The sequence below is a fragment of the Allobosea sp. RIT-PG3_2 genome, assembly GCF_057321085.1.
On record NZ_JBXWCA010000010.1, the window covers coordinates 164,254 to 218,993 of the forward strand.

General features: G+C 65.4%; 56 protein-coding genes and 2 pseudogenes (2 of these 58 only partly in view). 32 read left to right on the top strand and 26 right to left on the bottom strand.

Translation table 11 applies throughout. The features are described from left to right. The 4 genes from AC2FAN_RS23550 to AC2FAN_RS23565 form a co-directional block, all read right to left on the bottom strand. Window positions 1-392 carry the 5' portion of a class I SAM-dependent methyltransferase gene (locus AC2FAN_RS23550; RefSeq protein WP_485176556.1) on the bottom strand. It extends 700 nt beyond the left edge of the window, so the window shows 392 of its 1,092 coding nt (coding positions 1-392); its start codon is at window positions 390-392; its stop codon lies beyond the left edge, outside the window. Then, window positions 389-1,243 carry a prolipoprotein diacylglyceryl transferase gene (lgt, locus tag AC2FAN_RS23555; RefSeq protein ID WP_485176557.1) on the bottom strand — a complete coding sequence of 285 codons (855 nt, stop codon included), beginning with the start codon at window positions 1,241-1,243 and terminating at the stop codon, window positions 389-391. Before lgt ends, AC2FAN_RS23550 begins: the two co-directional genes overlap by 4 nt. Window positions 1,244-1,328: 85 nt before the next feature. Further along, the gene (locus AC2FAN_RS23560; RefSeq protein ID WP_485176558.1) at window positions 1,329-2,348 is read right to left on the bottom strand and encodes an NADP-dependent oxidoreductase; all 1,020 of its coding nucleotides are present in this window, start codon (window positions 2,346-2,348) and stop codon (window positions 1,329-1,331) included. Window positions 2,349-2,494: 146 nt separating this feature from the next. After that, window positions 2,495-3,076, bottom strand: coding sequence for a chloramphenicol phosphotransferase CPT family protein (locus AC2FAN_RS23565; protein WP_485176559.1), 582 nt, complete (start codon window positions 3,074-3,076; stop codon window positions 2,495-2,497). 100 nt (window positions 3,077-3,176) lie between these two features. Between AC2FAN_RS23565 and uvrC the strand changes: the two genes are divergently transcribed. From uvrC to AC2FAN_RS23590, 5 genes are all read left to right on the top strand, one after another. Further along, window positions 3,177-5,285, top strand: coding sequence for an excinuclease ABC subunit UvrC (gene uvrC, locus AC2FAN_RS23570; RefSeq protein WP_485176560.1), 2,109 nt, complete (start codon window positions 3,177-3,179; stop codon window positions 5,283-5,285). 66 nt (window positions 5,286-5,351) lie between these two features. Then, window positions 5,352-5,963 (top strand): CDP-diacylglycerol--glycerol-3-phosphate 3-phosphatidyltransferase, encoded by a 612-nt coding sequence (gene pgsA, locus AC2FAN_RS23575; RefSeq protein WP_485176561.1) that lies wholly within the window; start codon window positions 5,352-5,354, stop codon window positions 5,961-5,963. Continuing rightward, complete coding sequence (gene moaD, locus AC2FAN_RS23580) at window positions 5,960-6,253, top strand: molybdopterin converting factor subunit 1 (protein ID WP_485176562.1); 294 nt, start codon at window positions 5,960-5,962, stop codon at window positions 6,251-6,253. Before pgsA ends, moaD begins: the two co-directional genes overlap by 4 nt. A gap of 8 nt (window positions 6,254-6,261) precedes the next feature. Then, window positions 6,262-6,726, top strand: a complete 465-nt coding sequence (locus AC2FAN_RS23585; protein WP_485176563.1) for a molybdenum cofactor biosynthesis protein MoaE — start codon at window positions 6,262-6,264, stop codon at window positions 6,724-6,726. 4 nt (window positions 6,727-6,730) lie between these two features. Further along, entirely contained in the window at window positions 6,731-7,777 is a 1,047-nt protein-coding gene (locus AC2FAN_RS23590; RefSeq protein ID WP_485176564.1) for a DUF1176 domain-containing protein, read from the top strand. Between the two features lie 273 nt (window positions 7,778-8,050). On the opposite strand, the gene AC2FAN_RS23595 is transcribed toward AC2FAN_RS23590, so the two are convergent. Further along, a complete protein-coding gene (locus AC2FAN_RS23595) occupies window positions 8,051-8,938 on the bottom strand; it encodes a branched-chain amino acid aminotransferase (RefSeq protein ID WP_265054345.1) in 888 nt (295 codons plus the stop codon). Window positions 8,939-9,129: 191 nt separating this feature from the next. Between AC2FAN_RS23595 and AC2FAN_RS23600 the strand changes: the two genes are divergently transcribed. The 3 genes from AC2FAN_RS23600 (at window position 9,130) to AC2FAN_RS23610 (ending at window position 11,888) form a co-directional block, all read left to right on the top strand. Continuing rightward, a complete protein-coding gene (locus AC2FAN_RS23600; protein ID WP_265054880.1) occupies window positions 9,130-9,627 on the top strand; it encodes a MarR family winged helix-turn-helix transcriptional regulator in 498 nt (165 codons plus the stop codon). Between the two features lie 63 nt (window positions 9,628-9,690). Continuing rightward, entirely contained in the window at window positions 9,691-10,434 is a 744-nt protein-coding gene (locus tag AC2FAN_RS23605) for a response regulator (RefSeq protein ID WP_485176565.1), read from the top strand. A gap of 32 nt (window positions 10,435-10,466) precedes the next feature. Beyond that, a complete protein-coding gene (locus AC2FAN_RS23610) occupies window positions 10,467-11,888 on the top strand; it encodes an ATP-binding protein (RefSeq protein ID WP_485176597.1) in 1,422 nt (473 codons plus the stop codon). A gap of 21 nt (window positions 11,889-11,909) precedes the next feature. On the opposite strand, the gene AC2FAN_RS23615 is transcribed toward AC2FAN_RS23610, so the two are convergent. Continuing rightward, on the bottom strand, window positions 11,910-12,809 hold the full coding sequence (locus AC2FAN_RS23615) for a LysR family transcriptional regulator (protein ID WP_485176566.1): 900 nt from the start codon (window positions 12,807-12,809) through the stop codon (window positions 11,910-11,912). Between the two features lie 69 nt (window positions 12,810-12,878). On the opposite strand from AC2FAN_RS23615, the gene AC2FAN_RS23620 reads away from it, so the two are divergent. Beyond that, window positions 12,879-13,547 carry a glutathione S-transferase gene (locus AC2FAN_RS23620; protein WP_485176567.1) on the top strand — a complete coding sequence of 223 codons (669 nt, stop codon included), beginning with the start codon at window positions 12,879-12,881 and terminating at the stop codon, window positions 13,545-13,547. Continuing rightward, window positions 13,537-14,481 carry a pyridoxamine 5'-phosphate oxidase family protein gene (locus tag AC2FAN_RS23625; protein ID WP_485176569.1) on the top strand — a complete coding sequence of 315 codons (945 nt, stop codon included), beginning with the start codon at window positions 13,537-13,539 and terminating at the stop codon, window positions 14,479-14,481. Before AC2FAN_RS23620 ends, AC2FAN_RS23625 begins: the two co-directional genes overlap by 11 nt. Here AC2FAN_RS23625 and AC2FAN_RS23630 read toward each other — a convergent pair. The 6 genes from AC2FAN_RS23630 to AC2FAN_RS23655 form a co-directional block, all read right to left on the bottom strand. Next, a complete protein-coding gene (locus tag AC2FAN_RS23630; protein WP_485176570.1) occupies window positions 14,478-14,837 on the bottom strand; it encodes a tRNA-binding protein in 360 nt (119 codons plus the stop codon). The genes AC2FAN_RS23625 and AC2FAN_RS23630 overlap by 4 nt on opposite strands. Then, on the bottom strand, window positions 14,834-16,825 hold the full coding sequence (locus tag AC2FAN_RS23635) for a methyl-accepting chemotaxis protein (RefSeq protein ID WP_485176572.1): 1,992 nt from the start codon (window positions 16,823-16,825) through the stop codon (window positions 14,834-14,836). Before AC2FAN_RS23635 ends, AC2FAN_RS23630 begins: the two co-directional genes overlap by 4 nt. A 107-nt stretch (window positions 16,826-16,932) precedes the next feature. Continuing rightward, on the bottom strand, window positions 16,933-17,685 hold the full coding sequence (locus AC2FAN_RS23640; RefSeq protein WP_485176574.1) for a TetR/AcrR family transcriptional regulator: 753 nt from the start codon (window positions 17,683-17,685) through the stop codon (window positions 16,933-16,935). Between the two features lie 66 nt (window positions 17,686-17,751). Then, window positions 17,752-18,573 (bottom strand): pyrroline-5-carboxylate reductase, encoded by an 822-nt coding sequence (gene proC / locus AC2FAN_RS23645; RefSeq protein WP_485176575.1) that lies wholly within the window; start codon window positions 18,571-18,573, stop codon window positions 17,752-17,754. Window positions 18,574-18,683: 110 nt separating this feature from the next. After that, a complete protein-coding gene (locus AC2FAN_RS23650) occupies window positions 18,684-19,190 on the bottom strand; it encodes a type III secretion system chaperone family protein (protein WP_265054353.1) in 507 nt (168 codons plus the stop codon). Window positions 19,191-19,503: 313 nt separating this feature from the next. Further along, a complete protein-coding gene (locus AC2FAN_RS23655; RefSeq protein ID WP_265054354.1) occupies window positions 19,504-19,758 on the bottom strand; it encodes an accessory factor UbiK family protein in 255 nt (84 codons plus the stop codon). Window positions 19,759-19,900: 142 nt separating this feature from the next. On the opposite strand from AC2FAN_RS23655, the gene AC2FAN_RS23660 reads away from it, so the two are divergent. The 8 genes from AC2FAN_RS23660 to pth all read left to right on the top strand — a co-directional run bounded on the left by AC2FAN_RS23660 (window position 19,901) and on the right by pth (window position 27,519). Next, window positions 19,901-21,052 (top strand): M24 family metallopeptidase, encoded by a 1,152-nt coding sequence (locus AC2FAN_RS23660; RefSeq protein WP_485176576.1) that lies wholly within the window; start codon window positions 19,901-19,903, stop codon window positions 21,050-21,052. Window positions 21,053-21,113: 61 nt separating this feature from the next. Further along, on the top strand, window positions 21,114-21,671 hold the full coding sequence (locus AC2FAN_RS23665) for a hypothetical protein (RefSeq protein WP_485176577.1): 558 nt from the start codon (window positions 21,114-21,116) through the stop codon (window positions 21,669-21,671). A 189-nt stretch (window positions 21,672-21,860) separates the two neighbouring features. Further along, entirely contained in the window at window positions 21,861-22,805 is a 945-nt protein-coding gene (locus tag AC2FAN_RS23670) for a ribose-phosphate pyrophosphokinase (RefSeq protein ID WP_265054357.1), read from the top strand. 10 nt (window positions 22,806-22,815) lie between these two features. Next, window positions 22,816-23,541 (top strand): 7-cyano-7-deazaguanine synthase QueC, encoded by a 726-nt coding sequence (gene queC, locus AC2FAN_RS23675; protein ID WP_485176579.1) that lies wholly within the window; start codon window positions 22,816-22,818, stop codon window positions 23,539-23,541. Continuing rightward, entirely contained in the window at window positions 23,531-24,094 is a 564-nt protein-coding gene (locus AC2FAN_RS23680) for a VUT family protein (RefSeq protein WP_265054359.1), read from the top strand. Before queC ends, AC2FAN_RS23680 begins: the two co-directional genes overlap by 11 nt. A 93-nt stretch (window positions 24,095-24,187) precedes the next feature. Further along, window positions 24,188-26,041 carry a putative bifunctional diguanylate cyclase/phosphodiesterase gene (locus tag AC2FAN_RS23685; protein WP_485176580.1) on the top strand — a complete coding sequence of 618 codons (1,854 nt, stop codon included), beginning with the start codon at window positions 24,188-24,190 and terminating at the stop codon, window positions 26,039-26,041. A 137-nt stretch (window positions 26,042-26,178) separates the two neighbouring features. After that, a complete protein-coding gene (locus AC2FAN_RS23690; protein WP_485176581.1) occupies window positions 26,179-26,805 on the top strand; it encodes a 50S ribosomal protein L25/general stress protein Ctc in 627 nt (208 codons plus the stop codon). Window positions 26,806-26,904: 99 nt separating this feature from the next. Beyond that, the gene (gene pth, locus AC2FAN_RS23695) at window positions 26,905-27,519 is read left to right on the top strand and encodes an aminoacyl-tRNA hydrolase (RefSeq protein ID WP_485176582.1); all 615 of its coding nucleotides are present in this window, start codon (window positions 26,905-26,907) and stop codon (window positions 27,517-27,519) included. A gap of 4 nt (window positions 27,520-27,523) precedes the next feature. Here pth and AC2FAN_RS23700 read toward each other — a convergent pair whose 3' ends face one another. Next, window positions 27,524-28,129, bottom strand: a complete 606-nt coding sequence (locus tag AC2FAN_RS23700; protein WP_265054363.1) for a hypothetical protein — start codon at window positions 28,127-28,129, stop codon at window positions 27,524-27,526. A gap of 201 nt (window positions 28,130-28,330) precedes the next feature. Between AC2FAN_RS23700 and ychF the strand changes: the two genes are divergently transcribed. Continuing rightward, complete coding sequence (gene ychF / locus AC2FAN_RS23705; RefSeq protein WP_265054364.1) at window positions 28,331-29,428, top strand: redox-regulated ATPase YchF; 1,098 nt, start codon at window positions 28,331-28,333, stop codon at window positions 29,426-29,428. A gap of 24 nt (window positions 29,429-29,452) precedes the next feature. After that, on the top strand, window positions 29,453-30,505 hold the full coding sequence (locus tag AC2FAN_RS23710) for a MaoC family dehydratase (RefSeq protein ID WP_485176583.1): 1,053 nt from the start codon (window positions 29,453-29,455) through the stop codon (window positions 30,503-30,505). Here AC2FAN_RS23710 and AC2FAN_RS23715 read toward each other — a convergent pair. From AC2FAN_RS23715 to AC2FAN_RS23735, 5 genes are all read right to left on the bottom strand, one after another. Continuing rightward, window positions 30,473-31,780 (bottom strand): sensor domain-containing diguanylate cyclase, encoded by a 1,308-nt coding sequence (locus AC2FAN_RS23715; RefSeq protein WP_485176584.1) that lies wholly within the window; start codon window positions 31,778-31,780, stop codon window positions 30,473-30,475. The two genes, AC2FAN_RS23710 and AC2FAN_RS23715, sit on opposite strands and share 33 nt — an antisense overlap. Window positions 31,781-31,833: 53 nt before the next feature. Continuing rightward, window positions 31,834-32,478: a class II aldolase/adducin family protein gene (locus AC2FAN_RS23720; protein ID WP_265054367.1), complete on the bottom strand. Its 645-nt coding sequence runs from the start codon at window positions 32,476-32,478 to the stop codon at window positions 31,834-31,836. Further along, window positions 32,475-33,584, bottom strand: coding sequence for an S-methyl-5-thioribose-1-phosphate isomerase (gene mtnA / locus AC2FAN_RS23725; RefSeq protein WP_265054368.1), 1,110 nt, complete (start codon window positions 33,582-33,584; stop codon window positions 32,475-32,477). The genes AC2FAN_RS23720 and mtnA overlap by 4 nt, the downstream gene beginning before the upstream one ends. Before the next feature lie 6 nt (window positions 33,585-33,590). Next, on the bottom strand, window positions 33,591-34,118 hold the full coding sequence (locus AC2FAN_RS23730) for an adenine phosphoribosyltransferase (RefSeq protein WP_265054883.1): 528 nt from the start codon (window positions 34,116-34,118) through the stop codon (window positions 33,591-33,593). 75 nt (window positions 34,119-34,193) lie between these two features. Then, a complete protein-coding gene (locus AC2FAN_RS23735; RefSeq protein ID WP_265054369.1) occupies window positions 34,194-35,069 on the bottom strand; it encodes an S-methyl-5'-thioadenosine phosphorylase in 876 nt (291 codons plus the stop codon). A 200-nt stretch (window positions 35,070-35,269) separates the two neighbouring features. Here AC2FAN_RS23735 and AC2FAN_RS23740 point away from each other — a divergent pair. The 8 genes and pseudogenes from AC2FAN_RS23740 to AC2FAN_RS23775 form a co-directional block, all read left to right on the top strand. Beyond that, a pseudogene (locus AC2FAN_RS23740) lies at window positions 35,270-35,425 on the top strand (integrase); the annotation flags it as partial. A 327-nt stretch (window positions 35,426-35,752) separates the two neighbouring features. Next, window positions 35,753-36,784 carry an alpha/beta hydrolase gene (locus AC2FAN_RS23745; RefSeq protein ID WP_265054370.1) on the top strand — a complete coding sequence of 344 codons (1,032 nt, stop codon included), beginning with the start codon at window positions 35,753-35,755 and terminating at the stop codon, window positions 36,782-36,784. Between the two features lie 75 nt (window positions 36,785-36,859). Then, the gene (locus tag AC2FAN_RS23750; RefSeq protein WP_485176598.1) at window positions 36,860-37,915 is read left to right on the top strand and encodes an alpha/beta hydrolase; all 1,056 of its coding nucleotides are present in this window, start codon (window positions 36,860-36,862) and stop codon (window positions 37,913-37,915) included. Between the two features lie 29 nt (window positions 37,916-37,944). Further along, window positions 37,945-38,361, top strand: a complete 417-nt coding sequence (locus tag AC2FAN_RS23755) for a carboxymuconolactone decarboxylase family protein (RefSeq protein ID WP_476805553.1) — start codon at window positions 37,945-37,947, stop codon at window positions 38,359-38,361. An 8-nt stretch (window positions 38,362-38,369) separates the two neighbouring features. Beyond that, complete coding sequence (locus AC2FAN_RS23760) at window positions 38,370-38,840, top strand: (R)-mandelonitrile lyase (RefSeq protein WP_265054372.1); 471 nt, start codon at window positions 38,370-38,372, stop codon at window positions 38,838-38,840. Between the two features lie 9 nt (window positions 38,841-38,849). After that, complete coding sequence (locus AC2FAN_RS23765) at window positions 38,850-39,329, top strand: cytochrome P460 family protein (RefSeq protein ID WP_265054373.1); 480 nt, start codon at window positions 38,850-38,852, stop codon at window positions 39,327-39,329. Window positions 39,330-39,337: 8 nt separating this feature from the next. Next, window positions 39,338-40,051, top strand: a complete 714-nt coding sequence (locus tag AC2FAN_RS23770) for a DUF4405 domain-containing protein (RefSeq protein ID WP_265054374.1) — start codon at window positions 39,338-39,340, stop codon at window positions 40,049-40,051. After that, window positions 40,048-41,025 carry an alpha/beta hydrolase gene (locus tag AC2FAN_RS23775; RefSeq protein ID WP_485176587.1) on the top strand — a complete coding sequence of 326 codons (978 nt, stop codon included), beginning with the start codon at window positions 40,048-40,050 and terminating at the stop codon, window positions 41,023-41,025. Before AC2FAN_RS23770 ends, AC2FAN_RS23775 begins: the two co-directional genes overlap by 4 nt. Here the strand turns inward: AC2FAN_RS23775 and AC2FAN_RS23780 are convergent. Next, window positions 41,013-41,906 (bottom strand): LysR family transcriptional regulator, encoded by an 894-nt coding sequence (locus AC2FAN_RS23780; RefSeq protein WP_485176588.1) that lies wholly within the window; start codon window positions 41,904-41,906, stop codon window positions 41,013-41,015. The two genes, AC2FAN_RS23775 and AC2FAN_RS23780, sit on opposite strands and share 13 nt — an antisense overlap. Before the next feature lie 821 nt (window positions 41,907-42,727). Continuing rightward, the gene (locus tag AC2FAN_RS23785; protein WP_265054377.1) at window positions 42,728-43,780 is read right to left on the bottom strand and encodes an AraC family transcriptional regulator; all 1,053 of its coding nucleotides are present in this window, start codon (window positions 43,778-43,780) and stop codon (window positions 42,728-42,730) included. A 1,042-nt stretch (window positions 43,781-44,822) separates the two neighbouring features. Here AC2FAN_RS23785 and AC2FAN_RS23790 point away from each other — a divergent pair. Next, window positions 44,823-45,038 (top strand): annotated as a pseudogene (locus AC2FAN_RS23790) (hypothetical protein); the annotation flags it as partial. On the opposite strand, the gene AC2FAN_RS23795 reads toward AC2FAN_RS23790, so the two are convergent. Continuing rightward, a complete protein-coding gene (locus AC2FAN_RS23795; RefSeq protein ID WP_485176590.1) occupies window positions 45,035-46,084 on the bottom strand; it encodes an extracellular catalytic domain type 1 short-chain-length polyhydroxyalkanoate depolymerase in 1,050 nt (349 codons plus the stop codon). The pseudogene AC2FAN_RS23790 and the gene AC2FAN_RS23795 overlap by 4 nt on opposite strands. A 419-nt stretch (window positions 46,085-46,503) precedes the next feature. On the opposite strand from AC2FAN_RS23795, the gene AC2FAN_RS23800 reads away from it, so the two are divergent. The 3 genes from AC2FAN_RS23800 to AC2FAN_RS23810 all read left to right on the top strand — a co-directional run bounded on the left by AC2FAN_RS23800 (window position 46,504) and on the right by AC2FAN_RS23810 (window position 49,913). Next, window positions 46,504-46,920, top strand: coding sequence for a DUF1236 domain-containing protein (locus tag AC2FAN_RS23800; RefSeq protein ID WP_265054379.1), 417 nt, complete (start codon window positions 46,504-46,506; stop codon window positions 46,918-46,920). Between the two features lie 305 nt (window positions 46,921-47,225). Beyond that, on the top strand, window positions 47,226-48,824 hold the full coding sequence (locus AC2FAN_RS23805) for an alpha-amylase family glycosyl hydrolase (RefSeq protein WP_485176591.1): 1,599 nt from the start codon (window positions 47,226-47,228) through the stop codon (window positions 48,822-48,824). A 150-nt stretch (window positions 48,825-48,974) separates the two neighbouring features. Beyond that, window positions 48,975-49,913, top strand: coding sequence for a glycosyltransferase family 4 protein (locus AC2FAN_RS23810; RefSeq protein WP_485176592.1), 939 nt, complete (start codon window positions 48,975-48,977; stop codon window positions 49,911-49,913). Window positions 49,914-50,399: 486 nt separating this feature from the next. Here the strand turns inward: AC2FAN_RS23810 and AC2FAN_RS23815 are convergent, their stop codons facing one another. The 5 genes from AC2FAN_RS23815 to AC2FAN_RS23835 form a co-directional block, all read right to left on the bottom strand. Further along, complete coding sequence (locus tag AC2FAN_RS23815; RefSeq protein ID WP_485176593.1) at window positions 50,400-51,569, bottom strand: GAF domain-containing sensor histidine kinase; 1,170 nt, start codon at window positions 51,567-51,569, stop codon at window positions 50,400-50,402. Window positions 51,570-51,600: 31 nt separating this feature from the next. After that, window positions 51,601-51,993, bottom strand: coding sequence for a response regulator (locus AC2FAN_RS23820; protein WP_485176594.1), 393 nt, complete (start codon window positions 51,991-51,993; stop codon window positions 51,601-51,603). Window positions 51,994-52,404: 411 nt separating this feature from the next. Continuing rightward, window positions 52,405-53,373: a Bug family tripartite tricarboxylate transporter substrate binding protein gene (locus tag AC2FAN_RS23825; protein ID WP_265054384.1), complete on the bottom strand. Its 969-nt coding sequence runs from the start codon at window positions 53,371-53,373 to the stop codon at window positions 52,405-52,407. 48 nt (window positions 53,374-53,421) lie between these two features. Then, on the bottom strand, window positions 53,422-54,288 hold the full coding sequence (locus AC2FAN_RS23830; protein ID WP_265054385.1) for an amidohydrolase family protein: 867 nt from the start codon (window positions 54,286-54,288) through the stop codon (window positions 53,422-53,424). 19 nt (window positions 54,289-54,307) lie between these two features. Further along, a protein-coding gene (locus tag AC2FAN_RS23835; RefSeq protein ID WP_265054386.1) for a flavin reductase family protein crosses the window boundary here: on the bottom strand, window positions 54,308-54,740 show its 3' portion. 191 nt of this gene lie beyond the right edge of the window; only the last 433 of its 624 coding nucleotides appear in the window; the start codon falls outside the window, past its right edge — the gene reads right to left on this strand; its stop codon occupies window positions 54,308-54,310.

The following is a 54,740-nucleotide window of genomic DNA, read 5'->3' on the forward strand; positions in this document are numbered from 1 at the left end:
GCGCCCTTCAACGCGGCCGCCTGCCGCTCGCGCAGAACCGGGCTCGTCTCGACGAGATGCACCGAGACCGCCTCGCGAAAGCCCGGAACGATCCGGGTCGCCCGCAGCATGTCGGCCGTCAGCGTGCCCCGCCCCGGCCCGAGCTCGATCAGGCGCAGTCGCGCGGGTGTCCCCATCGCCTGCCAGAGATGGGCTGCCCAGAGCCCGATCAGCTCGCCGAACATCTGGCTAATCTCGGGCGCCGTGGTGAAATCGCCCTCCTGCCCGAAGGGATCGCGCGTCATGTAGTAGCCATGGCGCGGATGGCCGAGCGCAAGGCCCATGTAGCGGCCGATGCCGATCGGCCCCTCCTGCCGGATCAGCTCGACGATCTCGGCCTTGAGGGTATTCACGCACGCACCTCGCCCTGCGGCCCGCGCCGGCTCCGCAGCACGAGCCAAAGACCTGCGAAGAAGACCGGCAGCGAGAGCAGCATGCCCATGGTGATGCCGCCAGAAAGCGCATCGACCGAAGTGCCGAACAGGAAGCCGAGCTGCGGGTCGGGCTCGCGGAAGAACTCGCAGACGATCCGGGCCAGCGCATAGCCCATTCCGAACACGCCGGCGACGAGGCCCGGCCGCTTGAAACCGCCGAAGCGGACAACGAGGTTCACCAGGACGAAGAGCAGGATGCCTTCGCCGAGCGCCTCGTAGAGTTGGCTCGGATGGCGCGGCACTGGTCCGCCATGGGGAAAGACCATCGCATAGGCGAAATCCGGCGCCGGCCGGCCCCAGAGCTCTCCGTTGATGAAATTGGCGATGCGCCCGAGAAAGAGTCCGATCGGCACGACCGCCGCCGCCAGATCGAACACCGACAGGGCCGGGTATCCGCGCCGCTTGGCGAAGAGCCAGAGGCCCAAGGTCGCGCCGAGCAGCCCGCCATGGAAGGACATGCCGCCCTGCCAGATCGCGAAGATATCCTGCGGGCGCTCGAGGTAACGCGCCAGATCGTAGAACAGCACGAAGCCGATCCGCCCGCCCAGCACCACGCCGAAGGCGACGAACAGCAGCATGTCGTCGAGCTCTTCCGGCTTCGGCCGCGCCCGCCCGGCCCAGAGACTATCGGCTGCGACCAGCCGGCGCGCATACCACCAGCCGCCGAGCAGCCCGACGACATAGGCGAGCCCGTACCATTTGATCGCGAGCGGCCCGAGCTGGACCGCGACGGGATCGATCATCGGGAAGGGAATGGCGAAGACGGGCATGAGCGGGGTCCGGTAGCAGGCGAACGGTGATGGCCGCCCGCCCGCTGACTGGTCAAGGAAAAAGGCTTGCGCGTGGCACGCTGCCTCAAAGCTTGACGATCAGCTTCCCGAAATTCCGGCCTTCCAGCAGCCCGATGAAGGCTTCCGGCGCATTCTCCAGGCCCTGGACGATATCTTCTTTATATTTGACGGCGCCATCCGCGATCCAGCGGGCCATCTCCTGCCGGAAGGTCGGCCCCTGGGCTGCGGCGAATTCACGCTGGATGAAGCCGCGGATCGTCAGGCTCTTCGAAAGCACCTGTCGCATCAGCACCGGCAGCCGATCCGGGCCCGGAAAATCGCCGCTCGCATTGTATTGCGCGACGAGCCCGCAGACCGGAATGCGCGCGAAGGTGTTGAGCAGCGGGAAGACGGCGTCCCAGACATGCCCGCCGACATTCTCGAAATAGACGTCGATGCCGTCCGGGCAGGCGGCCGCGAGCTTGCTCGCCATGTCGGGATCGCGATGGTCGATGACCGCGTCGAAGCCGAAGGTATCGCGCACGAAGGCGCATTTTTCCGCCCCGCCGGCGATGCCGACAGCCCGCGCCCCCTTGATCCGGGCGATCTGCCCGACGGCCGAGCCGACCGGCCCGCTCGCCGCCGCCACGACCACCGTCTCGCCCGGCTTGGGCTGGCCGATCGTCAGCAGCCCGGCATAGGCGGTGAAGCCCGGCATGCCCAATACGCCGAGCGCCGTCGTCACCGGTGCGGCCGCCGGATCGAGCTTGCGCAGCTGCGAGCCGCTGGCCACCGCATGCGACTGCCAGCCGGAATGGGACAGCACGATGTCGCCCGGCTTGAAACCGGGATCGCGGCTTTCGAGCACCTCGGCCACGGTGCCGCCTTCCATTACCTGCCCGATCTCGACGGGAGCGGAATAGGATTTCGCTGCGCTCATCCGCCCGCGCATATAGGGATCGAGCGACAGGTAGAGGACCTTCAGGAGCACCTGCCCGTCGGAGGTCGTTGGGATAGGGGCATGCTCCAGCCTGAAATTCGCCGGGCTGGGACGCCCTTCCGGACGGGAGGCAAGGACGATTTGAACGCTGTCAGGCTGGGGCATGAGCTTCGATCCTCGGTGATATCTGCGGTTGGACTTGTTCTCCTATATTGGCGCGGCGGCGGGCTACAGGCAGCGCCTGCGATCTGCGTTCCACGACGGCATCAGCAGCCTTCCCCGCATGACGAAACCACCGCCGACGGAACGAGTCAGGTCCGCTCCTGGCGAGCCCGCAAGCGCCCGAAGGCGGAAGGATGCCGGCGATCGCGCCATGCCAAGATGACCGTATCGGCATTGGTCTGGGGATCGTTCATTCCATCCACCTCGCAGTCGTAGAGGCAATAGGAGTGGATGTTGAAATGGTCGCGCCTTGCGTCGCCGATTGGCCTGTCGCCGCGCCCGCGCTCACGCTTCTCCAGCTCGGCGAGTTCGCAATGCACGCCGACGAAGAATACGTCCTGTCCAGCGAGCGTATCGGCGAGCCTGAGCAGCCAGGCCTCGCTTTCCATGATGTGCTCGACGATCAGGTCGTTGCCGGCTTCGACATAAGCCAGCAGCGAGCGCTCGAAGCCGAGGAAGAAGGCCTCGCGCATCCTCCGCCATTCGAACTCGCCACTCTTGATGCGGGCCGTCGGCAGCACGCCCGAATCGCGCAGATGGTCGATCGAGATGTGCCAGAAGGGCGTATCGATCCGGCTTTGCAGAGCCCGCGCCAGCGAGGACTTACCGCTGCTCGATGCTCCGTTGAGCAGGATGATGCGGCCCCGGCACGGCTGCGCAATCGTCGTCATGGAGGCGTCGTTTCTCTTGTCGATTGAAGGGGCCGTCGCTCTGGCACAGGAATCTCTCTCCTGACATGACGAAGGCGCTCCGGCATCCTACATGGAGGCCATGAATCGCGAACGTCAGGACGATCTGCCGCAGGACGAGTTCGAGGACGAGGAGGACGGTCTCCTCGCGCCCGAGCCTGCGCTCGATGTGGCGGAGGCCGCCCCCGGCGCGCTCAAGGCCGGCATCGAGGTCATCCAGCAATTCGCGAAGCATCTGCCGAACAAGCCCGGTGTCTACCGGATGTTCGATCGCGCCGGCGACGTGCTCTATGTCGGCAAGGCCAAGAGCCTGAAGAACCGCGTCACGGCCTATGCCCGCGGCATGGCCCACACCAATGCCGTGGCGCGCATGATCGCCGAGACGGCGAACATGGAGTTCGTCACCACCGGCACCGAGACCGAGGCGCTGCTGCTCGAGTCGAACCTGATCAAGCAGCTCCGCCCGCGCTACAACGTGCTGCTGCGCGACGACAAATCGTTTCCCTACATTCTGCTGACGGGGGACCACGAGGCGCCGGCCCTCTTCAAGCATCGCGGCTCGCGCCATCGCAAGGGCGACTATTTCGGCCCCTTCGCCTCGGTCTGGGCGGTGAAGCGCACCATCGATGCGTTGCAGAAGGCCTTCCTGATCCGCACCTGCTCGGATTCCTTCTACGAGAACCGCACGCGCCCCTGCCTGCTCTTCCAGATCAAGCGCTGCGCCGGCCCGTGCACCGGCGAAATCTCGATCCCCGACTATCAGGCCCTCGCCGGTCAGGCACGCGACTTCCTCTCGGGGCGCTCCTCCGCGGTGAAACAATTGCTCTCGACCCGGATGCAGGCGGCGGCGGAAGAGCTCGAATTCGAGAAGGCCGCGCGCTATCGCGACCGCCTCGCCGCACTCTCGGCCGTGCAGGCCGGGCAGGACATCAACACGCAGGGCGTCGAGGAGGCCGATGTCTTCGCCATCGACGAGCAGGCCGGGCAGTTCTGCGTCGAGATCTTCTTCTTCCGCAATCACCAGAACTGGGGCAACCGCGCCCTCTTCCCGCGCGCCGACCGCTCGCTGACGCCAGCCGAGGTGCTCGCCTCGGTCGTTACCCAGTTCTACGACGACAAGCCGCCGCCACGCGTCGTCCTGCTCTCGCATCCGGTCGAGGAGATCGAGCTGATCGGCCAGGCCTTGTCGGCCCGCGCCGGCCGCAAGGTCGAGGTCGCCCATCCCAAGCGCGGCGAGCGCGCCGACCTGATGGCGCATGCCGTCAAGAACGCGCGCGAGGCGCTGTCGCGCAAGCTCGCCGATAATGCCGGCCAGAGCGCCCTGCTCTCCGCGCTCGGCGCGGCCTTCGGCATCGAGAAGGCGCCGCGCCGCGTCGAGGTCTACGACAACTCCCACATTATGGGCACGAACGCGGTCGGCGGCATGATCGTCGCCGGGCCGGACGGCTTCATGAAGAGCCATTACCGCACCTTCAACATCTCGACCGACACCATCGCCGGGGACGATTTCGGCATGATGCGCGAGGTGCTGACGCGTAGATTTGCGAAGTTGGCGAAGGAGGGCGGCATCTCTCTCGGCCCTCATCCTGAGGAGGCCGCGCCGGCTGTCGTCTCGAAGGATGCTCCAGAGGGCGACGGAGCCGCGGCCATCATCCTGCCAGAAGCTGCCGTTCAGGATGAGGCCTTGGCCGGCAAGAGTCGCAAGACACCGAAGGCACGAAAGGACGAGGACGGCTTCCCCTCCCGCCCCGATCTCGTCATCGTCGACGGCGGCAAGGGGCAGTTCGAGGCCGCCCGCAAGATCATGGCGGAGCTGGGCGCGACCGACATCCCGCTCGTCGCCATCGCTAAGGGCGCCGACCGCAACGCCATGCGCGAGACCTTCCACATGGTGGGCCGCGAACCCTTCAAGCTGCAGCCGCGCGACCCCGCGCTTTATTTCATCCAGCGTTTGCGCGACGAGGCGCACCGCTTCGCCATCGGCACGCACCGGGCCAAGCGCAAGCGCGAGACGATGAAGAACCCGCTCGACGAGATCCCCGGCATCGGCCCATCGCGCAAACGTGCGCTGCTGCTGCATTTCGGCACGGTGAAGGCGATCCAGCGCGCCAAGCTGGACGACCTCATGCGCACGCCCGGCGTCAACGCCGCGACGGCCAAGGCCGTCCATGATTTCTTTCATGATGCTTGAGCTTTCTGCCGCCCTCGCGGTTTTGCGTGTTGACGCTGCGGTGGCGCGCTTGCTTTGGTGCTTCCCGTGACGATTCTTCCAGACGCCATCAGGCGGCGCGGCCCCTGGTCGCTGCCAAACCTCCTCACCTACGGCCGGATCCTCGCGATTCCGGCGCTGGTGGCGATACTGTTCTGGCCGCGTGACGACTGGATGCGCTGGCTCGCTTTGGCGATCTACACGCTGGCCGCCGTCACCGACTATCTCGACGGCTACATCGCTCGCGCCTGGAGCCAGCAATCGGCGATCGGCCGCATGCTCGACCCCATCGCCGACAAGCTGCTCGTCGCTGCCTTGCTGCTCATGCTGGTAGCTGATGGCACGATCCATGGCTGGCCACTCTGGGCCGCCATCGTCATTCTCTGCCGCGAGATCCTGGTCTCGGGCCTGCGCGAGTTCCTCGCCGAGCTCAAGGTCAGCGTCCCCGTCAGCAAGGTCGCGAAATGGAAGACGACGGCGCAACTCTTCGCGCTCGGCTTCCTCATCGCCGGCCCGGCGGGTGACAAGGTCCTGCCCGGCAACACCACGATCGGCATCGTCCTGCTCTGGGCCGCCGCCGGCCTGACGATCTATACGGGCTGGGACTATTTCAACGCCGGCATCCGCTATCTCGTCCAAGAAGACGAGCGCATGCCATGAGCGCCGCCGTCGCAACGGCTGCGACAGGCACGCGGTCGGTCAGGGTCGTCTATTTCGCCTGGGTGCGCGAGCGCATCGGCCTGCCGGAAGAGACGCTCGACATCCCCGCCGATCTCGCCACCGTCGCCGAGCTCGTGCGCTGGCTAAAGGCGCGCGGCGAAGGCTATGAAGCCGCCTTTGCCGACGAGGCCGTCGTGCGGGCCGCGCTCGACCATGTCCACGCCAAGCCGCAGGCTGCGCTCGGCAACGCCCGCGAGATCGCCTTCTTCCCGCCGATGACCGGCGGCTGAGGCCGCTCGTGACGCCCCTCATCCGCATCCAGAGCGAGGATTTCGAGCTCTCGGACGAGATCGCGGCGCTCAGCCACGGCCGTGCCGATATCGGCGCCGTCGTCTCCTTCACCGGCTTGTGCCGCGACGAGAACGGAATGCTGAGCGCGCTGGAGATTGAGCATTATCCCGGCATGGCCGAGGCGGAGATCGCCCGCGTCGCGGCGGAAGCCGCCGCGCGCTGGCCGTTGATGGGCCTCGTCGCGATCCACCGCTACGGGCTGATCCGGCCGGGCGAGCAGATCGTGCTGGTGCTCGCGGCCTCGACCCATCGCCGCGACGCCTTCGAGGCCGCCGATTTCATGATGGACTACCTCAAGACCCGCGCTCCGTTCTGGAAGCGCGAGCATCGCGCCGACGGCACGCTCGGCAGCTGGGTCGAGGCCAAGGCGGGTGACGACGATGCGGCAAAGCGCTGGGAACAGGCTCCCTGACACGATGAAGCCGCTTGGGCTCGGCGCCGGACTGGCCCTGTTGCCGGCGCTCGCCCTCGCGGCCGCGCCCGAACCGAAGAGCTTCCGCGACTGGATGGCCGGCTGCGACAACGTCAAGGGCTGCACCGCCCTGTCGCTGCCACCCGAAATCGCCGATACGGTCGCCTATCTGCGCCTAGAGCGCCCGGCCGGTCCGGATGCGGCGGTCAAGCTCGTCCTGCAGCTGCGTGGCGACTGGAAGAAGCCGCCGGCGGCGGTCCAGCTCAAGCTCGACGGCGCCCCCTTCCCCACCGGCGGCAAGCCGCTTCCGGTCACCGCCGACGGCGACACCGTCTCGCTGGCCTTTCAGCCGGCCGATATCGCCGCTCTCATCGAAGCCGCGCGCAAGGCGACCAAGCTCGCCGTCGCAGCGCCGGGCGTGACGGCCAGCGTCTCGCTTTCCGGTTCGGTTGCGACATTGCTCTGGATCGACGAGCAGCAAGGGCGGCTCAACACGACATCCGCCCTCATTCGCAAGGGCAGCGCGACGAACATGCCTGCCGCCCCTGCCTTGCCGGTCATCGAGGCGAAGCCCGCTGCCGGCGCCCTGTCGGATAAGGACGCAAAGGCGCTCGCCGCGGCGCTGCGCAAGCAGATCAAGCAGCGCGACGCCGATCTGTGCGAAGACGACGAGATGCTGGTGGCCGCCGACGAAGCCTGGCCGCTCGCGGGCGAGCGCCGCCTTATCGGCCTCGCCTGCTCGCGCGGCGCCTACAATGTCACGACGGCGTTCTGGACGGTCGAGCGCAGCGATGTCGCAGCCGCGAAGCCGATGGCCTTCCCGCAGGGCGAGGGCGATGCCGGGAACATGCTGACCAACGCCGATTTCGATCCGAAGACCGGGCGCATGAGCTTCTTCGCCAAGGGACGGGGGCTGGGCGATTGCGGCGTCATCGGCAGCTATGCCTGGACCGGCGCCGCCTTCGTCCAGACCGAACTCAGCATGATGGGCGAATGCCGCGGCATCGGCGTCGACGACTGGATCACGCTGTATCGCAGCACGGTGAAGTGACATGCGTCATTCTCGGATGGAGCGAGGCTCCAATGCGAGATGGATCCTCGCCGTCATTCCGGGGCAGGCCGCAGGCCTGAGCCCGGAATCCAGAACCGATGCCGTCATGACTTTGCGCGACGGCCCGACTGCGCTTCTCCTGAAACCCGCATCAGTTCTGGGTTCCGGGCTCTTCGCTGACGCGAAGCCCCGGAATGACCCCGTGGTCCACAAAAACACAGGGTAGCCGTTTGTCGTCTTGCCCGGGTCAAGCCCGGGCATGACCGGGCTGGCTCACGCCGCCTTCGACTTCGGGCGGACGGCGTCGGAGTAGTCCTCCATGATCACCTTGCCCATATTGCCGGTGACGAAGGAATAAGGGCCGATCTCGGAGACCAGCGTCACCTCGGCGGCCGAGCCGGTGATGAAGCACTCGTTGAAGCCTTCCAGCTCCTCCGGGCGGATACGCCGCTCCACCACCTCGAAGCCGCGCTGGCGGCACAGGTCGATCACGGACTGGCGGGTGATGCCGTTCAGGAAGCGGTCGGCCAGCGGCGTATGGACCACGCCGTCCTTGATGAAGAAGATGTTGGCGCCGGTGCACTCGGCGACATTACCTTCCCAGTCCAGCATCATCGCATCGGCATAGCCGCCGCGCTCCGCCTTATGCTTCGACAGCGAGCAGATCATGTAGAGACCCGCCGCCTTGGCATGGACCGGCGCGCAGGCCGGGTCGGGCCGGCGGTAATCGGCAACGTCGAGGCGCACGCCCTTCAGCTTCTGCGCCATGTCGAACATGCTCGGCCATTCCCAAACCGCGATCGCGGTATGGATCTTGTTGTTCATGCCTGACACCGCCATCATCTCCGAGCCGCGCCAGGCGACCGGGCGAAGATAGGCGTCCTTCAGCCCGTTCTCCTTCAGGCAGAGATACTTGGCCTCGTCGAGCTCGGCGACCGAATAGGGGATCGTGAAGTCCATGATCTCGGCAGACTTGTGGAAGCGCTGCGAGTGCTCGGTGCTCTTGTAGATGACGCCGTCATAGGCGCGCTCGCCCTCGAACACGCAGGAGCCGTAGTGCAGTCCGTGGGTCAGTACGTGAATCTTGGCGTCCTTCCACGGCACGAGCTTGCCGTCGAACCAGATGACGCCATCGCGCTGATCGAAAGGAATGACTGACATGGGACCTTCTCCTGGGTGCTTCCTCGCTCCGAACTCCGGCACAGCCGTTTTGGGAACGCAAGCATGGGTCTAAAGCTGCGCTGCGACGACGGGCTTTGAAATAATCGTTCGCCGAGCGCCCTTGACCGGTAATCTTCCGTCTGAGATATGTCAATAAGGCTGACCCAAATTTTTGGAAGCGCATTTTGTCCCTGTCCGAACCACGCCCCGACGACACACCGCTCAGATCATCGGCCGATGCCGTGCCGCACGATCTGATCGAGCTGCTGTTCTTCGCCTATCGTGACTTCGTCGGCGACCCCGATCGCATCCTCGCGGATTACGGCTTCGGCCGGGCGCATCACCGCGTGCTTCACTTCGTCCAGCGGTGTCCGGGCCTGACCATCGCCGAGTTGCTCGACATCCTCCAGATCACCAAGCAGAGCCTGAACCGCGTGCTGAAGGAACTGGTCGAGAAAGGCTATATCGAGCAGCGCACCGGGCGGCAGGACAAGCGCCAGCGCCATCTCCACACCACCGCCGCCGGGCAGGACCTCGCGCTTCGCCTCGTCCGCCTCCAGGCCAAGCGGATCAACCGGGCGCTCGACGGCGTCGGCCCCGAAGCTGCCGCGATCGCCGCGCGATATCTGTCCGCCCTGATCGAGCCCACCGAACGGCCGAAGGTCGACCGCCTGCTCGCCAAGCCCTGACGGCGACCGGCTTCGCGCAGTGTGCTATGGGGACCTGGCACCATGCAGGAGGAAGCTACACGCATGATCGCCAGCGAGACCGTATCCAAACCGGCCCGCAAACCTCTGCCCGACGAGGCACCGCATGTGCTCGTCGTCGACGACGACCGGCGCCTGCGCGAGTTGCTCGCCCGCTTCCTCGGCGACAACGGCTATCGCGTCACCACGGCCGCCAATGCGGCGGAAGCCGATACGCGGCTGGGTAACCTCGTCTTCGATGCGATCGTGCTCGACGTGATGATGCCGGGCGAGAACGGCTTCGACTTCGCCCGGCGTTTCCGCGGTGGCTCCGCCGTGCCGATCCTGATGCTGACCGCCCGCGCCGACGGCAAGGACCGCATCAACGGCCTCGAGATCGGTGTCGACGACTATCTCGCCAAGCCCTTCGAGCCGCGCGAATTGCTGCTTCGCCTCGGCAACATCTTGAAGCGCACATTGATCGTCGAGGCCGGCCAATCCGGCACGCGCCCGGATTTCGTCCGCTTCGGCCCCTTCATCTACGGCCTCGCACGCGGCGAGCTGCACAAAGGTGACGAGACCGTCCGCCTGACCGAGCGTGAGCGCGAGATCCTGACGTCGCTGGCCGAGCGTTCCGGCGAGGTCGTGCCCCGCGAGGAGCTCGCCGCGCAAGGTTCGGCCGCCAATGACCGCACGGTCGACGTGCAGATGAACCGGCTGCGCCGCAAGATCGAGCGTGACCCGGCCGACCCGCTCTACCTCCAGACCGTGCGCGGCGTCGGCTACAGGCTGGTGACGGACAGGACGTGACCCCGCTTCAACCCGGCAGGAAGAAGCAGTCGATGCTGCGCCCGGTGGCGGCCGCGCTGACGCGTGGCCTCGCCGCGCTCGACAAGCTGGGCAATCGCCTCGGCAGATCGCTGCGCCCGGTGGTGAAGCGCGTCGGCCGTCCACTCCAGATCATCGCGCGCTACATGCCCAAGGGGCTCTATCCGCGCGCGCTCGTCATCGTCATCGCGCCGGTCGTGCTGCTGCAATCGGTCATCGCCTATGTCTTCATGGAGCGGCACTGGCAGACGGTGACGCAGCGGCTCTCCTCGGCGGTTTCGGCCGACATCGCCATGCTGATCGACGTCTATGAGAGCTATCCGCAGGATGCCGACACCACGACGCTCTCGCGCATCGCCGCCGAGCGCCTCGGCATGGATCTCGACATCATCCCGGATTCCGACCTGCCCGCGCCGGGGCCGCGCCCTTTCTTCTCGCTGCTCGACAACGCGCTCTCGACGGAGCTCAGCCAGCAGGTCGCACGGCCCTTCTGGCTCGACACGGTCGGCCGCTCCAGCCTGATCGAGATCCGCATCAAGCTCGGCAAGGATGTGATGCGCATCCTGACGCGGCGCAACGCCGCCTATGCCTCCAACAGCCACATCTTCCTGCTCTGGATGATCGGGACGTCGCTGATCCTGCTGACCATCGCGGTGCTGTTCCTGCGCAACCAGATCCGGCCAATCCTGAAGCTTGCCGATGCGGCGGAGGCCTTCGGCAAGGGCCGCGACGCCGATTTTCGCCCGCGCGGCGCCCGCGAGGTTCGCCGCGCCGGCAACGCCTTCATCGAGATGAAGCGGCGCGTCGAGCGCTCGATCGGCGAGCGCACGACGATGCTGAACGGCGTCAGCCACGACCTGCGCACCATCCTCACCCGCTTCCGCCTCTCGCTCGCCCTGATGGAGCGTTCCTCCGAGATCGAGGCGCTCGAGAAGGACGTCGACGAGATGAGCCGCATGCTGGAGGACTATCTCGCCTTCGCGCGCGGCGATGCCGGCGAGGTCGCGGTCGAGACCGATATCCGCGCGCTTCTGGAAGAGCTCAAATCGGATGCCGAGCGCCAGGGCCATCAGACCGGGCTCAAAGTGGTGGGCGACCCGCTCGTGGTCATTCGGCCCGATGCCTTCCGGCGCCTGCTGACCAATCTCGTCTCCAACGCCGCCCGTTACGGCGACCGCATCGCGATCACCGCCACGCATGACGCGCGCTACCTCATCGTCATGGTCGACGATGACGGGCCGGGCATCCCGTCGGACCAGCGCGAGGAGGTCTTCCGCCCCTTCTTCCGCCTCGACGAAGCCCGCAACGTCGATGGCGGCGGCACCGGCCTCGGCCTCGCCATCGCCCGCGACATCGCCCGCGCCCATGGCGGCGACATCATCCTCGGCGACTCGCCGCTCGGAGGCCTGCGAGCGACGGTGCGCCTGCCGGTTTAGAGCCGTGCGGGCGAGCGCGCGTCAGCCGGCGCCGATCGGCGCAAGCTGCGGCAGCCGCGCGACGGCATGATCGACGAAGGCGCGTACGCGCGGTGCGGGCTGGCGGCCGCCGGGCATGACCAGCTGGACCGGCAATGGCGGCGGCTCGAATTCCGGCAGGAGCCGTACCAGCGTTCCGGCCGCCAGATCGTCGGCGGCCTGATAGGACAGCACCCGCGCCAGCCCCCGGCCCGCCCGCGCCGCGATCAGCGCCGATTCCACCTCGTTGACGATCAGCCGCGGCGTCAGCACGATCCCGCTGCCACGTCTCGGCCCGCCAAAGCGCCAGTGCAGCGTCTGGTTGGCAGCGACGCTGGCGATCGTCTCATGCGCCGCGATATCGGCCGGGCGGCGTAGCGGCGGGCAGCGCGCGAGGTAGGATGGCGCCGCGACGAGGATGCGCCGGACTTCTCCGACCCTGCGCATCAGGAAACCGGAGTTCGGCAGCGGCCCGATGCGGATCGCGAGCTGCAGATCTTCCTCGATCAGGTCGAGATTGCGGTCGGCCAGCACGATCTCGACCTGGACATGCGGGTAACGATCGAGGAACTCCGAGACCAGAGGGGTGACGTGCCGCCGGCCGAAGGAGAGCGGCGCCGTTATACGCAACAGCCCGCTGACGGGCTCATTCGCCGCGACGCCGAGCGCAGCGTCATAATCGGACAGCAGCCGCCGCGCCGTCGCCGCTAGCTCCCGGCCCGCATCGTTGGGCGTCAATCGCCGGGTGGTGCGCGCGATCAATTGCGCACCGACACGCTCCTCCAGCGCCGCGAGCGCGCGCGTCACCGCCGGACGTGAGTGGCGCAGCCGCCGGGCGGCCCCGGCGAGGCTGCCCGCATCGACAATCGCGACGAAGATCGCGAGCTCCTCGATCCGATCCATGGCATCGTTCCAAAAATTGAAATTCTGACTTCCTTCGATAGCAGATTTCGACATTTATCCGAAACGATCATGATCGCCTCGACAAAGAGGATCATCGCCATGCCATCGACCGAGATCATCCTTCACGGCACCGCCCTTTCCGGCCATGCCCACCGTGTCGAGCTGCTGCTGCGAGCGCTCGGCCTGCCATATCGCCTCGAACAGGCGCCGGCCGAAATCCGGCAGAGCCCGGCCTTCCGCAAGCTCAACCCGCTCGGCCAGATTCCGGTGCTGCAGGATGGCGAGATCACGCTCGCCGACAGCAACGCGATCATGGTCTATCTGGTTAAACGCTACGCGCCGGAGAGTGCCTGGCTGCCCGGCGATGCCGTCGGTGCCGCCCATGTCCAGCGCTGGCTCTCGATCGCGGCCGGCGAGGTCATGCACGGCCCCTCCATCGCCCGGCTGATCACGCAGTTCGGCCTCAAGGACGACAAGGCGCGGGCCAAGCGAATCGCGGCGCGGCTGCTCGCCTTCATGGAAGAGCATCTGGCGGAGCGCGAATACCTCGCTGCCACCCATCCGACGCTGGCCGATCTCGCCTGCTATTCCTACATCGCCCACGCGCCGGAGGGCGGCATCCCGCTCGCGCCCTATCCGGCCGTGCGCCGGTGGCTCGCCCGCGTCGAGGCCCTGCCCTTCTTCAAGCCCATCCCGCCCTCGCCCCTTCCCGTGGAGCGCGACGACGATGCTGCCTGACGGACCCTTTCACGCCGGCGAACTCGCCGCGCAGGCACGGGCGGGCGTCGCCGCACGCGGCGCCGGCATCCGCAGCTTCATGCCGGACCAGCACCGCATCTTCTTCGGCCAGCTGCCCTGGCTGTTCGCGGGCGTTCTCGACCGGGATGGCTGGCCCCTGGCGACGGCGCTGACCGGGCCGATAGGCTTCGCCGCGAGCCCCGACCCGACCAGCCTCGCCATCGCGTCTTCGCCGCAACCCGATGATCCGGGATTCTACGCCATCCAGCCCGACAGCGCGATTGGCCTGCTCGGCCTTGAATTCGAAACCCGCCGCCGCAACCGCGCCAATGGCCGGATCGAAACCGTCGACGACAAAGGCTTCGCGGTCTCCGTCGGGCAGAGCTTCGGTAATTGTGCCAAATACATCCAGGCGCGGACCAGATTACCGGACGGAGGAGAACAGCCCCAGGCGGCGCAGACGCTCGCCCGCCTCGACGAAGCTGCCCAAGCCCTGATCGCCGCTTCCGACACGCTGTTCATCGCGAGCGCCGCAGCTGCCGGTACGCCGGGCGGCGGCGTTGACGTCTCGCATCGCGGCGGACGGCCCGGCTTCATCCGCATCGACGGCGACACGCTGACCGTGCCCGACTTCGTCGGCAACAACTACTTCAATACGCTCGGGAACCTGCTGGACGAGCCCCGCGCGGCCATCCTCCTCGTCGATTTCGCCACCGGGACAATGCTCCAGCTTCAAGGACTGGTGGAGATCATCTGGGACGGGCCGGAGCTTGCCGGGCTGGAAGGGGCGCAGCGTCTCTGGCGCTTCCATGTCACTCGCGGCTGGCGGAGCGCTCATGCGCTGCCGCTGCGCTGGACGGCACCCGATTATGCACCGACCACGCTGCAGACCGGCATCTGGGCAGGCTCGCGCGCGGCGGTCGCGGCGGCCTAGAACAGCCGGCCGCCGTCCGGAACGGCGAGGCCGGGGCCGATCAGCACAACCTCACCTTCTGTGTCGGGGATGCCGAGCGTCAGTACCTCGGACATGAACTTGCCGATCTGACGCGGCGGGAAATTGACCACCGCGAGGACCTGCCGGCCCAGCAGATCCTCGGGCCGATAGTGCTTGGTGATCTGCGCCGAGGATTTCTTGCGGCCGATCGTGCCGCCGAAATCGATGACGAGCTTGAGCGCCGGCTTTCGCGCTTCAGGATAAGGCTCGGCCTCGACGATCGTGCCGACACGAATGTCGACCTTGAGGAAATCGTCGAAGCCAATCGGCGCGGCCGGCTCGGTGGAAGCGCTCAAAACTCCTCCCAGCCCTTGTCGCGGGCGTCGGCATCGAGCTTGCGCGCGACCATGGCGCTCCCGTTATGGGCCTTGGTGGCACGCGGCGCGGCAGGCCGGGGCGCAACCTTGGCAGCGGGCGCGGCCACCGCCTGCATCGTCCGCGCCATGGCTTTGAGGCCGGCGACGTCCCCGCCGAGCTGGAAGCGCGCGACCATCGCGGACAGGCGGTCGGCCTCCTGCGACAGCGAATGAGCTGCTGCGGTCGACTGCTCGGCCATCGCGGCGTTCTGCTGCGTCGCCTGGTCCATCTCGCTGACCGCGGAATTGACCTCCTGGAGACCGGAGGCCTGCTCCTGCGCCGCACCGGCGATCTCCGCAACGAGCACGGTGACGCGGTTGATCTCGGAGGCCATGCGCTGCAGCGCCCCGCCCGTCTGGCCGACGAGAGTGACGCCCTTCTCGACCTCGATGGTCGAGGCGTCGATCAGCGTCTTGATTTCCTTGGCGGCAGAGGCCGAACGCTGCGCCAGCGCCCGCACCTCGGACGCGACGACCGCGAAGCCCTTGCCGGCATCGCCGGCGCGGGCGGCCTCGACCGAGGCGTTGAGCGCCAGGAGGTTGGTCTGGAAGGCGATCTCGTCGATCACGCCGACGATCTGCGAGATCTCCTGCGCCGACTTCTCGATGCCGCCCATCGCCGTCACGGCATCGCGCACGATGCTGGTCGACTGCTCGGCCTCGGTCTTGACCTGATCGGTCGCCTGATTGGCAAGGCGTGCGCTCTCGGCGGTCTGGCGGACCGTGGCGGTGAGCTGGTCGAGCGCCGTCGCCGTCTCCTCGACCGAGGAGGCCTGCTGCTCGGTGCGGCTGGCGAGGTCGTCGGCCGCCTGGCTGATCTCGGTGGAGCCGGCCTTCATGCTCTCGGTGTTGGTCGCGATCTGGCGCATCGCGTCTTGCAGCTTGGCGATCGCGCCGTTGAAGTCGTCCCTGAGCTTGACGTACTCCGTGGTGAAGGCGTCCTGGATCCGATAGGTCAGGTCGCCATCCGAGAGCCGCTCCAGCCCGGTGGCCAGAGCCTGGACCACGCCGGCCTGCACGCGGGCATGCTCTGCGCGGTCGGCTTCGTTGCGGCGACGCTCGCCATCGGCGGAGCTGCGATGACCGGCGGCCTCCTCCTCAGCGCGCAGCTTGTCGGTCTCCATCGCCTCCTTGGCGAGAGCCGCATCACGGAAGACGACGAGGGAACGCGCCATCGAGCCGATTTCGTCGGGCCGCTCCTGATGGGCGATCTCGGCATCGAGATGGCCGGACACGAGCCCGTCCATCGAACCCTTCAGCGAATGCAGCATCCTGGAAGCGCGGCGGCTCAGGAAGAGGACGAGGCCGAGCATGACGAGCCCGAGCGGCACCAGCACCTTGGCGACGCCGCCGACCATGCTCATGAAGGCCGCATCGACGTCATGCACATGCACGCCCGAACCGACCACCCACTGCCACTTCGGAATGCCGATGACGTAGGAAATCTTGAGGGAGGGCTCCTTGTCGCCGGCCTTGAGCCAGCCATAGTCGACGAAGCCTTCGCCCTTTGTCTTCCCCAGCGAAATCATCTCCTGGACGAAGAACTTGCCGTCCGCGTCCTTGAACGGCTTCATGTCCGTCGACTGGATCTTCTTGTTGGCATGCAGCACGCTGATGCCGTCGAAGTCGCAGAGGAAATAGTAGTTGCCGTTGTCGAAGCGCGCGCTGCCGAGGGCCTCGATGGCCATCTTCTTCGCGTCCGCTTCCTTGAGTTCGCCGGCTTCGACGCGCGCCAGATAGCCCTTGATGGTCGTTGCCGCGGCCTCGACCTGGTTCTTCATCTCACCGCGTTTGAGCGCAAGCATCTCGTTGCGGGCGGCATTCAACGTGTAGCCGACGCTGCCGACGACGATCAGCACGGCCAAGGCTGCGATCAGCGAGAATGAGCGGCTGATCGACAGGGTCGTAAGCTTCTTGGTGAACGACATGCCCGTGTCCTGCGCGAGATGAAGATTCCCTCCATTCGCGCAAATTGACTAAGGCACGCTTAACGTTGACGCATTTCGGCCATATTCTGCGGAATTTGGTCCGGACGTCAGATGGCGGGCGCGTAATCCTCGTTATCCTCGCCGCGATCGGAAGCGCGTTCGCGCCGGCGGGCCCTCAGCGGCCGGCCCGAGCAGATCGCCCGCGCCAGGCCTCGGAACGGCGCCGTCAGCCGGTGGACATCCTCGACCCGCGCCATGATGCGCCCCGCCGTCTTCAGCTCGCGATCGAGCCGCGCCATGGTCTTGGACAGTTCCGGCTCGTCGTCATCGAGCCACGTTTCGGAAACCCGCGCCATCAGCAGCACCGCGCCCTGCACCCGCAGATGGCCGAGCGCATCCTCGGTCGGGATGCCGGCGGAGGCGAGCATATAGCGCCAGGAATTGACCGCGCCGCGGTTGAGCGCAGCCAGCGTCAGCGGATCGCGCCGGATGACGGGCGCGATCTTGCGCAAGGCCGCCTTGTAGGGCGTCATCGCGTCGAGCCGGCGCATGACGAGATCGAACAGGCGCTCCTTGACCGGCTCCCCCGCCAGATCGTCGGACGTGCCGGCCAGCACCGCGTCGTCGACGATGCGCGTCACGCCGCCGAGCATGGCGAGCTTGGAGGGAAAGAGCCCCCGCAGCTGCGTCAGCGTCAGCCCGGCCTCGGCAGCGATGTCCGGCAGCTCGATCTGATCCCAGGGCCGGTCCACGGCGAGCTTCATCAGCGCATCGACGGCGCGCCTGCGCGGATCGCCCGGCTTGGCGGCAGATTCAGGCTGCACGGCCTCGGGCGGGGTGGAAACGGGCTTGCGGGCCATAGGACTGCTCCTTTCGCTTCGCGATGAGGAGAGGTTAGGCCGCTATCGTGGCAGGTGGAAGGCCGATCAGCCCGAAAGCTCGCCGGCGCGACGTTTGGCAGCAGCCACGGCCTTGCTCAGCAGCGGCTTCATGCCGTCATCGGCCATCAGGACCTCGAGCGCCGCAGCCGTCGTCCCGCCGGGCGAGGTCACGTTCTGGCGCAGTGTGCCGGGCGGCAGCGGCGACTGGAACAGCAGCTCGCCCGCACCCTCGACTGTCGCCCGCGCCAGCCGCTCCGCCACATCCGCGGGCAGGCCGGCTTCGGTGCCGGCAGCGGCCAGGCACTCGACCAGATAAAAGACATAGGCCGGGCCGGAGCCGGACACGGCCGTGACGGCATCGATCAGCCCCTCGTCATCCAGCCATTCGACCTTGCCGATGCTGCCGAGCAGCGCATCGGCGGTGGCGCGCTGCGCAGCGCTCACGCCCTTGCCGGGCGCCGCGGCGGTGGCTCCGCGCTGCACGGCGGCCGGCAGGTTCGGCATGGCGCGGATGATCGCGCCCGCATTCGGCAGGCGCGCGGCGAGATCGCCGAGCGTCTTGCCTGCGAGGATCGAGATCAGCAACGTCCGGGGATGGATGAAGGCCTGCACCGCCGGCGCCGCCGTGTCGAGCATCTGCGGCTTGGTCGCGAGCACGACGACATCGGCAGCGGGAATCTCCTTGGCCGACGGATTGAGCCGCATCCCCTTTTCCTGGGCGAGCTCGACCATCTCGTCCGAAGGCTTGGGGTCGATCAGGCTGATCCCCTTCGGATCGATGCCGATGCGCAGCCAGCCCTCCAGCATCGCTCCGCCCATCTTGCCCGCACCGATCAGGACGAGCGATTGCGGAAGGGAGTTCGACATGGCGGCCTCGCGACGGCTGGCGATCCCGGACCCGCGCCGGGATTCTCTAGTTCTCAGCCTTCCCGTCATGTCGCCGCCGGGTCAAGCCCGGCAGCGACGGCCGGGCAATGTCAGGCTTCGCCGACCGTCTCCAGGATGGCGCCTTCCATCCCTTCCTTCGCCGTCTTGCCGGCCCAGACCACGAACTGGAAGGCCTGATAGTAGCGTTCGCAGGCCTCGACGGCCGTCTTGACCAGCGCCGCCGCCTGCTCGTCCGTCGGCTCCGCTCCGCCCGACAGCAATAGCGCATGGCGGTACATCACGACGCTCTCGGTGCTCCAGAGATCGAAATGTCCGAGCCAGAGCTGCTCGTTGACCAGGCTCACGAGCTGCAGCACCTCGCTGCGCCGCCGCTCCGGCACCTTGAGATCGAAGGCGCAGGCGATGTGCAGCGCCTCGACCTCGGCCAGCCAGGTGATGGCGACATGATATTCCGACCAGCCGCCCGTCACCGCGACCGAAAGCTCATCCTCGCTGTCGCGGTCGAAGTTCCAGCCATTGAGGGCAGCGAGGCGTTCGAACAAGTCGAGAGGGTTGGAGGGCCGATCCAGCTCGGCATCCATATCGAGGTCTATCATGCCCTGGGGTCCACCTTCCGGAGCTGGCGCTCCGGCGCGTTCGAGAAGAGGAACACGGCGACTGGAAATCCGAAGGAACGCAACACACCTCCGGGGCACTCCGCGGGGAGCATCCCAACTCGTCGACCCGGAGCGAATCCGCCCGACGAATCAATTCTTTCCACCGACGATAGCGCAGGCGCTGTGACGCTCCCAACACAGCGTGAAGCTCTGCGGATTCGGCCGGCCGGCTCAATCCCCCCGAAGGGCTGTCCACAGCACATGGCTGTGGACATGACGCCACGGCATGGGCGCCATCGCGTCAGGGCTGGCGTCAGGATTTGCCGAGCCGCTCCTCGATCGCGGCGAGGCGCGCCGCGAGCTTGTCGTTCTCCTCGCGGGCGATGAGCGCCATTTCGCGCACCGCCTCGAACTCCTCGCGGGTGACGACGTCGAGATCGCGCAGCAGGCGCTCGATTTGCGTCTTCACGACTGTCTCGACCTCGCGGCGCACGCCCTGCGCGGCGCCGGCCGCGTCGGTGGCGAGGCGCGCGATGTCGTCGAGGATGCGGTTGCCGGGGTTCACCATGGCTCTCTCCCGTTTGGGCGAAACTCTCTGACGACAGCCTATAGGCAGCGCAGGCGGGCGCCGCAATCGCGCTGGCACGTCGAGGGCTTGCCCGGCGGACGGCGGCGCGATCAAATGTCGGTCCGCTTCAAGGAGTTGCGCCATGGCCCTGCATTTCACACCCGCCGAATTTACCCGCCGCCGCGAAGCGCTCCTTGCCGCCATGCAGGCCGGCCGCCTCGACGCGCTCTTCCTGTTCCAGCAGGAATCGATGTTCTGGCTGACCGGCTACGACACCTTCGGCTTCTGCTTCTTCCAGTGCCTCGTCGTCAGGGCGGACGGCACGATGGCGCTGCTGACCCGCTCCGCCGATTTGAGACAAGCGCAGCAGACCTCGAACCTCGGCGACATCCGCATCTGGAAGGACGGACGCGAGGCCAATCCGGCCAAGGATCTGCTCGCCCTGTCTGATGATCTCGGCCTCTCCGGCAAGCGCATCGGCGTCGAGTTCGAATCCTACGGCCTCGTCGCCGCCAATTATCGCAAGCTCGAAGCCGCTTTCGCCGGCCAGGCCAAGCTCGTCGACGCCTCGACCATCGTGACGCGGCTGCGAGCCGTGAAATCGGCGGAGGAGATCGCCTATGTCAGGCGCGCCGCCGCGCTCACCGACGCCGCAGACCAGGCCGCACTCGATGTGATCCGGGCCGGCGCCGACGAGGGCGATATCCTCGCCGCTCAGCACAATGCGATCTTCGCTGGGGGCGGCGACTACCCGGCCAACGAGTTCATCATCGGCTCGGGTTGCGACGCCCTGCTCTGCCGCTACAAATCCGGCCGGCGCCAGCTCGACGCCAACGATCAGATCACCCTCGAATTCGCTGGCGTCGACCGGCACTACCATGTCGCGGCGATGCGCACCGTCGTGGTCGGCGAGCCGCGACCGCTGCACCGCCCCTATCACGCCGCCGCGAAGGACGCGCTGCTTGCCTGCGAAGCCGCGCTGAAGCCCGGCCGCACGGCCGGAGATGTCTTCGCGGCGCATGCCCGCGTCCTCGACGAGCACGGCCTTGCGCAGCACCGGCTCAACGCCTGCGGCTACTCGCTCGGCGCCAAGTTCACGCCGTCCTGGATGGATTGGCCGATGTTCTACGAGGCCAATGACTGGGAGATCGTGCCGGGCATGGTGATGTTCGCCCATATGATCCTGATGGATTCCGACAGCGAGACCGCCATGTGCCTGGGCCGGACCTATCTGGTCGGAGCCGGCGGCGCCGAAGCGCTCAATCTGCCTGATCTGGACCTCGCCCTCCGTTGAGCCTAGAACAGGGGCACAGGGAATCTCGAAGCGGTCCACAGCCCAAAGGGCGGGAGGCGTCATGATCAACCGTTTGAGCGGCCTCGCTTTGGGGCCGGTTTTTGCGCTGGCGCTCGCCGGATGCCAGGAAACCACCCAGACCGCGGCGCGTCCGCGCGTCGATGCGCCGGGCGTTCCGGTCTCCGTCCAGAGCATCTCGGGCGCACCCGAGGATGTCACCACGAGCTTCGCCGGCCTGCTCGGCGAGGCCGCTGCCGAGCGCAAGATGGAGATCGTGCCCGGCAACAAGCCGGCACGCTTCCGGGTCAAGGGCTACCTCACCGCCCAGCCGACCGAGGACGGCCAGACCTCGCTCGCCTTCGTCTGGGACGTCTATGATTCGACCAAGCAGCGCGCCCAGCGCGTCCAGGGCGAAAGCATCGGCAAGCGCAGCGGCAGTTCCGACCCCTGGGCCGGCATCGACCAGACGATCGTCGCCAAGGCCGCCTCCGACTCGATGGACGCGATCGCGAGCTTCCTGGTCACGACGCCGGCCGTCGCAACGCTCGATGCCGGTAAGGACAAGAAGAGCGCCAAGCCCAGCACCAGGGTCGCCGCCGCCCCCGACAAGAAGAGCTGATCGCCGGCGCTCCGCTGGCCGGCGACGCAAGGTCAGTGGATTCCGGGTCACGCCAGGCGCTCGACGCCTTTTTGCGCAGCTATATTGCAGCGCAACGGTCGACTCCCTGTCATCGCGCTGTTAAGAGCCGTTCGAATTGAGCCGGCATCGCCGGCTCGTGCCCCGCCTTGTCCAACGGTGCGCCACGGCATGCCCTCTCATTTCAAAGTCGTCGCCGGCAATTCCAACCGGCCGCTCGCTGAAGCGATATGCAGCCATCTCAGCATACCGCTCGCCAAGGCCACGGTCCGGCGGTTCGCCGACATGGAAGTCTTCGTCGAGATTCAGGAGAACGTACGCGGGCAGGATGTCTTCATCATCCAGTCCACCTCCTTCCCGACCAACGACCACCTGATGGAACTGCTGATCATCACCGATGCGCTGCGCCGCTCCTCGGCCAAGCGCATCACGGCGGTGATTCCCTATTTCGGCTATGCCCGGCAGGACCGGCGCGCCTCGGGCCGCACCCCGATCTCGGCCAAGCTCGTCTCGAACCTGATCACCCATGCCGGCGTCGACCGCGTGCTGACGCTCGACCTGCATGCCGGCCAGATCCAGGGCTTCTTCGACATCCCCACCGACAACCTGTTCGGCGCCCCGCTGATGGCGCGCGACATCAAGGACCGGCTGGAGTGGAAGAACGCCATGGTCGTCTCGCCTGACGTCGGCGGCGTGGTCCGCGCTCGCGCGCTTGCCAAGCGCATCGACGCCCCGCTCGCCATCGTCGACAAGCGGCGCGACCGGCCGGGCGAGTCCGAAGTTATGAACATCATCGGCTCGGTCGAGGGCCGCTCCTGCATCCTGATCGACGACATCGTCGACTCCGGCGGCACGCTTGTGAATGCGGCGGAGGCCCTGCTCGATCAGGGCGCCAAGGAGGTCTTCGCCTATATCACCCATGGCGTGCTCTCGGGCGGCGCGGTGGCGCGCATCGCCTCGTCGAAGCTCAAGGAGCTCGTCATCACCGACTCGATCATGCCGACCGAGGCCGTGAAGGTCGCCCGCAACATCCGCGTCATCTCCATCGCCGGCCTGATGGGCGAGGCCATCGAGCGCACGGCGAGCGAAACCAGCGTGTCCAGCCTGTTCGACTGAGGGCGCTAGTGTGAGCGCCCGCGCCCTCGTCCTGTTCTCCGGCGGCCAGGATTCCACCACCGCGCTGGCCTGGGCTCTCGAGCGCTTCGATGCGGTCGAGACGATCGGCTTCGACTACGGCCAGCGCCATCATGTCGAGATGGAATGCCGTCTCGCGATCCGGGAAAAACTGCCGGCGCTGTCCTCGCGCTACGCCGAGCGGCTCGGCCCCGACCATCTCGTCGACCTGAAGGCGCTCGGCGCGATTTCCGACACCGCGCTGACGCGCGAGACCGAGATCGCCTTCGCGGAGACCCGCCTGCCGACCACCTTCGTGCCCGGGCGCAACCTGATCTTCCTCACATTCGCCGCCGCCGTCGCCTATCGCCGCGACCTGAAGCACATCGTTCTCGGCGTCTGCGAGACCGATTATTCGGGCTATCCCGATTGCCGCGACGACACGATCAAGGCGATGCAGGTCGCGCTGGGCCTGGGTCTCGACCGCCGGCTCGTACTCCATACGCCGCTGATGTGGCGCGACAAGGCGCAGACCTTCGCGCTGGCGCGCACGCTCGGCGGGCAGGCGCTGCTCGACCTCGTTCTCGAAGAGACGCATAGTTGCTATCTCGGCGACAGGACGACCCGGCATGACTGGGGTTTCGGCTGCGGCCATTGCCCGGCATGCGATTTGCGGTCAAAAGGCTTCGCGGCCTATCTCGTAACACCCGACGACAGCGGACCATCCTATGACTCGTGATCGCCAGCGACAGCTCGAAGGCCTCGTCGCACTCGTCCTGTTCGGCCTCACCATTCCCGCGGCCAACTGGCTGATCGGCAATGCCGGCTCGGTCTGCATCCCCAACGGGCCCTGCCTCGTGCCGGTCTGGCCCGGCGTGATGGCGCCGAGCGGCGTCCTCATGGTCGGCCTCGCGCTGGTCCTGCGCGACCTCGTCCAGCGCCGCCTCGGCACGCTGGCCGGCCTCGGCGCGATCGCCGTCGGCACGCTGATCTCGGCCATGCTCGCCCCGCCGGCCATCGTTATCGCCTCGGTCGTGGCGTTCCTGCTGTCGGAGCTCGCCGACTTCGCCGTCTATACGCCCTTGCAGCGCCGGCGCTTCCTCACCGCCGTCCTGGCATCCGGCGTCGTCGGCCTCGTCGTCGACAGCATCGTCTTCCTGCACCTCGCCTTCGGCAGCCTGGATTTCCTCGCCGGCCAGATCATCGGCAAGGCCTGGATGGTGCTGTTCGCGGTGCCGCTGATGTATGTCCTGCGCCGTCGCGACGAGCGGCTCGGCCTCGCCGCCGCCTGAGGCGGGTAAAGTTTGAATCGGCGCCGCAATCGGCCCTTAAGGCGTTTGCGGTAAGCCCGCGTTCTTCGACAAGCTCTCAGCGTCGGGAACTGCGTGATCAGACCCTCGGGCCACCTGCAAGCTCTGCAGAACGATATTCTTGAAGACATCGCGCGGGGCGAGGCCCTCGCGACATGCATGGAGCGTCTCTGCCACCGGGCCGAGGCGATCTCGCCTGGCGTCGTCTGTTCCGTCGTCAACGTCGATGATCGCGGCTGCCTGCAGCCTCTCGCCTCGCCCAGCCTGCCGGCCCATTACATCGCCGGGATCGCCGGGATGCAGATCGGTCCCCAAGCCGGATCGTGCGGCACTGCGATCCATCGCGCCGCTCCGGTCGAAGTCACCGACATAGCGACCGATCCGCTCTGGCAATCCTATGCGCAGCTCGTCCTGCCGCTCGGCCTGCGCGCCTGCTGGTCGACCCCGATCAAGGCACGCGACGGCCGCGTCGTCGGCGCCTTCGCCTTTTATTTCCCCAAGCCGCGCCAGCCGCGGGACCTCGAACGCCGCATCGTCGCGACCTGCGTGCATCTCTGCGCCATCGCGATCGAGCATGACGAGGTGCGCACGCGCAACCACCGCCTCGCCTATTTCGATACGCTGACCCGGTTGCCGAACCGCGCCCAGTTCAACGATGCGATCGCCACGATCAGCGCGGCCTCGCAGCGCTATGGGCTGCTGCTGATCGACATCGACCATCTGAAGATCGTGAACGATACGCTGGGCCACGCCGCCGGCGACAGCCTGATCGCCGGCGTGGGCGATCGACTGAGCGCGGCCTTGGGCGGCTGCCTGACCTGCCGGATCGGCGGCGACGAATTTGCCGCGCTGATTCCCGGTTGCGACAGCGCCGCAAGGATGCGCAGCCTCGCCTCGGCCGCTCTCGCAGCCGTCGCCACGCCGCTCGACCATGACGGCCACAGCATCCAGCCCAGCGTCACCATCGGCGGCGCCATTGCCGGCGAGGACGGGGAAGACAGCGTGACGCTCCGGCAGAACGCCGATCTCGCGCTGTATCATGCCAAGGAAACCCGCCGCGGCCGCTATGTGCGCTTCCGCCGGAAGCTGCGCAGCGCGATGATGCATCGCACCCGGATCCGTAAGGATGTCGCAGGCGCGCTCGGCAGCGAGCGCATCATCCCCTATTACCAGCCGATCATCCGGCTCGACACGGCCGAGATCGTCGGGGTCGAGGCGCTCGCCCGCATGCGACTCGACGACGGCCGCATCGTCGCGGCAGGCGAGTTCCAGGAGGCGTTGCAGGACCCCAAGATCGCCCACCGCATCACCTCGCAGATGCTCGCTTCCGTCGCCGCCGACATGGCCGACTGGCAGGATGCCGGCCTGCATGTCCGGCATGTCGGCCTGAACGTGACCTCGGCCGATTTCCAGAAGGGTGACCTCGCCCAGCGTGCCGCAAGAGCGCTCGACAAGGTGGGCGTGCCGATGCAGCACCTCGTCATCGAGATCACCGAGCAGGTCTTCATGGGCGGGCGCAGGGACGGCGTCGCCAGAACGATGGAAGCGTTGCGCGCGCTCGGGATGCTGGTGGCGCTCGACGATTTCGGCACCGGCTTCGCCTCGCTGACCCATCTGCTCGATTTTCCGATCGACATCATCAAGATCGACCGCTCCTTCGTCGGCCCGATCGACAGCGGCGCCCGCAGCGCGGTGATCGTCGAATCCCTGCTGACGATGACCCGCCGCCTCGGCATGAAGATCATCGCCGAAGGCATCGAGACCCAATCGCAGGCCCAGCGCCTCGAGGAGATGGGTTGCCGCTTCGGACAGGGCTACCTCTATTCCCCGCCGGTCCCGGCATTCATCATCCGCGAACTGGTGCAGCGCTTCGGCCAGGCCGCTCCCGCCTTCCTGCCCGAGCGCGATATCGTCGCCAACGCGGCGTGACGCAGCGGACTTGAGATTGCGCCGGTTTTACCCTATGAGCAGCGTCGCGCCCGGCTGACACCCTTGGAGGCTCTGGACGCACGAACCGATGGCCGCCACGAGGCGGCCTTGTCATTTACAAGTCAAGGACATCCAACATGACCGCCGTGAAGCAAATCGAGGCTTCGGCGCGCGCACAGGTCGGCAAGGGGGCCGCCCGTGCAGTTCGCCGCCAGGGCCAGACGCCTGCCGTGATCTATGGTGGGGGGGCTGCTCCCGAAGCCATCGCGCTCGACTCCAACAAGACCCGCCAGCTGATTTTCGGCGGCCACTTCCTGACCACGATCTTCGAGATCACCGTCGCCGGCAAGAAGCACCGCGTCATTCCGCGCGACTACCAGCTGGACCCGGTCAAGGACTTCCCGCTGCACGTCGACTTCCTGCGCGTCGCCAAGGGCCAGACCGTGACCGTTCAGGTTCCGATCCACGTCATCGGCCAGGACGCCAGCCCCGGCATCAAGAACGGCGGTCTCGTCCAGCTCGTCGAGCACACCCTCGAAATCACCGTCGAGCCCGAGAACATTCCGGAAGCCTTCGAGGTCTCCGTCGCCGGCCTGAACATCGGTGACCAGATCGAAGCCAAGGCCATCAAGCTCCCGACCGGTGCCAAGCTGACCGTCGGTTCCGACGCGACGATCGTCACGCTCGCTCCGCCGACGGTCGATGTCGAGCCTGCGGCCGAGGCCGAGACGGCTGCCGAGGCTCCGGCCGAAGCCAAGGCCTGAGGACGCGGCGCCAACCCGGCGCCCTCCCCTGCCAATCCAGTCGAACGAGACGGCCGGGACCTCCCGGCCGTCTTGCTATGAGCCTGCCGGAGTTCCGCCATGCTGATCTTTGCCGGCCTCGGCAATCCGGGCGGGCGCTATGCCCGCAACCGGCACAATATCGGCTTCATGGCCGTCGAGGAGATCGCGCGCCTCCATCGCGCCTCGCCCTGGCGCGCGCGCTTCCAGGCGGAGGCCTGCGAGGCCACCATCGGGGCTGAGAAGATCATACTGCTCAAGCCGCAGACCTACATGAACGAGTCCGGCCGCTCGATCGGCGAGGCCGCCCGCTTCTTCAAGATCGCACCCGCCGACGTCATCGTCTTCCACGACGAGCTCGACCTCCCGCCCGCGAAGCTCAGGGTCAAGCTCGGCGGCGGCAATGCCGGCCATAACGGGCTGCGCTCGACCACCGCGGCGATCGGCAACGACTACCGCCGCGTGCGGATGGGCATCGGCCATCCCGGCGACAAGGCGCTCGTCCATTCCTACGTGCTCAACGATTTCGGCAAGGTCGAGCAGCCCTGGGTAGAGGATCTCTGCACCGCCTGCGCCGATCACGCGGCCTTGCTGTCGGCCCATGACGATGCCGGTTTCCAGAACAAGGTGCATCTCTTCATGGATGCGCGTGGTCATGCCGCGGTGAAGCAGATCGGCGAGAAGGCCGCCGACTGACCCGTCACAGGGGCAGCTTCGCCCCGGATTTGGCGACCGTGACGCGGCTCGTGCTGTAGCTGCCATCCGCTTGCCGGCTTGCCGTCATCGCAACCTGCGCGCCGGGCCTGAGTTCGCTCGCCTCGGCCGGCGCGGCCATCAGGATGGCGGCTTCCGGCGTGATCACGACCTTCTGCTCGCCGCCGGGATAGCTCAGCACCAGGCTGGCGCCGTCCACCCGCGAGACCGTCTCGGCCACCGTCGCATTGGTCATGGTCGAATCCGGCAGCACACCCCAGGGCCGGTGCCCCTCGCCCGTGCCGCGCATCGCCTCGGGGAAGATGAATACCTGCACGGCTAGCAGCGTACCATCCGGCTGCGGCTTGGCGCCGACGCCGATGAAGCTGCCCTTGGCGATGTCGGAGGCCTTGGCGGGCACCACCCCGCCGGTGGAGAAGCCCGGCGCGAGCGCGATCTTGGCCTCGCGTCCCTCGGGCGTCTTTAGGGTCAGGACCGAGCCGTTCATGGCTTCGACCTCGCCCCGCAGCCGCGTGCCCCCCTGTTGGGCCTGCGCCGCGCCGACGGCAAGGAGGGAAGCGAGAACGACGGAGAAGAGCGGAAGCTTGCGCATGGGATAACCGATCGCGAGGAGGCCTGCCGGCGATCCAGCACCGCCGCCCGCCCAGCCGCCATGCACGTTCGCGTGAGCGGCACCTCGCCCATCCGGCCGGCAGCACTTGTCTTTATCGCGCAAGCCCCCCAATAAGGCCGCAACTTTCAAAGCTTCACGCCCGGCAGCGGCCAATCGCGCCGGGCAACGGAACAGGCGATCATGGGCTTCAAATGTGGCATCGTCGGCCTGCCGAACGTCGGCAAGTCGACCCTCTTCAACGCGCTGACGCAGACGGCCGCGGCACAGGCCGCGAACTATCCGTTCTGCACCATCGAGCCCAATGTCGGCGACGTGGCGGTGCCGGACGAGCGGCTGGAGAAGCTCGCCGCCATCGCCGGCTCCAAGGAGATCATCCCGACGCGGCTGACCTTCGTCGACATCGCCGGCCTGGTGCGCGGCGCGTCGAAGGGTGAAGGGCTCGGCAACCAGTTCCTCGCCAATATCCGCGAATGCGACGCCATCGCCCATGTCGTGCGCTGCTTCGAGGATGGCGACATCACCCATGTCGAGGGCAAGGTCGCGCCGATCGACGACATCGAGATCATAGAGACCGAGCTGATGCTCTCCGATCTCGAAAGCCTCGAAAAGCGCGTCCTGCCCCTAGAGAAGAAGGCGAAGGCCGGCGACAAGGAGGCCAAGGAAGCGGCCGATCTGATGAATCGCTGCCTCGTGCTGCTGCGCGACGGCAAGCCTGCCCGCCTCGTCCAGCTCGCCGCCGAGGAACGCCGGCCCTTCGAATTGCTCGGCCTGCTCTCCTCGAAGCCCGTCCTCTATGTCTGCAATGTCGAGGAAGCCAGCGCCGACAAGGGCAATGCCTTCTCCGAGCAGGTGAAAAAGCGCGCCGCCGAGGAAGGCGCCGTCGCCGTGGTCGTCTCGGCCAAGATCGAAAGCGAGATCGCGGTGCTGCCGCCCGAAGAGCAGGCGGATTATCTCGAGGCGGTCGGCCTCGAGGAGCCCGGCCTGAACCGCGTCATCCGCGCCGGCTACAGCCTGCTCAACCTCGTGACCTACTTCACCGTCGGTCCCAAGGAGGCCCGGGCCTGGACGATCGAGAAGGGCACCAAGGGCCCGCAGGCGGCAGGCGTAATCCATACCGATTTCGAGAAGGGCTATATCCGCGCCGAGACCATCGCCTATGACGACTATGTCGCCAACAAGGGCGAGGCCGGGGCGCGCGAAGCCGGCAAGTTCCGCCTCGAAGGCAAGGAATACGTCGTCGCCGACGGCGACGTGCTGCATTTCCGCTTCGCGAACTGAGGCGCGCCCAGAGGATCCCGGCCGATGCTGCAGTTCGAGGATTTCGTCGCCGGCGAGGTCACACGCTCGCGCGGCATCGCCGTTTCTCAGGACGAGCTGATCGCCTTTGCCTCGCGCTACGACGCGCAGGATTTCCATGTCGATCCGGAAGCCGCCAAGGCGAGCTTCGTCGGCAGGCTGATCGGCTCCGGCTGGCATAGCTGCTCGCTGCTGATGCGCTTGATGGCGGAGGAGTTCCTGCTGGACTCCACCGGCATGGGTGCGCCCGGCATCGAGGAGGTGAGGTGGCTGCGGCCCGTCTTCCCCGGGGACACGCTGAGCGCGCGACGAACCGTGCTTGAGACCAAGGCCTCGCGCTCGCGCCCGGAAATGGGCCTGGTGCGCTTCCGGCTCGAATTGCTCAACCAGCGCGACGAGCCGGTGCTGGAGCAGACCAACTGGATCATGTTCGGCCGCAAAGGCTCCGGCATCGCTCCGCAGCCGACCGGGAACTGGCTCGCGCATTCCGCGCGGTATGAGCGCCCGGCCATCGAGAGCCCGCTCGAAGAGCCCGCCACAGCTGCGGAACCGACCCGCTTCTTCGAGGAACTAGAGATCGGCAGCCGCCATGAACTCGGCAGCTTCGTCTTCACTGCCGGGGAGATCGTCGCCTTCGCCCGCAGCTTCGATCCGCAGCCCTTCCATATGGACGAGGCGGCGGCCGAGGCCTCATCCTTCGGCAAGCTTGCGGCCTCGGGCTGGCACACGGCAGCCGTCTGGATGGCGACGATGGTCTCGCATCGCGAGCGCCAGCTCGCGGCGACGACCGGGCGCCCTGCGCGCCTCGGCCCCTCGCCCGGCTTCAAGAATCTGCGCTGGTCGAAACCGGTCTTCGCCGGCGACCGCATCACCTATTTTTCGGAAGTGATCGACAAGCGCGAGAGCGCCTCGCGGCCGCAATGGGGCCTGTTCTTCCACCGCAACACCGGCGTCAACCAGCACGGCGAAGAGGTCTTCAGCTTCGACGGCTGTGTCTTCGTCGAGCGCAAGCCCCGCGGCCTGAACTCAGCTCGCTCTGGCGTTGGCCGAAACGGGTAGAAGCGAGATCTCGATCCGGTCGCGGCCATTGCGTTTCGCCGCATAGAGCGCCTCGTCGGCACTGGCATAGAGGCCATCGCCGTTTAGCGGACCCTGGCCGCAGCACAGCCCGATCGACACCGTCGCACCCTGCAATTGCGCATCGACGGCGCGCCATGGCGCCTGCGCCAGCGCCTGCCGGATCGCTTCCGCGACGCCCTTTGCCTGATCCGCCGTCACATCGGCGATCAAGACGCCGAATTCCTCGCCGCCGAGCCGTGCGACGAGCAGCGCCTGACTGGTCGGGGCCCCAGCGATGATCTGCGCCACCATGCGCAGGCAGGTATCGCCGGCGACATGGCCGAACTGGTCGTTGATCGCCTTGAAGTGATCGACATCGACGATCAACAGCGCCAGCGTCTGCACACGAGCCGCCTCGCTGGCGAGGCATTCGATGAAGCGGCGGCGGTTGGCGAGCCCCGTCAGGCCGTCAGTCTGCGCCAGTTGGACGAGTTCGGCATTGGCCTGCCGCAAGGCATCCTGCGCGCTCATGAGCGCCGCCTGTTGGCGTTTTGCCATCGTGATGTCGGCATGGATGAAGCAGCTCAGCCCCTCGACCGTGTGGCGAGCGACGACGCGCCGCCAGCGCTGCCCCGGCAGTTCGATCTCGAAGGGCGCGCCATCATAGCGCAGACCGTTGAGGATGCTGGCCCGCAGGCCAGCGACGGCCGAAACGCCGCGCCAGCATTCGGCGACGATCTGGTCAAACGTCAATCCGACGATCAGCATGTCAGCGGGAATGTCGTAGAGCTGGCGGAACGCATCGTTGGCCGCGATGATCCGGTCTTCGCCGTCGAGCAACATCGCGCCGTCGGGAATGAAACGAAGCGCCTCGAAAGCGGGCAGCATGGCATCCGCGGCCGCATCGACTTGGTGCGAGGTCTGGATCATCTGCCACATCCGCACCCGGCTGCCGCAGGGCGCCCTGAGCGAGGTCGCGCGCAGCCGCCGTCCATTGTGCAGGAACTCGAAGGCCTGCGTCTGGTTTTCGTGGCGGGCCATGCCTTCTGCGATGTAGCGCTCGATATCCGGCATCTCCTCCGGCGCAAGCCGCAGCGTGTAGAACCGCCGCAGGTTGTCGACATAGGGCTCGCCCGGATAGATCAGGCCGTCGTCCTCAGGGAAGAAGTGCAGGAACGTGCGGTTCCAGCTGACGGCGCGATGCTCGGCATCGTATTCACACACGCCGACCGAGAGCACATCGAATGATTCGTGCAGATAGCGCGAAACGATCATGATCCATGTCTACGCGGCATTGTTTAACGCTGCGTAAGACGAGCCTCGCCAGATTAACCGACCTTGCCGTAGCCCGCGAATTTGGCGCCGACGCGCTCCATTTCGGCGCCATCGAGGATGATCGGCTCAAGCCCCGCCGCCAGGATGTCGAGATACTGGCCTGCGAGGTTCTCGACCTCGGCAACGATGGTGTGGGCGCCCGCCAATGTCTGTCCGAGCGCGATGACGCCGTGGTTGGCGAGCAGCACCGCCTTGCGTCCATCGAGCCCCCTCACGGCATTGGCTGCCAGCTCGGGCGAGCCGAAGGTCGCGTAATCCGCGCAACGCACGTCGGCGCCGCCGCAAAGCGCGATCATGTAGTGGAAGGCCGGGATGCCGCGCCGGGTGCTGGAGAGCGCCGTGGCGCGCGGCGAATGGGTATGCACGATCGCCTGCGCATCCGGCCGCGCCTTGTAGATTTCGACGTGGAAGGGCCATTCCGAGGAGGGCTTGCGCGTGCCGTCCAGAACCGTGCCGTCGAGCGACAGATGGATCAGATCCTCGGGTTTCGTCTTCGCATAGGGCAGCCCCGAGGGCGTGATCAGCAACCCCTCGCCGAAGCGGGCCGAGACATTGCCCGATTTCGACGGGCAGAAGCCCGCAAGGTCGATCGCCTGTGCGACCGCCACGATCTCCTGCCGCAGCTCCAGTTCGTTCATCCTGTCGCCCTGCTTGCCAGATCGGGGAAGAGTTGCTCGAGGCCCTCAGTGCTCGCCGCGCAGACACCGCGCTCGGTGATGAGCCCGGTGACCAGCCGCGCCGGCGTGACGTCGAAGGCCGGATTGACCGCATTGCTGCCCGGCGCGACGACGCGGACGGAGCGCACCTCGCCATCCTCGGCCAGCCCGGACAGATGCGTCACCTCGCGCGCCGCCCGCTCCTCGATCGGAATGTCGGCGAGGCCGTCGCGGATGCTCCAGTCGATCGTCGGCGACGGCAGTGCGACATAGAACGGCACGCCGTTATCGTGGGCCGCGAGCGCCTTGAGATAGGTGCCGATCTTGTTGGCGACATCGCCATCGGCCGTGGTGCGGTCGGTGCCGACGATAACCATGTCGACCGCGCCGCGCTGCATCAGATGCCCGCCGGCATTGTCGGTGATCACCGTGTGCGGCACGCCATGGGCGCCGAGCTCATAGGCCGTCAGCGCCGCGCCTTGGTTGCGCGGGCGCGTCTCGTCGACCCAGACATGGACAGGGATGCCGGCATCGTGAGCCAGATAGATCGGCGCCAGCGCCGTGCCCCAGTCCACCGTGGCGATCCAGCCGGCATTGCAATGGGTGAGGATGTTGACCGGCTGCCCCGCCGGCTTGCGCGCCGCGATCTCGCGGATCAACGGCAACCCGTGCTCGCCGATGGCGCGGCAGAGCGCGACATCCTCGTCGCAGATCGCCGCCGCCTCGGCATAGGCGGTTTCCGCCCGGCGTTCGGAAGGCTTGGCCGCCAGCACTCGCTGCATGCGTTCCAGGGCCCAGTGCAGGTTGACCGCGGTCGGGCGCGTTGCGCCCAGCAGCGCCAGCGCCGCTTCCAGTGCAGCGTCGGAGGCATCCGCCCGCATCGCCAGCGCGACGCCATAGGCGGCTGTTGCGCCGATCAGCGGCGCGCCCCGCACCACCATGGAGCGGATCGCGTCGGCGGCCTGCTCGGCCGAGCCCAGCGCCACCGTCTCGAAGCGGAAGGGCAACCGCGTCTGGTCGATCACCACGACGCGCCAGCCATCCTGCCCGAGCCAGATCGTTCGATAATGCTGGCCGTTGATCTTCATGCGCGCTCAGTGATCGGCGAAGGAGACGAGCGTCCGCACGGGCACGCCGAGCCTGCGGATCTTGTCGGCCCCGCCGAGCTCGGGGAGGTCGACGATGAAGCACGCTGCCACCACCTCCGCCCCCAGGCCGGCGAGCAGATTGACGGCCGCTTCGGCCGTGCCGCCGGTCGCGACGAGATCATCGACCAGCAGCACCCGCTCGCCCGGCTGCACCGCGTCGCGATGGATCTCGATCTCGTCCGTGCCGTATTCGAGCGCATAGGTCGCGCGCAACGTTTCCCGCGGCAGCTTGCCCTTCTTGCGCACGGGGATGAAGCCGGCCGAGAGCTGGTGCGCCACAGCGCCGCCGAGAATGAAGCCCCGCGCCTCGATGCCGGCAATCTTGGCGATCTTCAGCCCGGCGAAGGGCTGCACCAGCTCGTCCACGGCACGGCGGAAGGCCCGCGCATCGCCGAGCAGCGTGGTGATGTCGCGAAAGACGATGCCGGGCCGGGGATAGTCCGGGATCGCGCGGATGCTGTCGGCGAGGTTCATGGGCGTCGTCTCGGGCGTGGTGACGGACGCCTTGGTCGGACGCCGAGCCGGCTTCGTCAAGGGCACAGCCATGACTCAGGCCTTGAGCACGCGCCCGGCTACCGCATCGAGCTTCGCCAGCAGAGCCGGATCGCGGAAGGCAGGCGCGGTGATGATCGCATTGTCGAGGGCATTATGCGAGCCGGCCGGGCAGGCTTCGCGCTCGGTCGGGAAATCGGCCGCCAGTCGCGCGACGAGGCGGCGTGCCTTGTCGGCATTTTCGTGCAGCACTGCCACGACGGAGGCGACATCGACCGCGCCATGGAGCTCGTGCCAGCAGTCATAGTCCGTCACCATCGCGACGGTGGCGTAGGTGATCTCGGCCTCGCGCGCGAGCTTGGCTTCCGGCATCGCCGTCATGCCGATCAGGTCGTAGCCGAGGCCGCGATAGGTCATCGATTCCGCATAGGTCGAGAATTGCGGCCCTTCCATCGTGACAAGCGTTCCGCCGCGCACGAAGGGCAGCTCCTCCGCTTCGGCGGCCGCTGCGATCCGCGACTGCAGGGCCGGGCCGACCGGGTGGGCGACGGAGACATGGGCGACGCAGCCCTTGCCGAAGAACGAGCTCTCGCGCCGGCTGGTGCGATCGACGAACTGGTCGACCAGCACGAAAAGCCCCGGATAGAGCTCCGCCCTGTAGGAGCCGCAGGCCGAGAGCGAGACGAGGTCGGTCACGCCCGCCCGCTTCAGCACGTCGATATTGGCGCGGTAGTTGATCTCGGAGGGCGGGATCGCGTGGCCGCGGCCGTGCCGTGGCAGGAAGACGATCTTGGTTTTGCCGATGCGGCCGATCCGCAATGCGTCGGAGGGTTCGCCCCAGGGGCTGTCGATCCGCTCCTCGCGGAGGTCGCTGATACCCGGCAGATCGTAGATGCCCGATCCGCCGATGATTCCGAGAACGGCTTCGCTCATGGTCGATTCCCTGTTGCGGGCGCGGAAAGGACCACCTTTCGATGACGGTCGCAATACGGTGCGGCCGCAGGAGGCCGTCATGCTCGGGCTTGACCCGAGCATCTCCCGACGAGCAACGCATCGGAGTTTCTTCCTGCCAGGGATTCTCGGGCCTGCGTTCCGCTTCGCCCGAAATGACGGCTTTGGACCTAGCGCTCTACGGAACGGATAGTCTCCGCCGAACAAAGGTCGCGCTGATCTACAAGCGCACCGGCAATCTGCGTGCATGCCAGCTTGTTCTAGGCCATACGAAACTGGAAAGCACCGTGCGCTACCTAGACGATGCGCTTCTCCTTTCGGAGCAAACGGACCTATGACCTTGGGCACGGCGGGCACCCGCCGTGCCAGTTTCGCCATTCGACCACGGCCAGCTTGGGTGGGAAGCAGAAGTTCTGCAGCACGCTCAGTATCTGCCGATCCGCGCCCGTAGCGGGACTTGGGCATCTTCAGGAAGCAGACATGGAGCCCGCCGGATCGCCACTGCATTAATTAGCCGGACTTATCAAGCCTATTGAATCCAGATGGCTAATCGAAGAGTGCATAGGAGACTAGGTTCCTCGTGAGCTGATGCGGCGAACGAGGGGCGAATGCCTTCCATCGATACCAAACTCCTTATTGCGCCCTTCCTTCTCGCGGGGGGCTTGATGGGTTCAACACCGGCGTTCTCGCAACAGGCTGCCAAACCCGGCTTTCTGACGATCCAAGAGCAAGGCAGCTTCGCCGTCGGCGGCACGGTGGTGAGCACCCCCGGAAACTTCGCTAACGACAAGCCCACGGCCGAAGGGCAAAGCCTTCATGGCGACCATCTCTACGCCTTCTATCAGGTTCCCCAGAATCCCAAGCCGCTGCCGATCGTCATGCTGCACGGCGCCTTCCAGTCGGCGCGAAGCTGGGAGACGACCTCGGACGGGCGCGAGGGTTTCCAGACCCTGTTCCTGCGCGGCGGATTCCCGGTTTATCTCGTCGACCAGCCGCGGCGCGGACGTGCCGGCAACAGTACGGTCGGGACGACGATCGAACCCACCCCCTATGACCAACTCTTCTTCGATCAGTTCCGGCTCGGCAAATGGCCGAACTTCTTCGATAACGTCCAGTTCGACCGCAAGCCGGAGACGCTGGACCAGTTCTTCCGCTCGGTCACGCCGAATACCGGGCCCTACGATGCCGGCGTCATTTCCAACGCGATGGCGGCGCTGTTCGCCAAGACCGGTCCGGCGATCCTGTTCACGCATTCCCAAGGCGGCGGTCCGGGTTGGCTGACGGCGATCAAGAACGCCAACGTCAAGGCGATCGTCGCTTTCGAGCCGGGCAGCGGCTTCATTTTCCCGGAGGGCGAACTGCCCCCGGCCATGCCGAGCGCTGCCGGGACTTTGTCGCCCGAGGCGGTGCCTTCGGCTGATTTCCAGAAGCTCACCCGCATCCCGATCGTCATCTATTACGGCGACAATTTTTCGGTCGAGCCAACCACGGAGCGTGGGCAAGACAACTGGCGCGTCCGGTTGGCGATGGCGAAGCTCTGGGTCGCGGCCGTCAACCGGCACGGCGGGGATGCGCGCCTCGTACACCTCCCCGAGATCGGCATCCGCGGCAACACGCACTTCCCGTTCTCCGACCTTAACAATGTCGAGATCGCCGACCTGGTCTCGAAGTTCCTCGCCGAGAAGAAGCTCGACTGACGCTGGCGGCGCCTCGCGCCCGGCCTCCAAAGCACTGCATTCGAAAGGAAGACCATGATGACCCGTCGAACCGTCATGAAGACGGCCGCCGCTGCCGCAGCCACTGGCGTTGCCGCCGGGGACGCCCGCGCCGCCGATAACAGGAAGAATCCCTTCGGCCTGGTCTATGAGGGCGCGATCACCGGCAACGAGCCCGGCAAGGTCAATATCCACCCCGTGACCTACAAGCTGGGCGGGCTGGACATCGTCGCCAACGTCTACACCCCGGCCGGGTACAGCGCTGCCAAGAGCTATCCAGCTATCGTCGTCGCCCATCCGAACGGCGGCGTGAAGGAGCAGGTCGCGGGGCTCTATGCCCAACGGCTGGTGGGCGAGGGCTACATCGCGATCACAGCGGACGCCGCCTATCAGGGCGGGAGCGGCGGCCAGCCCCGCAGCGTGGACAAGCCCCAGAACCGGATCGAGGACATCCATGGCATGGCGGACTACGTCACCCGCTGTCCGGGCGTCGATGTCGCCCGGATCGGTCTGCTCGGCCTCTGCGGCGGCGGCGGCTACGCGCTTGCCGCAGCGAAGGTCGACAAGCGGTTCAGGTCGATCGCGACGCTGAGCATGTTCAACTCCGGTCGCGTGCGCCGCAACGGCTTCGCGGATTCGCAGCTGAACACCATCCAGGACCGCTTGCGGCAGGTCTCGCAGGCGCGCGCCCAGGAAGTGGCAGGTGGCGAGATCCTTTACTCCGGAGACGCCAACCTGACCGACGAGCAGATCGCGAAGCTGCCCTTCGAGATGTATCGGCAGGGCTATGCGTACTACTGGAAGACCCACGCCCATCCGAACTCGACGTTCAGGTACACGACCAGCAGCTTGCTGGACCTGATGCGCTGGGATGCCACCGATCAGATCGAGCTGATCGACCAGCCCCTGCTGATGATCGCCGGCAGCAAGGCCGACAGCCTCTACATGACCAAAGAGGCCTTCCCCAAGGCGACCGGCACCACGGACAAGGAGCTGTTCGAGATCGAGGGCGCGACGCATATCGAGACCTACTGGGTGCCGAAATACGTCGATGCCGCCATGGGCAAGCTGGCCCCGTTCTTCGCCCGGACGCTTCCGTACCGCCGAAGTTGAGCCATCTCCAAACGCGAATGAGGTCTGCCATGCGAACCATCCGCAACGCGTCGGTTGCCGCCCTGCTCCTGGGTGCGGCGCCATTCGAGGGCTCCGCCCAAGCGCAAACCCCGGCACAGCCGGCGACGGCGAAGCCGCCGTCCAGGGCGCAGCAACTCATGGGGGACATCGCCCCGAAGATGGCCGAGCTCACCGACAACGTGCTGTTTGGCGACATCTGGGAGCGGCCGGGACTGGCCAAGCGCGACCGCAGCCTGATCACGGTTGCCGCCCTGATCGCGCTGAACCGGCCCGAGCAACTTCGTTCGCATATCGCGCTGGCGCGCACGAACGGCGTGAAGGAAGAGGAGATCGTCGAGGCGATCACGCAGCTCGCCTTCTACGCCGGCTGGCCGAATGCCATCACCGCCATCGGTGTCGCCCGCGACGTTTTCAAGCAGAAGTGAGCCCCATCATGCTCACTCCCGCCCTGATCTTCGCCGCGATGGCGCTACCTTTCGGGGCAGCGCTCGCTCAGAGCAACCAGGAGGTGGCGGTCCAGCGCGCCTCCGCGCAGAAGCCGACCGACGGCCCGGCCCAGAACTTCACCGGCAAGGTCTCGGTGACAGGGAGGTTCCAGGGAACGGCTCCGGCGCGCGTTGGTGGGGGCGCGGTCAGTTTCGAAGCCGGTGCGCGCACCGCCTGGCACACCCATCCGCTTGGCCAGACCCTGATCGTCACCCACGGCGTCGGTCGGGTGCAGCACTGGGGCGGCGAGATTCAGGAGATTGGGCCAGGGGATACCGTCTGGATTCCTCCTGGCGTGAAGCACTGGCATGGCGGATCGCCGGCTTCCGGGATGACGCATATCGCCATCTCCGAATCTCTGGACGGCAAGACCGTCGACTGGATGGAGCACGTCTCCGACCAGCAATACGGCCGCTGAGGATCCAGGATGAAACGCGCTACCCAGGCGGCCGTGACGGCCGCCGCGATGACCATCGTTCTCGGCGTCGGCTGGCAGGTGCATGCGGAGTCCACCCGGGCGACGCTTCCGGATCTCGATAAGCTGGTCCACTACACTACCGTACGGCGCGGCAACGTCACCGAGCACATCATGACGACGCCGCAGGCGCTGGAGGCGGTCAAGAACCGCCAGCCCATCCCGCCGGGCACGCATTTCGTGCTGGTCGACTTCCGGGACGGCAAGCTGTTCCGCTACTTCGTCATGGAGAAGGGCGAGGGCTGGGGCGCCGACTACGACGAGCGCCGCCGGACCGGCGACTGGCAGTATCAGTGGTTTTGGCCGGACGGAAAGATCAACACCGCCGAGAACACAGCGCGCTGCGCGAGCTGCCACAGCAGTCAGGCCGGCAGCGATTATCTCTACACGGCCTATCGGATCCCGCGCTTCAACGGCAAACCGGTCGAATAGGCTTTACGATGAGCCGGTTCTTCGCCCTTCGTCTCTGGCTGGACGGTCTCGCAGCCGTCCTGCTCGTGCTCGGCCTGTCCTACTGGTGGCTCGGCAATGTCGCACACGAGATCGCGGGCACGCTCATGTTCGTGCTGCTGATCGCGCACAACGTGTTCAATCGTCGCTGGTACGGCAGTCTCCCGAGGACACGGCGCGAGCCCCGCAGCCTCTTCAACGCCCTCCTCACCGGCGGACTCCTTCTTGCGATGCTGGCGCTGCTGACGACCAGCATCCTGATCTCGAATGCGCTCGCATCCTTCCTGCCTCCCTGGGGCGGGTTCACCGTGCGCCAGATCCATACCGTCGCCGCCTACTGGGTTCTGGTCATCGTGGCGGTGCATCTCGGCCTGCGCTGGCCGATGCTCATGGGGCTGGCGAGGGTGGCCTTCGGTATTCGCGACACCGGTCCGACCAGGACCTGGTTCCTGCGCGCGTTCACGGGCGCAGTGGCTGCTTACGGCATCTGGAGCTGCCTCGTTCTGGGCATCGGGATGAAGCTGACCATGCAGATGAGCCTCGACTGGTGGAACTTTGAAGAGTCGGTCGCGGGCTTCTTCATTCATGTCGGCGCCATCGCCGGGCTGGTCATGTCGGGCACGTATTATGGCATGAGGCTGATCGATTTCGGCCGCCGCCGAAGCCGCGACGCCCGGCCCGTTCCGACGACCGTATCACCATGACGACGCGTCTATCACGGCGTGAGTGGCTCGCCACGGCAGCACTGTGTTCGGCTTCGACCCAGGCATCGGCCGAGACGGCTCCGCGGCATCAGCCTCTGACCGGTGACGCCACCCTTGGGCAGTTGGTCTCTCATCCGGCATTTACCGGGTTCGGTCGTCGGATACTGCCCTGGGACGATCGCGCGCTCGACGAGAGCGCCAGGCTTTCCTCGATCGCCAGCCTGCTGCCCTACCATACCCAGGTCGACATCCCCTCGACCGTTGCCGCGCTCAACCGACTGATCGAGGACGCAGGTCGCGGCCGGCAGATCTTCTACGAGCTCTATGACGACGAGGAGCGACGCGTCGACCCGAGCAAGTTACATGCGGGACTGTTCTTCCTGCTCGGCACGCCCGGCGCACCGTTCGCGATCATCGCTCCAGGAGGCGGTTTTGCCTATGTCGGATCGGTCCATGAAGGATTCCCCTACGCGGCCGAGATCAGCCGCGCCGGGTTGAACGCCTTCGTCCTGAAATACCGGGCCGGAATGGGCGGAGAAACAGCCACCCGGGATCTGGCGGCCGCAATCGGCTTCGTGTTTCGGAACGCCCCCGTGCTGCAGGTTGATACCCGCGCATATTCGCTCTGGGGCAGTTCCGCCGGCGCGCGCATGGCGGCATTCATCGGCAGCCACGGTGCGGCCCGCTTCGGTGGACCCGAATTGCCCCGGCCCGCTGCCGTCATCATGGCCTACACCGCTCATGCCGATGTCGGGGCTGCGGAGCCGCCCACCTTCGCCGTCGTCGGTGCGCGCGATGGTATTGCACCGCCGGCGTCGATGGAGCGGCGCATCGCCATTCTCCGCAGCATGGGCGCCGAGACCGAGTACAGGGTTTACCCGGATGTCGCGCACGGCTTCGGTCCTGGCATCGGCACCAGCGCAGAGGGCTGGATAGGAGAGGGTATCCGCTTCTGGCAGCGTCAACCCCGGTAGCGCAGGACATCGACCAGCAGGGAGAGAGCCGAGGAGAAATGCCGTCTGCTCGGATAGTAGAGGTGGTAGCCGGGAAACGGCGGGCACCAATCGTCGAGCACGCGTATAAGCTTTCCCGTGCGGATATGCGGGATCGCCTGGTCCTCCGGCAGGTAGGCGAGGCCGAGCCCGTCGAGCGCTGAGTTCAGGCGAAGTGCGAGGCTATTGAACACGAGTTGCCCTTCACCACGTACCTTGACCTCGCGCCCATCCTTTTCGAGGCCCCAGGGAAACAGGCCGCCATAGGTGGGGAGACGAGACGCGATGCAGTTGTGGGAGGTCAGGTCCTGCGGCGTTTCCGGAACACCGTAGCGTTTGAAATAGGCGGGCGATCCGACCACGGCCATACGCATCTCCGGCCCAATCCGGACGGCGATCATGTCCTTTGCGACCTGCTCGCCCAAACGCACCCCCGCATCATAGCCCGCCGCCACGATGTCGACGAGGCCATAGTCGACGATGATCTCGACCTTGATGTCGGGATGATCCGGCAGCAAGCGGCGCAGCGCTGGCTGCAAAGCTGCGATCGCAGCATGTTCGCCGGCCGTGATGCGGATCGTCCCGGCCGGCTTGCCCCGCAATTCGCCAAGCGCTGCGATCTCTGCCTCGATCTCGTCGAAGCGCGGCGCGATGGTTTCGAGAAGGCGCAAGCCGGCTTCGGTGGGAGCGACGCTTCGGGTGGTGCGCGTTAGAAGCCTAAGCTTCAGGCGTTCCTCGAGAGCCTTGATGGTCTGGCTGAGTGCGGACTGCGAGACTCCCAGCTTGGCACCGGCCTTGGTGAAGCTACGCTCCTTCGCGACCATGGCGAAGGCGGCGAGATCATTGAAGTTCGGATGCGCCATTAATTAGACTGCCTTATGAGCTGAGTCGAATTATAGCTCCTGACTGTCATGGCGGGTACTTGTTGGCTGCGCCACATCAATATGGCAATTCGCCGCCGGGAACCGCGGTTTGATCGCCCGAGCGGACGCTCTCAACGTCGGGAAGCGTCAGCCTGGTTCGAAATGCGGACTCGCGGCCAACGTCTGACATGGGTCGCGAACTGCCGCCCACTCCGTCCGCGCGAAATGTCTGCTTCCTGGCTAGGCCCCAACTTCCGCTAGTGGCGCGATTGAACCACCAAGGAGGGGTCTGACGAACATCAGATTCTGGCCCTTCCGGACTCCCGGGACGTCGGCTCTTGGGCAGTCCGGTCTGCGATCCAGCCAACGAGCAAGAGTGGCCCGATGCAGACCTCTCTACAGTCCGCTTTCGGCAGCTAATACCTTGGACGAAACGGGAGTGGATCGGCTGCTTTTGAAAATCAGATCGTCGTCCGGCAAACACGCGGGGCAGATGCATGCCCATCGCTTCGGCGCGTCGCTCGGCGGATGTCCTTCACGACCTGCTCTGCCGGTGCTTTCTCCGGCCTGGGGTTCACTGGCGCGGCCTTTGGTTTTGACTCATCTGCGTTCCATAAGGGCTGTGATGATCCAGAAATCCTTCCTCCCTCTGAATGGCATCAAGGGCGCTGACGGCAGATTACAACACAGCCAGAGCCAATGTACTCGGTTAGATTGAAAGGTTCTACAACACGAACTGCAGGTACTCGTTTATTGGCTATCTCAGCCCGGACGAGTTCGAAAAGAAAAGGGGACTATCCACAGGACCGCCAGCAGTTCCGCTAAACGTCTCGCCACAAAGAGCGCGAGGCGCGTCGCGCGACCTCCATCGGCGTTTCGCCGAAGCGACGGCGAAAGACCTTGGCAAACCGTGACGAATTGGTGAAGCCGTATCGGCGAGCGACGGTAGTGACAGAATCACTTAGCACGCCAAGAGCCAGCTCTTCGCGCGCTAACTCTAGTCGAATGGCGTGCAACGCGCCCAACGGCGTGCTGCCGCGGAATTGCTTGAACGCATCGTCAAGGGTCCGCAGGCTGCATCCAGCTGCTGCCGCGACATGGGCCATGCGGATCGGTTCAGTGGCACTTTCGCGCATGAAATCCTCCGCACGCCGAATGTAGGCCGGGACGGTCCCGGAAGAGCCCTTCGCCAACCAATTGGAATAGTTGTGCGACGTGCCGCGTAGCACAAGCGAGACCAACAGATCGATCAAGGACGCGAGTGCTACGGGGCTGCTGACCACGCCGTCCTCTCGCCGGAAGTCGTTAAACACAAAATCCAGCTGACTCTTGAGGCTCGCTGCCAGCCCTCTGCTCCAGTCGACGCTGGGCGCGAATTCTAGTGGCTGGCGGAGCGGTTCGTCGAGCATGCGTACCAGCCCATCCTCGACATCCGTAACCCTCAAGAAGACATTTGTGCGCGCGTTGTCATCGCCAATCAGGAGCTGAGTTCCCCGGCTCGGGCGCCACGCGAAACCCTGGCCTCTCATGGCTGTCGCGTGCTTTCCTCGTTGAGCCAATGCCATGTGGCCGGCGAGGATCGATGTGAAGCAAAAAAGGTCGCCTTCGTCGCCGTCGATGGAGAGCTCGGTTGCAAAGCTGCTGTTGGCGTAGCTCGCGACGATTGCGCCGGTGCTACGGGTTGCGAGGGTAAAAAATGGTCTAGCGAAGCTGGCTCGCCACAGCGCTCTGCTCTGGAGCTGGTAGGTGTAGATCCGGCTCGATTTTGCAACGCGTTCGCTAATCCGGAACGAGCCCTCCAAATCCTCGGGTTGTCTCGCTTGGATGACATCGAACATCGTCAACTGGGCAGGATCGATCGCAGCCGTGTTCATTGGCTCGTTCCCCGTGGGCCCTCTAGTCGTCTCAGCATAGACACTTTTCGCAGCGTTTTGACAGAATTGGCAGAAATCTTAGAAATGCCTATCAAATAGCCACCTCAACCAATTTGAATGTGGCAAGTTAATTGCGCTCAGATTCCGCTGTTGTTGCACCACCATAATCTCGGAAACGGATTTATATCTAATAGTAACTATCGCAGCTGGATCCAAGAAATATCGGAGCTTGTTATCAATATGCCAAGCTACGAACAATTATCGCAAATAAATAAAGTAGACATTGTAGGTCTACTAGCAGCAATTTGTACAATATTGGCTTTCTATAATAAAAGCATGAAAACAACGAGGATATACGCCATTTCTGCAAATGTACTATTTATAATATACGGCATAATTTCATTATTATACCCGATACTATTACTTCATTTGATACTATTTCCAATAAATATATTTCGCCTTCTCGAATTAATTAATATCGAATATCAAGCAACTAAAGCAATTAGACAAAACATTGCATAGCATAATGAATGATAATCCCGCAGCAAAAAATGAAATAACCGAGGCACTCGATGCATAAGGGATCAGTAGACTGTTTTTCAATGTTATTGTTCTGCGCATGCATAGGTCTGGCACCAATCTCTCTCGCCAAGGCCTCGGAATTGACGCCGAGTAAGACATTTCAAACCCGGACCTGTTCTGCCTGGGATAGGCAGCTGCATGGCTTGCTCGACTGGAGCGAGAGGCTCAATCTCCACACGGCCGAGTTTCGCGGGGTCATTCGCGCAGAGGCTCTTAAACTTCAGGTGAGGTGCCTGCGCGATTTGAGCATGGCCTCGCTCAATCGGTATGTGCTGCTCATGAAGGTGATATACGATGATGAGGCGGACGAAGTCGAAAGTTACGATTAAAGCACGATGACGCCCGTCGAACGGTCTTTGAGATGGAAATCCAATCGCGATCCCTGGAATGCTTTGTTGTTCTCGCCGCAGAATTAAATTTTCGTCGGGCGGCTCATAAGCTGAGATAGTCTCAACCAGCTCTCAGCATGCGCATCAAGTTGCTTGAACAGTACGTGGCGACCCCTTTATATTCGCGATACCCTCGACAGGTTGCGCTCACACCTGGCAGCGAAGCGTTCCAGACCTGCTCAAGCAGCGATCGCCTGCATCGGACTTGCTCGGCATGGCGCACGCGCGTGCATTTCGGCCAGGCCTGCAGCGACACAGAGCACCACGGTCTATCCCATCGGGACTAGCGCATGAGCCCCGCCGCTCGCAGCGCGTCCTCGATCACCTTTCCCACGCCAGTAGCGGACGCCCGAAGCTGCGAGAAGGGGGCGGCAGGTTTGTCGCCGACACGCTCAGGCGTGGCTTCGGATTTCAGTTTTTCGCCATTGGTGGTCAACGAAAGTTCGGATCCCGTCTCGGTCAACTGCCAGAACCGGGCAATGTGACGTGTCGATGAGATCCGCGCTTCGAGCATGAAAACTCCTGAAGCCCCGATATCGTCCGCACTGCCAAGGGGCGTGCCGTGCCCCATGCCCTCGACGCTGAACGCCTCGATTTTTGGAACGCCGGCGTCATCGCGCCAGACCCGCTGGGAATGCAGGCCTATCGCGTTTTTCTCAGGGCTTACGCGCTGCAGCCCATGAAGGCCCCTCCATTGTGCAACAATGGCGTCCATGTTCGCGTAAGCAACGGTCTGGTCGGCTGTGCCATGCCAAAGCGAGAGCGTGGGCCAAGGCCCATGGTGGCTAGACGCGCTACGCACCATGGCCTCGAGGTCTCGCTCCGCGGGAAGTCCGTGGCACCGCATCCTGTCAAACGCTTCGGGGATCGAAGTCGCGCATCCAAAAGGCAGCCCCGCAACGATTGCGCCACCCGCGAAGAGCTCGGGATAGGTTGCGAGCATCACCGAGGTCATCGCGCCGCCGGCCGAAAGCCCGGTGATGAAGACCCGCCGTCGGTCGAGCCCATGGGCCTCGATCATTGTCCCGGCCATCTGCGCAATCGAAAGCGCCTCTCCGGAGCCTCGCCGGATGTCTTGGGGCACGAACCAGTTGAAGCAGAGGTTTGCGTTGTTGGCCCGCCGTTGCTCGGGGTAGAGAAGCGCGAAGCCGTGTCGGTCCGCAAGCTGGGACCAGCCGGCGCCATGGTCGTATGCGGCCGCCGTTTGTATGCAGCCATGTAGTACGACGACCAGTGGCGCCTGTTCCGGCAAACCTTGGGGAACATAGGTGTACGCCCGAAGCGCGCCTGGATTGGCGCCGAACTTGGCGAGCGGCGACAGTCGGGAAGGCATTGCCGGACCTCCGGCCGCCATATGAACCGATTCAGGCGTGCGATCGTGTCGGAGAGATTGCGCATCGCGGCTGTCCTTTGCGGGTCATGCCGAGATGGCGCTGACACGAGCCCAACGGCCGTGCGCTGATTATGTTGCGATGCACAATCTTCATTTGCTGGTCCGTGCCCCATCGGAGCGAGCGGCGGGCGGGGGAATAGCGCGCCGCTGCTCGAAGCCTGCGATTACTCAGGACCATCAAAATTCCGATTCTTGCGTAACAATGAGAATTCGTCCGGATATTCATAAAATTATGTGAGCTACTTTATTTTATTATCGAAATATTCAACTGGAACTTTTTTGCTTTGGATACGTTTCCGACATAGATGGTCATCTTGCGGGATTTTCCTTCCGGCTGACTCATGCGAAGGATTACTTCCATGCTCAAGACTTTTTTCCTTGTTGCCGTGATCGCTGCCATTCCTGCAACGACCTTCGCTCAGAATGCACCGGCAGCCCAAGGTGGGGCAGTCGGCGGCGCGGCGACCGGAGCGGTTGGCGGCGCGATCGTCGGCGGTCCGATCGGCGCCGTCGTCGGCGGTGTCGGCGGGGCGGTGGTCGGTGCGATCATCGGCGACCAGACGCCGCGCTTCCAGACTTATGTCGTGGAGCAGCGTCGCCCGTCATACACCTATGCCGAGCCCGTGGTCGTCGGCACGACGCTGCCGAGTGAAGGTGTCGTCTACTACGACGTGCCGCGCGAATATGGCGAGACGAGCTATCGCTACACGGTGGTCAACAACCGCACCGTGCTGGTCGATCCCAGAACGGGTCGCATCGTTCAGGTCATCCAGTAAACCGGATCGACTGCCCGAGGGTGATGGCGCGCTACGCGTCGTCACCAGCCTATCCAGCCCATGGGGCGTATTGCCGAAGAACCCACCGGCGAATTCAGGATCGAACCTGCGGGCCAAGCGCCGCAGACGATGGGGTCCATGAAACGCGGCCCCTTCAAGACGCTTGATGATGCACTCGCCGAAATAGAGCGTTTTACCCACGGCACTTGCAGGCGGGCGCTACGGGACGATCCAAGCTGACAGCGAGACAACCTGATGGAGCGGCGTGGCGTCGGACGAAACCGCATACACAGGAGGCGGTTGGTATGACCGCTCCGTGGTGGCAGACGGGCGTGATCTACCAGATCTACCCGCGCTCCTTTCAGGATACGAACGGCGACGGCATCGGCGATCTCAAGGGCATCACGCACAGACTCGACTATCTGGCCAGCCTCGGCATCGACGCCATCTGGATCTCTCCGGTCTACCCTTCGCCGATGGCGGATTTCGGCTATGACGTCGCCGATTACTGCGATGTCGACCCGCGTTTCGGCACTCTTGCCGATTTCGACGATCTTTTGGCCCGCGCCCACGCCCGCGGGCTCAAGGTTCTGCTCGACTTCGTGCCAAACCATACCTCCGACCGCCATGCTTGGTTCGTGGAGAGCCGTTCCTCGCGCGACGCTGCGAAACGGGACTGGTACCTCTGGCGCGATCCTGCCCCCGATGGCGGGCCACCCAACAACTGGATCAGTGATTTCGGTGGCTCCGCCTGGGCGTGGGACGAAGCCTCTGGCCAATATTACTACCACGCCTTCCTGAAGGAGCAGCCGGACCTCAACTGGCGCAATCCCGCCGTGCAGGCTTCGATGCACGAGGTGATGCGGTTCTGGTTCGATCGCGGCGTCGACGGTTTCCGTATCGACGTGCTCTGGCACCTGATCAAGGCAGCGGATTATCCCGACAATCCGCCCAATCCGGCCTATCGGCCTGCGATGGGCGAAATGCACCGCGTGCTCCAGCTCCATTCGACCGACCAGCCCGAAGTGCATGCGCTTGCCGCGGAGATGCGCGCCATCGCCGAGAGCTATGGAACGGCAGAGCGGGACGAGCGCGTGCTGATCGGTGAGATCTACCTGCCGGTCGACCGGCTGATGCAATATTACGGGCAGGAGCGGGCAGGCGTGCATCTGCCACTCAACTTTCAACTGATCGATGCGTCTTGGCAGGCGCGCGCTCTTGCGGATCTGATCGCCGGCTACGAGGCGGCGCTTCCACCCGGTGCCTGGCCGAACTGGGTGCTGGGTAACCACGACCGGCGTCGCATCGCCAGCAAGCACGGAGAGGCGCAAGCGCGCATCGCTGCGATGCTCCTGCTAACGCTGAGGGGCACGCCGACCCATTATTATGGCGACGAGCTCGGCCTGAGCGATGTCGAGATCCCGCCTCTCCGGCGTCAGGATCCTCGCGAGTTGCGCGAGCCCGGGCTCGGCCTCGGTCGTGATCCTGTCCGCACACCGATGCCGTGGGACGGAAGCGAGAATGCGGGCTTCAGCACCGCCTCGCCCTGGCTGCCGCTGAATGCCGATTGGCCGGCGCGCAACGTTGCGGTCATGGCTGAGGAGCCGGCCTCGATTCTGGCGCTCTATCGCCGGTTGCTGGCCGTCCGGCGCGCGCATCCGGCATTGGAGATCGGCGATTTCACGCTGCTGGACTCTACAGGCGATGTGCTTGCCTTTGAGCGCCGGCACGGGGTGCAGCGGCTGATCGTGGCGCTTAATATCGGGACAGATGGACAGCGTCTCGAATTGCCGGGCTGGGCAAGCAATTGCCGGCCGATCCTGTCGACGATCGCCGAGTCGACGCTCGTCGAGGATGATGCGCTGCTGCTGCGGGCGAATGAGGGCGTGATCCTAGAAGCCTGATCACGGCTTTTATTTTTTCATCAGATTTTCCGAAAACCGCAATCCACTTTTCGGGCCGATGATTTAGGAAAGGACGACCGTTTGCGCATCGCCATGCTGGCGCCGATCTCCTGGCGCACCCCACCGCGCCATTATGGTCCATGGGAGCTGGTGACCAGTCTTCTGACCGAGGCGCTGGTGGCGCGCGGCGTCGACGTCACCCTATTTGCCACCAGGGACAGCCAGACGGCGGGCACGCTCGCGGGTGTTTGCCCGGCGCCGTATTCCGAAGACCCCACCATCGATGCCAAGGTCTGGGAGATGCTCCACGTTGCCCATGTCTTCGAACGCGCGGACGAGTTCGATCTCATCCATAATCAGGCCGATTTCGTGCCGCTCGCCTTCTCGCGGCTGGTCGAGACGCCGGTGGTGACCACGATCCATGGCTTCTCCTCGGGCCGGATCCTGCCCGCCTTCAAGGCGTATGAGGATCGCGTCCACTACGTCGCGATCAGCGCTGCCGACCGGCATCCCGATTTGCGCTATGCGGCGACGATCCATCACGGGATCAGACTGGAGGATTTTCCCTTTGATCCCGATGGCAGCGAAGACCTCCTCTTCTTCGGCCGGATCCATCCCGACAAGGGGGCGGCCGAGGCGATCACGGCAGCACGCCGCGTAGGCCGACGGCTGGTCATGGCGGGCATCGTGCAGGACCAGAATTACCATAACGAGCATGTCTTGCCCGCTCTCGACGATCGTTCCGTGGCCTATCTTGGCCCGGTCGGCAGGACTGCCCGCACGAAAGCTCTGGGCTCCGCGCGAGCCCTGCTCCACCTCATCAACTTCGAGGAGCCTTTCGGCCTATCGGTCGTGGAGGCTCTCGCCTGCGGAACACCGGTCATCGCCTCCAGGCGCGGCTCGATGCCGGAACTGATCGAGCATGGGGTGACGGGCTTTCTGGTCGATAGCCTCGATGAGGCCGTGGACGCGATTGGGCGCCTCGACGAGATCGATCGCGCCGCCTGCCGCTCATCAGTCGCCGCGGGCTTCACTGTGGACCGCATGGCCGATCGATACTGGGAACTCTATCGATCGCTCCTTGCATGATAGCCGGCGCGCGGATGTGCTATCAAACCGCCCTTTTACGCAGCGCTATGCGCTTCTCGAACGCCCGAGATCTGCGCTTATGGCGCTGGCGAGGACCCTCTTCGACAAACCTCGCGATGGCTTAGATGCGTGGAAAGCGGATGATGTCGACTAAGCGATGAGCGTTAGCGGCCGCCCGGCTTCGCCTTCGGGCGAGCGCATGCCCGAACTGCTCGGCATGATGCCGGGCGCCCTGCCCACTTGGGCTGATTAACGACTAGGCCGGGCTGACTACGGCTGTCGTTTCCTTGCTCGACGCCGAGCAGATGAACTTCCACCCACTGACCAACGTCGAGAGCACCGGGATATCGCCAGCCAAACTGCTGGATTTCATCCGGTCCTGCGGACTCGAGCCTGTGGTCGTCGACCTGGCGTCCTAGGCGTGACCAGGCTGGTTGGTGACCCAAGTCGCGATCAAGGTACGCGGTTCGCAGGCGGCCGCGACGGTCAGTTAGGCATCCGGAACGTGAACCGGGTCTCCTCGAGCGTGGACGTGGCGTCCAGCGTGCCGCCGTGCGCCTTGGCGATCTCGGAGCAGATGTAGAGCCCCAAGCCGAGGCCCTGTTGGCTTGGCCTCACGGCGCCGCGGACGAAGGGCTTGAATAGTTCTGACGCCACCTCCGGCGGAATCACTTCGCCGGAATTCGAAACCGAGAGTTCGAAGACGCCGGGCGCCGTCATTCCCCTCACGACGACGGGGCGATCATCGGCGCCATGCGTGAGCGCGTTCGCCACAAGGTTGGACAGCATCTGGGCGATACGGGCGTTGTCGCAGTGGACCTCACCCGCGATGTCGAACTCGGCAAGAATGTCGCGGTTGGGATGTGAGGTCCGAAGCTCGTTGATCACCTCGCCCAGTCGGCTCTCCAAGTCGCCGACAACTTGGCGCCTCAGCGCGATGCCGCTGCCCATGCGCCCACGCGCGAAATCCAGCACGTCGTTAATCAGGCCCGACATCCGGACGACGCTGGAACTCATCATCTTCGTGAGCGACCGTATCTTGTTCAGGTCTTCGGTCCGGTCCTGCATGCGCAGGCCGGCATCGATCGAGGCGAGGGGGTTCCTGAGGTCGTGGCCGAGGACAGCGATAAATTGCTCCCGCGTCTCGCCGGTCTGGACCTCGGTTGCGAGGCTCGCCTGGCTTTCGGCCAACTTCTGGTGAGCGTCGAGGTGGAAGGCGATCAGCTCCGCAAACAGCTTGAAAGTGGCGATCGTCGAAGGGGTGCTGACGACGTGCGGCTTTGGATCGATCGCGCACAGCGTGCCAAAGAAGCGGCCGTCCGGCAGGACGATCGGCATCGAGATGTAGCTTTGGAGGCCGTACATCGCCGGCGTGTGGTGCGAGCAGTAGACCGGGTCCTCCGCGACGTTGTCGATCACCACGATCTCGCGATGGTCCCGGATTTCGTTGCAGATAGTCGTCTCGATCTTGAGTTCGCCGCCCGGCTGGAGACCGAAGGCGATCTCGTCGCGGACCCCGCAGGCGACCCAGCGGTCGTCGGTGACCCGCGCGACGGCGGCGAAGCCCATTCCGGTAATGCGGCACACCACGTCGAGAATGCTTGGCACCGCCGCGATTTGGGCGACCGCATCGAGGTCATCTTGAAAGTCGTGCAATGGCGGGACCTGTGGAGATCGGAAGCAATCACTACCACGCCGCAGTCTTGGACCGAAAGTTTGCGGCCGGCCAGGCAGCCAGCGCATGCAGCAGCGCGTCCTCGCGATACGGCTTCGCCAGAAAAATGGTCCCGGACGGCATCTCTTCCACAGTCGGCAAGACCCGGCCGGACGCCAGGATCAAGGTCACCGGCGGCCAGCGCCTGCGGATCGCGTGGATCAGTTTCAGGCCGTCCATCGACCCGCCGGGCATCTCGATGTCGGAGAACACGACGCGGATATCAGGGCGGGTCTCAAGAAGCTCGATGGCTTCGTCGGCGTGCGCTGCCTCGATGACGTCGTAGCCAGCCTCCTCGATCAACGCGACCGCGTTCATGCGAATGAGTGGCTCATCCTCCACGACCAGAACAAGAGTTTTTGTCATGGGAACTCTCGAGGGGACCAACCCGATCTAACTGTCGGGGAATGGAATGGTTGCATAGAGGTGCAAGCGAATTCCTAACGCCTCGTCAGCCATTCGGCCGCAGCCATGCAGCCGCCCGTCGATCACCACCTCCGAGTGCTCCCCCCGAGCTTCTCCAGCAGGTACCGGTCGTCCTCCGAATAGTACCGGGCCCTCTGGAGATAATCGCGGCGAATGCCTGGATCGACTCGATGGACGTCCAGCCAAGATAGGGTGCCGACCTCGGTGGGCGGTTGCCGATATCCCCCGCAGCATCGGGAAACTTAGGTTGCCTTCCGTGCCGTCGTAATCGCTGAGGATGCATGCTGCCAGACAAGCCCGGCCCGACAACCGGCTTCCGGGCGAGATGGAGGGAGGCCTTAGTAAACCTGCCTACTGCAATTGAATCTTGAGCTTGCGGATGAGCGGCACCCAGCTCTGGTCCTCCTTCTCGAGATAGGCTCGGAAGGCCTCGCGCTCCATCGGTGCGGCCCGGGTGCCGAGATCGGCGAAGCGCTTGGCGGTATCGGGCTCGTTCAGGATTTTCGTCACCGCGGCATGGATCGCGGCGACGACAGGCTCCGGCGTCTTGGCAGGCGCCATCAGGCCCGTGAAGGTCTGGCCGTCGAATTCCGGATAGCCGAGCTCGACGAATGTCGGGACGTCCGGCAGTTCCGGCAGCCGCTTCGCCCCCGTCACCGCGAGGGCGCGGGTCTTGCCGGTGGTCACGAAGGGCAACGCGACGGAGAGCTGGTCCAGGTTGAAATCGACCTGTCCGCCGACAAGATCGTTGGTCGCTGGCGCATTGCCGCGATACTGGACAGTCGTCCAGCTCGCTCCAAGCTTGGATTGCATCACCTCGGAGATCAGATGGTTGGTCGTCCCGGCACCTGGAGACGCCATGTTCAGCGGAGGATTGCGCGTTTTCGCGAGCTCGACGAACTCGGCGAAGCTCTTCGCGGGCCGGTCCGGATGCACCTGCAGGATCAGCGGCGTCAGGGTCAGGGTCGTGATCGGCACGAAATCCTTGCGCCATTCATAGGCGCGGCGTGCGGCCATCTCGGGCGCGAACAGGATCGGCCCGTTGGCGCCGACCAGCAGAACGCTGCCGTCCGGCTCGCCCTTCGCCACCACTTCGCTGCCGATCAGACCTCCGGCGCCGGGCCTGTTTTCGATCACGAAGGCCTGCCCGGTATCGCGCTGGAGCTTCTCGGCGAGAAGCCGCGCCGCGACGTCGACATTGCCGCCGGCAGCATAGGGTACCATGAGTTTAACCATGCCCCTGGGCCATGTCTGGGCCCCAGCCTCTCCCGCGAAGACGATGCCGGCCATGGCGATGACGCCGATCATGAGACGTTTCATCTTGCACTCCCCAGAATTTATTGTCGGGTCTTTGTTGCGCCGCTTGCCTCAGAAGCCGAACAGCCTCGCAGGATTGTCGACGAGCACGGCGCGTCGCAGAGCCTCGTCGGGCACGGCACGGAACAGGAAGTCGAGAAGATCGCCCTCGTTCGGCGGCTGCCGGACGGAGACCGGATGAGGCCAGTCGCTGCCCCAGATGATGCGGTCGGGTGCGGCCTCGAGCAGCGCCTCCACGGTCGGGATGACGTCGTCCCAGGGTGCGCCGGCCCGCGAGATCTTCTCGGTGAGCGAGAGCATTACCCAGACCGTGTCGCGTTTCAGCAGTTGCAGGATCTTGGCGAGGCTGGGGTCGTCCTTTCCTCGGGCGGGATCGGGGCGGCCCATATGGTCGAGCACCAGTGGCAGGTCGAGCGCTTCGAAAGGTGCGATGTTGCCGATGATGCCCTCGACCTCGGGCTGCACCTTCACATACCAGCCGAGCTCGCGGATGCGTGCGAGCGCGCGCTCGAACTCCGTCTCGCTCATGCCGATGCCAAGCCCCGCTCGTGTGAAGCGCGCGCCCTTCACGCCGGCGGCGTCGAGCTTTGCGAGATAGGCGTCGCCACGGTCCTGGAAGACGGCGGCGTTGGCGCAGCCGCGATAGTTCGGGCCGGCGAGCGCCAGACCATCCAGCGTGACGCTGTGATCGGCGCCGTATGTGGTCGGCTGGACGACGACACCGCGGGAGATACCGAGTGTCGCATGCATGGCGAGCGCGGTTTCGATGCTGGCGCTCGGCATCTCGTAGACCGCACCGGGGCGCACCGGGTAGCGCTCCGCGGGGCCGAGCACATGGAACTGGCTGTCGCAGGCCAAGGCGGGCAGCGGCGACTTCGGCGCGCGCGGTGCGGGATCGAACGGGAGGTAGGTCGCCATCACAAGGCTCCGGTCGCGATCAGGATTTGGAGGTCTGGTGGATCGCCCGCATCGTCATGATCTCGCCGAGCGTCGTGTAGTTCGGGCCGGCGATGCGCCCGATCGGGTCGAGCGCGCGGGTATCGACCTTGCCGTCGGCCATCAGCCCGTCCCGCAGGCGGAAGACGAGCACCTCGCCGACGAGGAGGCGGCTGCGTGTCTCGCCGAACTCGATGCAGTGCCGCAGCCGGCATTCCATAGCGACGGGCGCGGCGGCCAACCGCGGCACCGCGACATGCAGGCTGGGCGCGGTTTCCAGCCCCAGCTCCGCGACCTCGCTGACCTCAGGCGCGAACTCCTTCGCGCTGTCATGCAGCGGTTCGACCAACGAACGATCGGCGATGTGGACGACGAATTCCTCGCTCGCGAGGATGTTGCGGGCCGTGTCCTTGTAGGTGTCGCCCTTGCGGCCG

What these genes read in the sequence shown, in the direction of transcription:
- lgt (WP_485176557.1), bottom strand. Translation starts at nt 1,243, where the DNA reads ATGCCCGTCTTCGCCATTCCCTTCCCGATGATCGATCCCGTCGCGGTC.
- AC2FAN_RS23560 (WP_485176558.1), bottom strand. Translation starts at nt 2,348, where the DNA reads ATGCCCCAGCCTGACAGCGTTCAAATCGTCCTTGCCTCCCGTCCGGAA.
- AC2FAN_RS23565 (WP_485176559.1), bottom strand. Translation starts at nt 3,076, where the DNA reads ATGACGACGATTGCGCAGCCGTGCCGGGGCCGCATCATCCTGCTCAAC.
- uvrC (WP_485176560.1), top strand. Translation starts at nt 3,177, where the DNA reads ATGAATCGCGAACGTCAGGACGATCTGCCGCAGGACGAGTTCGAGGAC.
- moaD (WP_485176562.1), top strand. Translation starts at nt 5,960, where the DNA reads ATGAGCGCCGCCGTCGCAACGGCTGCGACAGGCACGCGGTCGGTCAGG.
- AC2FAN_RS23590 (WP_485176564.1), top strand. Translation starts at nt 6,731, where the DNA reads ATGAAGCCGCTTGGGCTCGGCGCCGGACTGGCCCTGTTGCCGGCGCTC.
- AC2FAN_RS23595 (WP_265054345.1), bottom strand. Translation starts at nt 8,938, where the DNA reads ATGTCAGTCATTCCTTTCGATCAGCGCGATGGCGTCATCTGGTTCGAC.
- AC2FAN_RS23605 (WP_485176565.1), top strand. Translation starts at nt 9,691, where the DNA reads ATGATCGCCAGCGAGACCGTATCCAAACCGGCCCGCAAACCTCTGCCC.
- AC2FAN_RS23610 (WP_485176597.1), top strand. Translation starts at nt 10,467, where the DNA reads ATGCTGCGCCCGGTGGCGGCCGCGCTGACGCGTGGCCTCGCCGCGCTC.
- AC2FAN_RS23615 (WP_485176566.1), bottom strand. Translation starts at nt 12,809, where the DNA reads ATGGATCGGATCGAGGAGCTCGCGATCTTCGTCGCGATTGTCGATGCG.
- AC2FAN_RS23620 (WP_485176567.1), top strand. Translation starts at nt 12,879, where the DNA reads ATGATCGCCTCGACAAAGAGGATCATCGCCATGCCATCGACCGAGATC.
- AC2FAN_RS23625 (WP_485176569.1), top strand. Translation starts at nt 13,537, where the DNA reads ATGCTGCCTGACGGACCCTTTCACGCCGGCGAACTCGCCGCGCAGGCA.
- AC2FAN_RS23635 (WP_485176572.1), bottom strand. Translation starts at nt 16,825, where the DNA reads ATGTCGTTCACCAAGAAGCTTACGACCCTGTCGATCAGCCGCTCATTC.
- AC2FAN_RS23640 (WP_485176574.1), bottom strand. Translation starts at nt 17,685, where the DNA reads ATGGCCCGCAAGCCCGTTTCCACCCCGCCCGAGGCCGTGCAGCCTGAA.
- proC (WP_485176575.1), bottom strand. Translation starts at nt 18,573, where the DNA reads ATGTCGAACTCCCTTCCGCAATCGCTCGTCCTGATCGGTGCGGGCAAG.
- AC2FAN_RS23650 (WP_265054353.1), bottom strand. Translation starts at nt 19,190, where the DNA reads ATGATAGACCTCGATATGGATGCCGAGCTGGATCGGCCCTCCAACCCT.
- AC2FAN_RS23655 (WP_265054354.1), bottom strand. Translation starts at nt 19,758, where the DNA reads ATGGTGAACCCCGGCAACCGCATCCTCGACGACATCGCGCGCCTCGCC.
- AC2FAN_RS23660 (WP_485176576.1), top strand. Translation starts at nt 19,901, where the DNA reads ATGGCCCTGCATTTCACACCCGCCGAATTTACCCGCCGCCGCGAAGCG.
- AC2FAN_RS23665 (WP_485176577.1), top strand. Translation starts at nt 21,114, where the DNA reads ATGATCAACCGTTTGAGCGGCCTCGCTTTGGGGCCGGTTTTTGCGCTG.
- AC2FAN_RS23670 (WP_265054357.1), top strand. Translation starts at nt 21,861, where the DNA reads ATGCCCTCTCATTTCAAAGTCGTCGCCGGCAATTCCAACCGGCCGCTC.
- AC2FAN_RS23680 (WP_265054359.1), top strand. Translation starts at nt 23,531, where the DNA reads ATGACTCGTGATCGCCAGCGACAGCTCGAAGGCCTCGTCGCACTCGTC.
- AC2FAN_RS23690 (WP_485176581.1), top strand. Translation starts at nt 26,179, where the DNA reads ATGACCGCCGTGAAGCAAATCGAGGCTTCGGCGCGCGCACAGGTCGGC.
- pth (WP_485176582.1), top strand. Translation starts at nt 26,905, where the DNA reads ATGCTGATCTTTGCCGGCCTCGGCAATCCGGGCGGGCGCTATGCCCGC.
- AC2FAN_RS23700 (WP_265054363.1), bottom strand. Translation starts at nt 28,129, where the DNA reads ATGCGCAAGCTTCCGCTCTTCTCCGTCGTTCTCGCTTCCCTCCTTGCC.
- ychF (WP_265054364.1), top strand. Translation starts at nt 28,331, where the DNA reads ATGGGCTTCAAATGTGGCATCGTCGGCCTGCCGAACGTCGGCAAGTCG.
- AC2FAN_RS23710 (WP_485176583.1), top strand. Translation starts at nt 29,453, where the DNA reads ATGCTGCAGTTCGAGGATTTCGTCGCCGGCGAGGTCACACGCTCGCGC.
- AC2FAN_RS23715 (WP_485176584.1), bottom strand. Translation starts at nt 31,780, where the DNA reads ATGATCGTTTCGCGCTATCTGCACGAATCATTCGATGTGCTCTCGGTC.
- AC2FAN_RS23720 (WP_265054367.1), bottom strand. Translation starts at nt 32,478, where the DNA reads ATGAACGAACTGGAGCTGCGGCAGGAGATCGTGGCGGTCGCACAGGCG.
- mtnA (WP_265054368.1), bottom strand. Translation starts at nt 33,584, where the DNA reads ATGAAGATCAACGGCCAGCATTATCGAACGATCTGGCTCGGGCAGGAT.
- AC2FAN_RS23730 (WP_265054883.1), bottom strand. Translation starts at nt 34,118, where the DNA reads ATGAACCTCGCCGACAGCATCCGCGCGATCCCGGACTATCCCCGGCCC.
- AC2FAN_RS23735 (WP_265054369.1), bottom strand. Translation starts at nt 35,069, where the DNA reads ATGAGCGAAGCCGTTCTCGGAATCATCGGCGGATCGGGCATCTACGAT.
- AC2FAN_RS23745 (WP_265054370.1), top strand. Translation starts at nt 35,753, where the DNA reads ATGGGTTCAACACCGGCGTTCTCGCAACAGGCTGCCAAACCCGGCTTT.
- AC2FAN_RS23750 (WP_485176598.1), top strand. Translation starts at nt 36,860, where the DNA reads ATGAAGACGGCCGCCGCTGCCGCAGCCACTGGCGTTGCCGCCGGGGAC.
- AC2FAN_RS23755 (WP_476805553.1), top strand. Translation starts at nt 37,945, where the DNA reads ATGCGAACCATCCGCAACGCGTCGGTTGCCGCCCTGCTCCTGGGTGCG.
- AC2FAN_RS23760 (WP_265054372.1), top strand. Translation starts at nt 38,370, where the DNA reads ATGCTCACTCCCGCCCTGATCTTCGCCGCGATGGCGCTACCTTTCGGG.
- AC2FAN_RS23765 (WP_265054373.1), top strand. Translation starts at nt 38,850, where the DNA reads ATGAAACGCGCTACCCAGGCGGCCGTGACGGCCGCCGCGATGACCATC.
- AC2FAN_RS23770 (WP_265054374.1), top strand. Translation starts at nt 39,338, where the DNA reads ATGAGCCGGTTCTTCGCCCTTCGTCTCTGGCTGGACGGTCTCGCAGCC.
- AC2FAN_RS23775 (WP_485176587.1), top strand. Translation starts at nt 40,048, where the DNA reads ATGACGACGCGTCTATCACGGCGTGAGTGGCTCGCCACGGCAGCACTG.
- AC2FAN_RS23780 (WP_485176588.1), bottom strand. Translation starts at nt 41,906, where the DNA reads ATGGCGCATCCGAACTTCAATGATCTCGCCGCCTTCGCCATGGTCGCG.
- AC2FAN_RS23785 (WP_265054377.1), bottom strand. Translation starts at nt 43,780, where the DNA reads ATGAACACGGCTGCGATCGATCCTGCCCAGTTGACGATGTTCGATGTC.
- AC2FAN_RS23795 (WP_485176590.1), bottom strand. Translation starts at nt 46,084, where the DNA reads ATGCCTTCCCGACTGTCGCCGCTCGCCAAGTTCGGCGCCAATCCAGGC.
- AC2FAN_RS23800 (WP_265054379.1), top strand. Translation starts at nt 46,504, where the DNA reads ATGCTCAAGACTTTTTTCCTTGTTGCCGTGATCGCTGCCATTCCTGCA.
- AC2FAN_RS23805 (WP_485176591.1), top strand. Translation starts at nt 47,226, where the DNA reads ATGACCGCTCCGTGGTGGCAGACGGGCGTGATCTACCAGATCTACCCG.
- AC2FAN_RS23820 (WP_485176594.1), bottom strand. Translation starts at nt 51,993, where the DNA reads ATGACAAAAACTCTTGTTCTGGTCGTGGAGGATGAGCCACTCATTCGC.
- AC2FAN_RS23825 (WP_265054384.1), bottom strand. Translation starts at nt 53,373, where the DNA reads ATGAAACGTCTCATGATCGGCGTCATCGCCATGGCCGGCATCGTCTTC.
- AC2FAN_RS23830 (WP_265054385.1), bottom strand. Translation starts at nt 54,288, where the DNA reads ATGGCGACCTACCTCCCGTTCGATCCCGCACCGCGCGCGCCGAAGTCG.